The 57,671-nt window shown below is 40.6% G+C and carries 44 protein-coding genes and 1 tRNA gene (2 of these 45 cut by a window edge); 26 read left to right on the top strand and 19 right to left on the bottom strand.

Annotated elements, in window-relative coordinates; genetic code table 11:
* The 5 genes in view from AAFN64_RS14890 to AAFN64_RS14870 are tightly spaced (at most 50 nt apart) and all read right to left on the bottom strand, a layout consistent with a single transcriptional unit that may run on beyond the window.
* On the bottom strand, positions 1-866 hold the 5' portion of the coding sequence (locus tag AAFN64_RS14890; RefSeq protein ID WP_347761041.1) for a serine hydrolase domain-containing protein. Its footprint begins 445 nt before the window's first position; 866 of the gene's 1,311 nt are visible here — the first part of the coding sequence; its start codon is at positions 864-866; its stop codon lies beyond the left edge, outside the window.
* A gap of 50 nt (positions 867-916) precedes the next feature.
* Positions 917-1,579, bottom strand: a complete 663-nt coding sequence (locus AAFN64_RS14885; RefSeq protein WP_347761040.1) for a methyltransferase — start codon at positions 1,577-1,579, stop codon at positions 917-919.
* Positions 1,579-3,102: a radical SAM protein gene (locus AAFN64_RS14880; RefSeq protein WP_347761039.1), complete on the bottom strand. Its 1,524-nt coding sequence runs from the start codon at positions 3,100-3,102 to the stop codon at positions 1,579-1,581. The genes AAFN64_RS14885 and AAFN64_RS14880 overlap by 1 nt, the downstream gene beginning before the upstream one ends.
* Position 3,103: 1 nt before the next feature.
* Positions 3,104-4,267 carry a hypothetical protein gene (locus AAFN64_RS14875; RefSeq protein ID WP_347761037.1) on the bottom strand — a complete coding sequence of 388 codons (1,164 nt, stop codon included), beginning with the start codon at positions 4,265-4,267 and terminating at the stop codon, positions 3,104-3,106.
* Positions 4,264-5,820, bottom strand: a complete 1,557-nt coding sequence (locus AAFN64_RS14870) for a glycosyltransferase family 87 protein (protein ID WP_347761036.1) — start codon at positions 5,818-5,820, stop codon at positions 4,264-4,266. Before AAFN64_RS14870 ends, AAFN64_RS14875 begins: the two co-directional genes overlap by 4 nt.
* 336 nt (positions 5,821-6,156) lie before the next feature.
* Between AAFN64_RS14870 and AAFN64_RS14865 the strand changes: the two genes are divergently transcribed.
* Together AAFN64_RS14865 and AAFN64_RS14860 are read left to right on the top strand one after the other, a co-directional pair.
* Entirely contained in the window at positions 6,157-7,011 is an 855-nt protein-coding gene (locus tag AAFN64_RS14865; protein WP_347761034.1) for a hypothetical protein, read from the top strand.
* A gap of 11 nt (positions 7,012-7,022) precedes the next feature.
* The gene (locus tag AAFN64_RS14860; protein ID WP_347761033.1) at positions 7,023-8,093 is read left to right on the top strand and encodes a hypothetical protein; all 1,071 of its coding nucleotides are present in this window, start codon (positions 7,023-7,025) and stop codon (positions 8,091-8,093) included.
* 33 nt (positions 8,094-8,126) lie between these two features.
* Here the strand turns inward: AAFN64_RS14860 and AAFN64_RS14855 are convergent, their stop codons facing one another.
* The 8 genes from AAFN64_RS14855 to polA all read right to left on the bottom strand — a co-directional run bounded on the left by AAFN64_RS14855 (position 8,127) and on the right by polA (position 18,976).
* Positions 8,127-8,873 carry a glycosyltransferase family 2 protein gene (locus AAFN64_RS14855; protein WP_347761032.1) on the bottom strand — a complete coding sequence of 249 codons (747 nt, stop codon included), beginning with the start codon at positions 8,871-8,873 and terminating at the stop codon, positions 8,127-8,129.
* Between the two features lies 1 nt (position 8,874).
* Positions 8,875-9,993 carry a hypothetical protein gene (locus AAFN64_RS14850; RefSeq protein WP_347761031.1) on the bottom strand — a complete coding sequence of 373 codons (1,119 nt, stop codon included), beginning with the start codon at positions 9,991-9,993 and terminating at the stop codon, positions 8,875-8,877.
* Positions 9,968-11,473: a hypothetical protein gene (locus AAFN64_RS14845; RefSeq protein WP_347761030.1), complete on the bottom strand. Its 1,506-nt coding sequence runs from the start codon at positions 11,471-11,473 to the stop codon at positions 9,968-9,970. The genes AAFN64_RS14850 and AAFN64_RS14845 overlap by 26 nt, the downstream gene beginning before the upstream one ends.
* 2 nt (positions 11,474-11,475) lie before the next feature.
* A complete protein-coding gene (locus tag AAFN64_RS14840) occupies positions 11,476-12,867 on the bottom strand; it encodes a radical SAM protein (protein ID WP_347761029.1) in 1,392 nt (463 codons plus the stop codon).
* Positions 12,864-13,646, bottom strand: coding sequence for a methyltransferase domain-containing protein (locus AAFN64_RS14835; RefSeq protein WP_347761028.1), 783 nt, complete (start codon positions 13,644-13,646; stop codon positions 12,864-12,866). The genes AAFN64_RS14840 and AAFN64_RS14835 overlap by 4 nt, the downstream gene beginning before the upstream one ends.
* Positions 13,643-15,100 (bottom strand): radical SAM protein, encoded by a 1,458-nt coding sequence (locus AAFN64_RS14830; protein ID WP_347761027.1) that lies wholly within the window; start codon positions 15,098-15,100, stop codon positions 13,643-13,645. Before AAFN64_RS14830 ends, AAFN64_RS14835 begins: the two co-directional genes overlap by 4 nt.
* Complete coding sequence (locus AAFN64_RS14825; RefSeq protein ID WP_300491543.1) at positions 15,093-16,001, bottom strand: nucleotidyltransferase domain-containing protein; 909 nt, start codon at positions 15,999-16,001, stop codon at positions 15,093-15,095. Before AAFN64_RS14825 ends, AAFN64_RS14830 begins: the two co-directional genes overlap by 8 nt.
* A gap of 125 nt (positions 16,002-16,126) precedes the next feature.
* Positions 16,127-18,976 (bottom strand): DNA polymerase I, encoded by a 2,850-nt coding sequence (polA, locus tag AAFN64_RS14820; protein ID WP_347761026.1) that lies wholly within the window; start codon positions 18,974-18,976, stop codon positions 16,127-16,129.
* Positions 18,977-19,110: 134 nt separating this feature from the next.
* On the opposite strand from polA, the gene AAFN64_RS14815 reads away from it, so the two are divergent.
* The 3 genes from AAFN64_RS14815 to AAFN64_RS14805 all read left to right on the top strand — a co-directional run bounded on the left by AAFN64_RS14815 (position 19,111) and on the right by AAFN64_RS14805 (position 21,390).
* Entirely contained in the window at positions 19,111-19,785 is a 675-nt protein-coding gene (locus AAFN64_RS14815; RefSeq protein WP_300491546.1) for a response regulator transcription factor, read from the top strand.
* Between the two features lie 3 nt (positions 19,786-19,788).
* A complete protein-coding gene (locus AAFN64_RS14810; RefSeq protein WP_347761025.1) occupies positions 19,789-21,126 on the top strand; it encodes a HAMP domain-containing sensor histidine kinase in 1,338 nt (445 codons plus the stop codon).
* Between the two features lie 93 nt (positions 21,127-21,219).
* Positions 21,220-21,390 (top strand): hypothetical protein, encoded by a 171-nt coding sequence (locus AAFN64_RS14805; RefSeq protein WP_347761024.1) that lies wholly within the window; start codon positions 21,220-21,222, stop codon positions 21,388-21,390.
* 66 nt (positions 21,391-21,456) lie between these two features.
* Here the strand turns inward: AAFN64_RS14805 and AAFN64_RS14800 are convergent, their stop codons facing one another.
* Complete coding sequence (locus tag AAFN64_RS14800; protein ID WP_347761023.1) at positions 21,457-24,057, bottom strand: FG-GAP-like repeat-containing protein; 2,601 nt, start codon at positions 24,055-24,057, stop codon at positions 21,457-21,459.
* A 431-nt stretch (positions 24,058-24,488) separates the two neighbouring features.
* Here AAFN64_RS14800 and AAFN64_RS14795 point away from each other — a divergent pair, with 431 nt between their 5' ends.
* The 3 genes from AAFN64_RS14795 to AAFN64_RS14785 all read left to right on the top strand — a co-directional run bounded on the left by AAFN64_RS14795 (position 24,489) and on the right by AAFN64_RS14785 (position 27,646).
* On the top strand, positions 24,489-25,970 hold the full coding sequence (locus tag AAFN64_RS14795; protein ID WP_347761021.1) for a hypothetical protein: 1,482 nt from the start codon (positions 24,489-24,491) through the stop codon (positions 25,968-25,970).
* 70 nt (positions 25,971-26,040) lie between these two features.
* Positions 26,041-27,276, top strand: a complete 1,236-nt coding sequence (locus tag AAFN64_RS14790; RefSeq protein ID WP_300491583.1) for a metallophosphoesterase — start codon at positions 26,041-26,043, stop codon at positions 27,274-27,276.
* A 73-nt stretch (positions 27,277-27,349) separates the two neighbouring features.
* The gene (locus AAFN64_RS14785; RefSeq protein WP_300491555.1) at positions 27,350-27,646 is read left to right on the top strand and encodes a thioredoxin family protein; all 297 of its coding nucleotides are present in this window, start codon (positions 27,350-27,352) and stop codon (positions 27,644-27,646) included.
* Here the strand turns inward: AAFN64_RS14785 and AAFN64_RS14780 are convergent, their stop codons facing one another.
* Positions 27,647-28,285 carry a polysaccharide deacetylase family protein gene (locus AAFN64_RS14780; RefSeq protein ID WP_347761019.1) on the bottom strand — a complete coding sequence of 213 codons (639 nt, stop codon included), beginning with the start codon at positions 28,283-28,285 and terminating at the stop codon, positions 27,647-27,649.
* A 57-nt stretch (positions 28,286-28,342) separates the two neighbouring features.
* Entirely contained in the window at positions 28,343-31,546 is a 3,204-nt protein-coding gene (locus AAFN64_RS14775; RefSeq protein ID WP_347761018.1) for a DUF2723 domain-containing protein, read from the bottom strand.
* Positions 31,547-31,710: 164 nt separating this feature from the next.
* On the opposite strand from AAFN64_RS14775, the gene AAFN64_RS14770 reads away from it, so the two are divergent.
* Positions 31,711-31,781, top strand: a tRNA-Gln gene (locus AAFN64_RS14770).
* A 135-nt stretch (positions 31,782-31,916) separates the two neighbouring features.
* Here AAFN64_RS14770 and AAFN64_RS14765 read toward each other — a convergent pair.
* Positions 31,917-32,741: a universal stress protein gene (locus AAFN64_RS14765; protein ID WP_347761017.1), complete on the bottom strand. Its 825-nt coding sequence runs from the start codon at positions 32,739-32,741 to the stop codon at positions 31,917-31,919.
* A gap of 183 nt (positions 32,742-32,924) precedes the next feature.
* Between AAFN64_RS14765 and rimP the strand changes: the two genes are divergently transcribed.
* From rimP to infB, 3 genes are read left to right on the top strand one after another with little or no spacing between them, the layout of a single operon-like run.
* Entirely contained in the window at positions 32,925-33,389 is a 465-nt protein-coding gene (rimP, locus tag AAFN64_RS14760; RefSeq protein ID WP_300491563.1) for a ribosome assembly cofactor RimP, read from the top strand.
* A 13-nt stretch (positions 33,390-33,402) separates the two neighbouring features.
* On the top strand, positions 33,403-34,647 hold the full coding sequence (gene nusA / locus AAFN64_RS14755; protein WP_300491565.1) for a transcription termination factor NusA: 1,245 nt from the start codon (positions 33,403-33,405) through the stop codon (positions 34,645-34,647).
* A 60-nt stretch (positions 34,648-34,707) separates the two neighbouring features.
* On the top strand, positions 34,708-37,635 hold the full coding sequence (infB, locus tag AAFN64_RS14750; RefSeq protein WP_300491567.1) for a translation initiation factor IF-2: 2,928 nt from the start codon (positions 34,708-34,710) through the stop codon (positions 37,633-37,635).
* A 110-nt stretch (positions 37,636-37,745) separates the two neighbouring features.
* On the opposite strand, the gene AAFN64_RS14745 is transcribed toward infB, so the two are convergent.
* A complete protein-coding gene (locus tag AAFN64_RS14745) occupies positions 37,746-38,138 on the bottom strand; it encodes an SPOR domain-containing protein (RefSeq protein WP_300491569.1) in 393 nt (130 codons plus the stop codon).
* A 216-nt stretch (positions 38,139-38,354) separates the two neighbouring features.
* Here AAFN64_RS14745 and AAFN64_RS14740 point away from each other — a divergent pair, with 216 nt between their 5' ends.
* From AAFN64_RS14740 to AAFN64_RS14695, 10 genes are all read left to right on the top strand, one after another.
* Positions 38,355-39,626 carry a c-type cytochrome gene (locus tag AAFN64_RS14740; RefSeq protein ID WP_347761015.1) on the top strand — a complete coding sequence of 424 codons (1,272 nt, stop codon included), beginning with the start codon at positions 38,355-38,357 and terminating at the stop codon, positions 39,624-39,626.
* Positions 39,627-39,658: 32 nt separating this feature from the next.
* Complete coding sequence (locus tag AAFN64_RS14735; RefSeq protein ID WP_347761013.1) at positions 39,659-42,715, top strand: TAT-variant-translocated molybdopterin oxidoreductase; 3,057 nt, start codon at positions 39,659-39,661, stop codon at positions 42,713-42,715.
* 39 nt (positions 42,716-42,754) lie between these two features.
* On the top strand, positions 42,755-44,161 hold the full coding sequence (nrfD, locus tag AAFN64_RS14730; protein ID WP_300491575.1) for an NrfD/PsrC family molybdoenzyme membrane anchor subunit: 1,407 nt from the start codon (positions 42,755-42,757) through the stop codon (positions 44,159-44,161).
* A 6-nt stretch (positions 44,162-44,167) separates the two neighbouring features.
* The gene (locus tag AAFN64_RS14725) at positions 44,168-44,692 is read left to right on the top strand and encodes a DUF3341 domain-containing protein (RefSeq protein WP_136403837.1); all 525 of its coding nucleotides are present in this window, start codon (positions 44,168-44,170) and stop codon (positions 44,690-44,692) included.
* Positions 44,693-44,700: 8 nt separating this feature from the next.
* The gene (locus AAFN64_RS14720; protein WP_300491577.1) at positions 44,701-45,246 is read left to right on the top strand and encodes a cytochrome c; all 546 of its coding nucleotides are present in this window, start codon (positions 44,701-44,703) and stop codon (positions 45,244-45,246) included.
* 28 nt (positions 45,247-45,274) lie between these two features.
* Positions 45,275-46,747 (top strand): quinol:cytochrome C oxidoreductase, encoded by a 1,473-nt coding sequence (locus tag AAFN64_RS14715; protein WP_300491585.1) that lies wholly within the window; start codon positions 45,275-45,277, stop codon positions 46,745-46,747.
* A 19-nt stretch (positions 46,748-46,766) separates the two neighbouring features.
* A complete protein-coding gene (locus AAFN64_RS14710; protein WP_347761011.1) occupies positions 46,767-47,942 on the top strand; it encodes a cytochrome c oxidase subunit II in 1,176 nt (391 codons plus the stop codon).
* Positions 47,943-47,967: 25 nt separating this feature from the next.
* Positions 47,968-49,770 carry a cbb3-type cytochrome c oxidase subunit I gene (locus tag AAFN64_RS14705; protein ID WP_347761010.1) on the top strand — a complete coding sequence of 601 codons (1,803 nt, stop codon included), beginning with the start codon at positions 47,968-47,970 and terminating at the stop codon, positions 49,768-49,770.
* Between the two features lie 81 nt (positions 49,771-49,851).
* Positions 49,852-51,720 carry a transglutaminase-like domain-containing protein gene (locus tag AAFN64_RS14700; RefSeq protein ID WP_347761009.1) on the top strand — a complete coding sequence of 623 codons (1,869 nt, stop codon included), beginning with the start codon at positions 49,852-49,854 and terminating at the stop codon, positions 51,718-51,720.
* Positions 51,717-53,639, top strand: a complete 1,923-nt coding sequence (locus AAFN64_RS14695) for a DUF3857 domain-containing protein (protein ID WP_347761008.1) — start codon at positions 51,717-51,719, stop codon at positions 53,637-53,639. The genes AAFN64_RS14700 and AAFN64_RS14695 overlap by 4 nt, the downstream gene beginning before the upstream one ends.
* 102 nt (positions 53,640-53,741) lie before the next feature.
* Here AAFN64_RS14695 and AAFN64_RS14690 read toward each other — a convergent pair whose 3' ends face one another.
* Complete coding sequence (locus AAFN64_RS14690) at positions 53,742-55,157, bottom strand: amino acid permease (RefSeq protein WP_300489312.1); 1,416 nt, start codon at positions 55,155-55,157, stop codon at positions 53,742-53,744.
* Between the two features lie 93 nt (positions 55,158-55,250).
* On the opposite strand from AAFN64_RS14690, the gene AAFN64_RS14685 reads away from it, so the two are divergent.
* The 4 genes in view from AAFN64_RS14685 to queG are tightly spaced (at most 45 nt apart) and all read left to right on the top strand, a layout consistent with a single transcriptional unit that may run on beyond the window.
* Positions 55,251-55,469 (top strand): (4Fe-4S)-binding protein, encoded by a 219-nt coding sequence (locus AAFN64_RS14685; RefSeq protein WP_300489309.1) that lies wholly within the window; start codon positions 55,251-55,253, stop codon positions 55,467-55,469.
* A gap of 1 nt (position 55,470) precedes the next feature.
* Positions 55,471-55,752 carry a GNAT family N-acetyltransferase gene (locus AAFN64_RS14680; protein WP_300489306.1) on the top strand — a complete coding sequence of 94 codons (282 nt, stop codon included), beginning with the start codon at positions 55,471-55,473 and terminating at the stop codon, positions 55,750-55,752.
* A 45-nt stretch (positions 55,753-55,797) separates the two neighbouring features.
* A complete protein-coding gene (gene ruvB / locus AAFN64_RS14675) occupies positions 55,798-56,820 on the top strand; it encodes a Holliday junction branch migration DNA helicase RuvB (protein ID WP_300489303.1) in 1,023 nt (340 codons plus the stop codon).
* A 5-nt stretch (positions 56,821-56,825) separates the two neighbouring features.
* Positions 56,826-57,671: the 5' portion of a tRNA epoxyqueuosine(34) reductase QueG gene (gene queG, locus AAFN64_RS14670; protein WP_347761007.1), read on the top strand. Its footprint extends 81 nt past the window's final position; 846 of the gene's 927 nt are visible here — the first part of the coding sequence; its start codon is at positions 56,826-56,828; its stop codon lies off the right edge, out of view.

Raw genomic sequence — 57,671 nt, 5'->3', positions numbered from 1 at the left:
GGAAATTGCAACAATCCTTTGCCGTATCCGTTTTGCATAGCGGTCATTTGCGCCAGTGAAGTGGGTTTGACAATTTTTCCGGTAAAAAGCGCATTGATAAAATCGGTCAGATCTGATGGTGTCGACACCAAAGCACCGGCGGCATTGGACACGCTTAAATCCCAGGATGGCGTTTTTTTCCATTTGCTATTTGCGAAAGAATAGGAAAAGGCTTCGTCTTTACCCGGTACGCTCTTTTTAGGATAATAGGTGTTTTTTAAACCAATTTTGCCAACAATTCGGGTGGCAACATTATCGCCATAATTTTTTCCGGTAATCGATTCGATGATATAACCCAACAAAAGATAATTCGAATTACTGTATTCGGCTTTGGCATCGGGTTCGAAAGTTGATTTTAAGGCGGCTATACGTTTTAGCATGTCGCGTTTGGTTTGCGGCTTTGTTTTATACGAATCAAATGAACTGTCAATATAATCAGGAATCCCGCTTTTATGGTTGAGCATCATGTCGATGGTAATCGCGCTGGAATTCGGAATCTCGGAATAAAATTTAGAAAGCTTTGTTTCTAAGGTCAGTTTTTTTTCTTCAATCAGTTGGAAAATGATAGCCGCGGTAAAAATTTTGGTAATGGAACCCACGCGGTATTTGGTGTTGCCATCGGCAAGTATGTTGCTTTCTACATCTGCAAAACCATAATTCTTTTCAAAAATCACGTTTCCGTTTTCCCGAAGACTGATGGCACCCATAAATTTGTTGTTTTCATTCAAATAGGTTAGCAAACTGTCTATTTTGTTGAAACGCGTTTTTTCCTGAGCAACGATCGAAAAGGATAGGAGCAATAGTGAAAATAGAATTATTTTTTTCATAGAAAACGGACTTTTGGTTATCATAAATAACGTCCGAAAGGTACCAAAAATTATTGGCTTCCGATTTCAAAAATATAATTCTGTTCCCGAAATACTTTTGTAGCGTGGACAAGTTGCATCCGAAGCGCATTCCGGGTGGCGATGGATTGGATGGTATCGCAATCGCAATCTTCCGAAAGGATCATATACGTTTTGTTGGTTTCGGTAAGGTATTCCGGAAGTTGCGTGAATAGCTTTTCGAAATACTCGAAGTTTTCGCCACAAAACCAGGCGCTTTCAGCGGTGTTTTTTGGTGTTTTGGGATAATAAGGCGGATTGATCATGATATAATCAAAAGACCGACCCGAAAATTCCTGAAACAGATCGGAATACACCACGGATACCGTAACCTGATTGGTCATCGCATTTTGCGGTAACGCTTCGAGCGCTGTTTTGTTAATATCGGAAGCGGTCACCGTTGCGCCTTTTTGTGCGGCCAGTATGGAAATAATACCACAACCGCAACCCAGTTCGAGGAAGGTTTTGTTTTGCAACGGAAGCGGTTCGATAAACTCCAACAGCAGTTTGGTACTGATCGTAATAAAGGGCGGAAAGACACCGGGTTCAACACGAACACGAATGTTTTTATAGCGATAGTCTCGCGGTTTCGACAAATAGATCGCACTGGCTTTTTGTAAAAACGGACTTACGATGCGTTGGATCAGCTTTCTCATTATTCCGAATAAAAGCCTTCGATTTCGGGTTGACGGTAGCGCCAGATTTTATGCAAAGCCTTTATTTCGTAAGGGTAATGGTAAATTCCGGTTTTATAACGCAATCCCGACAGGGTTTGTAATAGTGTTTTTTTAAGTCCTCTGATCCGGAAATCGGAAACCGTAGGATAATAGCCGTTTAAAACCGTTTCGAAGTTTTTTATCGTATCAATCATATAGGGTTTTAACCACGGCGTAATCGGGTTTTTTCGCAGGTCGAAGTTTTCCCAGCTAGGCGAAATCCAATCTTCCAGTTGCGTAGGAAATGAAAAACCGGCATCCAGAATTTGCTGGTACAATTCCGATCCTTCGGTTGGAACCGGACTATATAGGTAAATGATAATTTCGGATTTTGGGTTGATCGTTTTGATTTCCCGGATAAAGTTGATATCCCATAAAATCTGATCGTATACTTCTTTTTCGGTTGCAGCCGGCATACCCAGTACAAATGATAATTCCGGAACAATGTCGACGTTCTTCATCCGTAACACAAAATCTTTGATCATTTGACCGGATTGCGTACCGCCTTTGTTCATTTGTTTGAGTATGGCATCGTTTCCGGTTTCGGCACCTAAAAAGATCATTTTACAACCGGCTTTGCGCATGAGTCGGAGTTCGTCGTCCGAATACATATTGATTGTGTCAATCCGGCCTTCGCCCCAATAACTGATGTTGTCGTTTAGGATTAGCTCCGAAAATTCCAGCACTCTTTTTTTCGACGTAAAAAAGTTGTTGTCGTGAAACTCGATCGCGTCAATGTTATAAGTGTCTTTAAAATAGCGTACATCTTCGTAAATCCGTGCAGCCGACATGCCTTTCCAACGGGCGTTGTAAATCGGTACAACAGCACAAAACGAACAGCTAAACGGACAACCCATACTGGAATGGTAGGAAAGCGTTTTCGATCCCATAAAGGTTTTGGCCAGGTAATTTCGTACCGGGTAAAACTGATTCAGGTATTCATACGGGAACTTTGGCAGCGTATCCTGATCCAATAAAGCTTCGGTTGCGGTTTTGGTTATCGTACCGTCCGGTTTTTTATAAATCAGGTTTTTGATTAAAACGATGGTTTCGGGTTCGTTGTTTTCCAGAGCGGCTAAAAGGGACGGAAACGTTACGTCGCCGGGGCCATTGATGATATAATCCACATGACCGGAATGTAAAGCAACTTTATATTGGTTGGAGGCAAAATAGCCACCCCAAATGGTTATGGTATCCGGAAATTGTTCTTTTATTTTTTTGGTAAACGGAATGGCTTGTTTCAGTTGCGGACCGGGCATAACCGTAGAACCAAAGTATTTGAATTCGCCTGTTGCCAGATAGTTTTCAATGGTTTGCCACGGATCGGTTTCCAGATTACCGTCCACAAAAACATAATCGTAATGCCCGTGAATGGAAGCACCTACCTGTAAGATGGAATTCGGTATCCGGTGCTTGCTATTGGCACTTCGGGGATTGAATAATATGACCTTGTTCGTATTCATGTTATCGCAATAACGAGGGTTTTGAGGTAAGTACTAATTGAATCAGTTGCGCTATGGCAGCACCCAATAAAGCACCACTTATTCCATAGTTTAAATATACTAATATTGTTGATAGTATAGTATTGATCAACGTTCCGGCGAGTAAAATTTTTATAACGGTTTTTTCCTGATGATTTCGAAAGAGTTCCACAATTTTGATACCATAAATAAACGAAGGATATACATACAGAAAAGCAATCGTATAAAACCAAATGGAAAGACTGGTTTTCAGGTAAAAAACTGTGATCAGATGGATGGCAAACAAGGCGGCCGGAACCAGAAATAAGCCTAAAAGACTTAATTGTTTTTGAATTTGACGCACTACCGATGTGGTGTTCCGGTAAATGTTTTTGGTGAATGGCGCATAGATAAAAGCCGCTACCGACATGGTGAAAACCAGTAAGCTGTTCAATACCTGGTAATTGGCGACGATCGTTCGGTTTTCGAAATAATCGATAATGTACAGATCGGTTTTCGAAGTGAAAAAGCCCAAAACCGACAATAAAAAGAACGGAAAAGCCTGTTTGTAATAGGATGTATCCATTTTGATGTTCCCGGAAGAAAGGTATTTCTGAAACAATACAAAATAACCGGTTCCGCGGATAAACTGATAAAAACTGTAATTAACCAACAACGAATAAATACCGAAATCGTCTTTTAGCCAGTAAAAAGGAAATAGAAATACCCCAAAACTAATGACTTCGATTGCGATGGATGCGTTGAATTTTTTTTCGTAAATGACCAATGCTTCGGTCGAATGATTAAAATAGCGTCCCAACAACCATATAAAAATATAAAAGGTATAGGTAAGCGGGAAAAAAAACAGGCTCCCAACCGAAAACAGAAATACCAGCGGCAAACGGGTAAACAGTATTCGACTATAATTCTTTTTGATCTTATTCGGAAGCATACTGAATAGTCGCAATACATATTCTTTATTTCCCCAGTTGATCACCTGAATGGCAAACAACGTATACAGCAGTATCGAAACAAAAGCACCCCAGATTTCTTTTTGCGCAAAATGAATCACCAGAAATGGAATAGCCATGCCAAAGGCCGATACGATGATCTGGCGTAGCGTATTGCTCGAAATATGAACGATCCGGTTATAATAGTTTGCTTTCAATGGACAGTGGTTTTTCGTAACGTATAAAATCCGATACCGCGACCGTAATCCGATAAGTACAGGATCGTTTTGTTATTTAATACGATGGCTTTTTGCTTATGGTCTTTACCGAGAGTTTGTTGTTTTCCGTTGTAAAAAATCTGGTTGTTTTGAATATCGGCTTTGGCTATTTCGGTTTCCGGAAGTGGAATAACCGTAGTATGTGTACCGTTTTCATCACGATAAGAATAACGGAGTTCGTTGTCGGAAACGGTATACTCATAAATCAGTATCGGACTATCTTTTGGAAGTAACGCTTTGCTGTTTTCAGTCGGTTGGGAATAGGAACCCACAAAACCAATCGGTATGATGATTATCGGAAGCAAGAGAATTCCTTTTCGGGAAATTGTTTTTCGTTCCGGAAAAAGAAACAGTACAAAAAAGAGCACTACAAATGCTAGTCGGATATAGGAAAACGGGAATGCTTTTGTTAGAAATAGCGATAGCGGGGCATTACAAATCGCAAACAGTAATAGTAATAGGACAATTTTTGTAGATGACGTGCCGCGTTCTCTAGCCAGAAAAATAAAAGGAAATAGTAACAAAATAAACGTATAGGTACTTCCGTAGGGCGAGAAGAGGATCGACGCCATAATCCAAAAAGAAAAAGCAAACAGTTTATTGCGGTTTTGAGAACAGTAAAACCCGATATAGAGCAGACTTAGTTTAAAAGTGATCAATACGATTTTAAAAAATAGCGGACTGTTCCACAATGGGTTTGGATTTTCGACCGGATCGAAAAGCAATAGTCGTTTGGTAAACATATAAAACGACTGGTAATTGTCGACAAAAGCGGTAGCGATTTCGCCATTGGAAGCTTTTGGGAATACGTCTTTTAAAAAGAAAAACCAGATTTCAAATCCACTTATGGCAACCGACAGTAATGTTAAACCTGCGCAAACGCCGATCAGATATAAGGCGGCTTTAAATTTTTTTCGGAAAAGTAAGAACAGGATTAGTATTGCGGGGAATATTTTTAAAAGAATGGCAATACCCCAAAACAGACTCATCCGGAAAAGCTGCTTTTTTTTGTACGCCAACCAACCTTCAGCCAACAAAAAGAAAAGCAAAAAATACAATTGTCCGAACAACAGGTTGTTTTTGATCGGAATAAAAAAGAGAAACGGCACAAAAACCAGATAGATCGGCTGGATCGAATAGTGTTGGAAAATCCGCCTCAGACTATAAATAAACAGCACACTGCTGATCAGATTGAATATAATTTTAGCCGTATACGGATCGAGAATGTGAAACGGATAAAAGAACAGTGCTAAAAAAGGCGTGTTGGGTGCGAAACTGGTAAAAACGGAGGTATAACCCAAGGCGGAAATCTGTTCATTAAAAATAGCCGGGAAATACAAATCGGATGTAAAATGACCTTCCGAAAGAAAGTAGCCGCCAAAATAGTAATTCGCAAAATCATGCAAAACAAAACCACTCGCCTGATAGAGGTAAAAACCACACAGTGCAATTATCGGAAGCAAAGGATAATAGGTTTCAAACAATTTTTTCATGATCCGGAAAATAGTCAGCCTGTTTTTTGCAGGACTTAGTTCAAAGATACGCGAAAACACTTAATCTGTACACAACTGATAATGTGACCTATTAAACAGGTTGTTAGTTATTTAAAAATATCCTCTTTAATGTTAAACTGCAAAATCCAACTCGTATTTATGCTACTTTTTAAAGTTTTATAAGAATAAAGTAGTATTTTTCCACTCAAAAGTTGAAAGAAAAATAATACTTTTTTAATTACAGGTTTTAGAATTGGTATTGTATTTCGAAAATTAACGACAGGACACTGAGAAACCTGCAGTGTTGGTCTTTGACCTTTAAATTCTAATTGAGATATGGCCTATTTATACGATGTAAAAGTAAAATCGATTGATGTTGCAAACAAAATAGCGATTTTAGATATAGACACGATTCATCCGGACGCAATGTATTTTAGTAACAATCTGGCGTTTGCGATTCGCTTGATCCGGGACGCGGCTTTGGGTGATTCTCCGATAGCGAAGAGTTTCGACATGAACTGCCTGTTTGACAACAATTGGCTTAAGGAGAATGTTAGTGGCTACATCACAAAATGTGAACTCAATGAAGTGCGAACATCCGGAGAGACGGAAATCAAGAATAATGGAAAAGAAGCCTATTGGCGTGGTGAAACCGACAATGCCAGTGCAACGATAACAGTTCATTTCGCGAGTTCTTTGTGGATGCAACATCTAAACACAAAATCGAATTGGAGAAGTTCGGCTTATCCTGCTGCAGTTGAATTTGTCGACCGCGCGCCGATTGATCCGTCTAATGAAATATCGGACTTCTCGGACGATTATGCGAATAGCGGCGGATGGATTTTGGTACAATCAGAAACGTTGAAAGATACCGATAGTTTGTGGCCGACGGAAGTTTTTATTCCGATCTACACTGAAAAATCGTACCGACGTTCGACTAAACTTTCCGGAGCCGACCTTAACAAATCCACTCTCGAGGAGTTGCTGTTCAAAACCGTTTTCGCTTTAGGTCGAAACGGGATAAAAACATTCGGAATACTCGTGCCAAGAGGCGATGACTATTATAGTGTCATTTCTTTTTCCAATGGCGGGTATTTGGAATCAGGGTACAAAATCCCTGACTTATTGACTTTGGGAGCAAGCGAATTCAACGTAAATGACAGCGCGAAAGCCGTGAGGTTTGGTGCTTAACAAAAAAAGATATGAACGAAAATTTACAACAGAACACTGAGAAACCCGCAGTATTGGTTTTTTATCTATCGGAATTCTTTCAAATGTATGGGATGTCGGTTCCGAACTTGTCTCAAACGATTTGTGATTCTCCGTTCTATATCTATGACCGATCATTCAAAGATATAGGCCCGAAATTTGAGGATGAAAAACCAATAAGCGATGAAGATTACGATACCGGTTTTGCAATCCTTAAAACCATTTGGAACGAATATGTAGGAAAAGCGAATACATCCGGATTTTCCCGCGTTTTTAAAGTCATGACAGCGCTTGATACGGATGATTTCTACGTAGAGTCACGATATGGTTTTGCTCCGGGTTATGATCTGGATGCTGCAATTGAAACCTTTACCAAACAAAATTTTGAAGTAATCCGATGGGATGAATTTTGGGATAGAAATAGTGAAAATAAAATCGTAGAATCGGATACAACCGATGAGTATTATCCGGACTATACGGAGCAAAGAAACGAAGAAGGCCGCAAAATAAAATTACTGATTAAGGCCGAAACAAATGATAATGATGCTATAAGCTTTGGTGGACTTCCGGTAAAAAAAAGTAATACGCCATTCGAGTGGCCAAAGTGTACTTGTGGTGCCGAGTTACAATATCAGGGTAAAATTAAAACGGACATCGGTTACGAAATGATTTTTATGGAAAACTGTGATCATTGGGGAGGTACCGAAGTGATCGTAGTGGATGTTGAGAATATAGAATCCGTACATCCGGAAGAAAGTCAGGTTGCCTTAACAGAAACAGCATACGGAGCCGAAATACTCGAAGTGACCGCAGAAAGCTATGATGACGCAAGGGATGACTATTCAGGTCGCCGGCGTGATGTTTTAGGACATGTAAGTGATCATCCCGAATGGATACAGGGTGATGAAACCCCTAAATGCGACTGCTGCGGTCAAACAATGCGTTTTGTCGCTCAGTTAGAAGAAGGTCCCGATTATGAAACAGCCATGAATTTTGGTGGCGGATGTGGGTATCTGTTCGACTGCACCGTAGGCAAAACGGCTAAATTCATTACGCAGTGTTAATGCTAATTTGGAATTAATCCATTTGATCCATTTTCAGGATTTGGAAAATAATGCAAAATGAAACAACCTGGTTTTTTGCAGAGCATAGTGCAATGATACGCGTAAAACACCCAATCCGTAAACAATACTGCGTTGCAGGTTAATCGAAGACGCATCTTCAAAATAATGCGTCGGACACGAAACTTCGCCAATCCGGGCGTTATGGTAGCAAAACTGAGCCAGTATTTCGTTGTCGAAAACAAAATCGTCGGAGTTGTTTTTAAAGTCGATCTGTTGTAAAACAGACGCTTTAAAGCAACGGTAACCGGTATGGTATTCCGATAGTTTTTGGTTCATCATCAGATTTTGAAACAACGTCAACATACGGTTGGCGATGTATTTATAAACCGGCATGCCATTTTTTAGAGCGCCTTTGCCTAAGATTCGGGAACCCAATACCACGTCATACAAATCGCTTACCACCAGATGTACCATCGATGGAATCAGTTTGGGCGTATATTGATAGTCCGGATGTAGCATGATAATAATATCGGCGTTCAATTCCAGTGCTTTTTCATAACAGCTTTTCTGATTGGCGCCATAACCTTTGTTGCGATCATGGGCAATGATATGTTCAATACTCAGTTCCCGTGCAATCCGGATCGTATCGTCTTTGCTGAAATCATCGGTCAGAATAACGGCATCGACAATATCGAAAGGGATTTCGTTATACGTCTTTTCTATGGTTTTACCGGCATTATAAGCCGGAAGTACGACTACTATTTTTTGATTGTATACCATATCAGTTCAGGTGGTTGACTTCGGTTTGTGATTGTTCCCGTACGTGATCCGAAACGCTTAAGCCCGGATAGGGAGCCAGCGATTCAATATCTTTACGATGATAAAGTGTTCCCAGAAACGGAAATTCATCGTAGGTATGCGTCGGTAGTCCGGCCAGACGGTTTTGAACTTCGGTTAAAGTAAGATTCCATTCCCGACTTAAACGTTCGGCCGAAGGTTCCATAAAGGAAATATAAAGCAGTTCCGTAAAGGTGTGTTGTTGCGTTTGCGAAAAATCGACACCCATCGGAAGGTTATTTTTTAACGTGTTATGCGAAGTCCGGTAATCCAAAAGGCGATCGCGGAAATCGGTATATGGCAGAAAACCATTGTGGTTGTTCTGAACGGTAAATAACGGTTGTATAGATGATTCGTGACACCACATGCATTTGGCGGGTTTCCCGGCATTGGAATGTGCCGGATCGGCATTGTTTTTCCGGATTCCGTTGGCGTCGAATATCCCAAAGCGAAGCTGACCGTTGTCTAATAATTCTATGGTTTCGTACTCGGTTACCGTTCCATTGACCGGATTGATCTCGGTTGACAAAAAGACCTGATTTAATCCGTTTTGTTCGGAAAACCGTATGATGCGATGTTCCAACGACACGCCCGAATTGTCCACATAACCTTTTTCGGGTTGTAAGGTGTAACGACTCATCAGTACGTCCAATTGTTCGGGTACGCCGGTTAACGCATAATAATGTTCGGAAGCACCGAGTAACAAGGTAACATACCGACCCAAATCGATTGTTTGTTGCTGCTGGTATTCCTGAGAATTTTTGATCTTTTGATGCAAACGGTTCAGTAGGACCTGTGCATTTTCCGATAATCCAATGGCCTTACTGTCGACATAAATCCGATCACCATTGCTATAAATGCCGGATAAATCCGATGGTAACTTCGCACCGATATAGGATAACGCCCATTTTAATCCGATCAACGATTTGTGTATGTCGTCATCGTCATACGCCTTACTCCATCGTAGAACAAGGGAATCGTCTTCTTTCCCCATCAAATCGGAATAGGAATCGTTCGCACAAGCAACAAGTAACAGACTAAAAACGAGCAATAGTTTTTTCATGCGGGATCGGTTTGGTAATACTGCGGGTAACGCGGTAGATATAATAATTCGTGTTTCGGACAATACACGGCGACAAATGCGTTAGTTTTTTAAGGCTAATCGTGTTTTCCGGGTTTTGGGTGATATTCCGGCCGCTAATAAAAATAAAATCGCTGTTTTGCGTGCTATGCGTTGCCAGTAACGCTATAAGCTGACTATCGGTTATAGCGGTATTACAGTTTTGTTCCCAATTGCAAAGTCCCTGATTCCGGTTGGTACATAAAAAAAACGGACGCTTGTCCAGATAAGGAGCAATAATGGTCCCTTCGCAAAACTGGGTAACGGTTTCCATTTTCGATAAATGGTGTTGCGTCAGAAAAGCGGCTACCTGCTTTCCGGACGAAAACGGTTTCCAATAGTCGTACATATAGGCGATTAGTCCGCTGCTGAATTGTAATAATAGGAGTAAATAAAGAACGGTTCTCCGTGCAAAATCCCGATTGATGTTGTTCCGGATTCGATACAAATGATAATGATCAATCCATAAAGCAGTGATCAATATGATATAGTTGATACCGTCGAATCGCGTAGCGCTCAGTTGGGTAATAAAGAAAAAACACTGTACGCCAAACAAGGCGGTATAGGTAAACAGCAAAGTGGCTTTCCGTTTGTAAAATAGCAATAGCGGCAGTGCATATAATAACAATCCGATTACGGCCGAGATGGGTTTGCTATAATTAACCATCAAATTGGAATTCCAAAAATGAATCGTTCGGAAATCGGGTATCGTAACCAATCCTTTAAAAAGTGAGATAAAGCCTTTGGTAAAGCGTTCGTACAGTGGAATATCGTGTGTTCGGGTCAGAAAGATACTATCGATAGACGGGAATAATTGCAGAACTAACAGAAAAATACCCGCAGCAAAAACCAGATAACCGCTGGTATAACGAAGTATGTTTTTTTTGTTTTCAATGCTAAATAAAAATAGTAGTGCCAAACTGATTACCGTAAACATCAGGTGGATATTGGCGGCCAATGCCAGCCAAAAGGCATAGAGCAGGAATTTTTCTTTCCGTTGTCGGTACATTCCCAAAGCCAGAAAGAGGAATAACAATCCCAATATATAATTCCGACTGATCAGGTTGTACTCGAACAACATAAAATAACCGAAGACAAACAATACTTTGAAGCGTGTCGAAAAAGGGGACTTCCGAAGGAAAATGTTAACCGTTAGCGTAGACAACACTATATGTAGGAATTGCATTCCAAAGGGATTGTCGGTGATTCGGGTGAGTAAAAACAATAGGATGTTCCACAGCATTGGATGGCCTTCGTGACGCATGTTGTAAAACAGTTCCGAAAAAGAACCGCTATCCAACGCCAATAACCAGTGATGTGCTTCGTCCAGCCAAAGTTCATGATGCATAATACCCAGCAGGCTTATCGTAAAATAAAGCAAGGTGATAAAAATGACATATTTCTGTTCGGCCGGATGGTTCATCTTTATAACTGTTTACTAATCCGCATCAGGCCACTGGCCAAAATGGATTTGGTTTTTAATTTCAGTATTTTGATCGGATTCCGGTTTTCGGTTTTAATCAGCTCCCGGTAAAATTCCACTTCGTTTACGACTTTACTCACGGCATAATCGTAAAACTTACGCGAATAGGTTCTTTTAAAATCAATCTGACGATCGGTTGAGGTTTCCCAATCGGGTTGTACAGTGATTTGGCTTTCCACCTCATCATACAAAGAAGTCCCTTTAATCGGATAGGCTACGGTAATGGTATATTCCGTAGGGTTGGCTTCTTTAAGGTATTGGATCGTTTGATGAATATCGTCTTCGGTTTCACCGGGATAGCCTACCATAATAAACGTTCCGGTTTCGATACCGAGGGCATTGGTTTTCTGAATGGCCTGCTTGACCACCGATACATCGACACGGCGATCCATCAGGTCAATGATTTTCTGGGAACCACTTTCGGCACCAATCCAGATCCGGTAACATCCGGCTTCTTTTAATAATTGCAGAATGGCATCGTTAAGGCGTTCGGCCCGGGTGATACATTCGAACGGAACTTTGGCGTCCTGGGCGAGTACTTCTTTATGAAATTCCGTTAGCCATTTGTGACTCACGGTAAATACATCGTCTACAAACCAGAGGGTGTCGGGATTGTATTGGTCTTTTAAAAGACGCATTTCGGCAGCCACCTGTTGTGCCGGTCGTCTACGGTAACTCTGACCATAGACAGCCGTGCTGCACCACTTACAGGTATACGGACAGCCGCGTTGTGTGGAAATCGTCATCGAGCTTTTCCCGTGATTCGTTTTCCAGGTTTGTAAATATTTTTCAATAGGAACCGCTTTTCGGTTGGGTAATGGCAACTCGTCCAATTCCCGGAATTTGGTTCGGGCTTTTGTTTTGATCAATTGACCGTTGTCAAAAAAGGCGATACCGTCAACAGCTGTATAATCCGACTGTTCCATAATGGCCTGATACAATTGGTAAGTCGTTTCTTCGCCTTCGCCTATGATCAGAAAATCGGCACCGGCATTGAGGTAATTTTCGCAATTATAGGTCACATCCGGTCCGCCTAAAATAATTGTAGGAAAACCGTATCGGTAGTCCGTTTTCAGGATCCGAATCAATCGAATCACCTCAACTTTGGTCATCAGGTTGGTGTAAATGGCAATAACATCCGGTTGTATTTCGGCGATATAATCCAATTGTTCGGGTTGGGAATAAAACGTACTGTCATAAACGCTATTCGGAATATTCCGTTCCAGCAGATAGCCCGAAATATAAAGCAATCCCAATGGCGGATATGGCTTCATGATTTTTTGCTCCTTCGGATCGTCCGATATATAATACCCGTGTGTCAGCAGTATACTCATCTTTTTTGCAACGCAATAAAATAGTGATCGGAATAGCGCGACAGGAATCGAATGTTTCGAATAGTATTTTCCAGGGAACCCAAAACAGCGGTTAAGCGTTTTTTGTCTTTTACAAAGGGTTCCAGGTAGGAGGGGGGAATAAAAAAACCAACGGGTTTTATATGAGTGACGGCAAAATGGCGTTGTGCCATTCGTTTGATTGCTGCCGGATTGTAATAATAGGTCACCACGGCTTCTCCGTCGATGTTGACGATCGCTTTTTCACGTTTGCGACGGAAGGCTTCTTTCCATTGGCCTTTTAGCAGAAAATAACATTGTTCCCATACCGTGTTTTTAGGCATGATCACTAAAAACAACCTGCCGTTTGGGTTGAGTAACCGATTGGCATTTTCGAAAAAGGCTTCCAATTCCGATTCGGAAAGGCAATTCAGTCCGCCAAAATCGGAAAAGATCGCATCGAATGTCTGATTTGGAAAAGCCGCGGGAAGCGTATTGATATCAGCCTGCCGGAAAGTAATCGTCCCGGTAGTGTCTTTTTGCCTAGCTGTGATGATCATTTGTTCCGAAATATCGGTGGCCGTTATCTGATAGCCTTGTTGGGATAACCAAATGGCGTCTTCGCCCGTTCCGCAGTTGATTTCCAATATAGAGCGGATCGTACTATTGGGAAGCGTTTCCGACATATGACGATAGACCAAATCGCGTTGCAACCTGCCGATTACCGTATGGGTAAACGTCTGGTCGTACGTGACTGCGGCTATGTCGAACGAAGCATTCATAGTTTTTCTAAAGCTTTTATCTGATAACGGTCGATTCCGACGCTCGGAATATAATAACCCAGTTTGACAATGGATTTTAATTTGTCAGGGCGTACCGGATCGCGAAACAGGTTTTTTAGAAAATAAAGCCCCTGACTGATACGGTATTCCTTGTGAACCAATCGTTGTAATTTACGATAATACTCGGATGAATAGGTACCGTGAAACATCATGTCCAAATCGTCCGAATCGGTCCAGTTGGATTTTTGTTTCAGGTCTTCTTTGACCTTGTCGTAAAATTTGGTGCCCGGTAACGGATACGAAACGGAAATCCCGATATTGTCGGGTAACAGTTCTTTGACCATGGCGATGGTTTTCTGGATGTCGTCCTGATTTTCGGTCAGATAACCGAATTGCAGGAAAAAAGCAACTCTAACGCTGTTCTTTTTTAGCAAACGGGTGGCTTCATAAATCTGAGCTACCGTAGTGCCTTTGTCCATCGCATCAAGGATTTTCTGGGAAGCGCTTTCGGCACCGATCCAGACTTCTTCCAATCCGGTACGCGCCAGTACGGCTATGGTATCTTCTTTTAAAAGCAAATCGGCGCGACTTTGGATATAATAACGGATTGATAACTGTTGTTCGTTCAATAGTTTTCCGAATTCCTGTACCCAGTTGGGTTTTAGTCCGAAAATATCGTCGCACATCCAAAATCGGGTTACACCAAATGCGGACTTCAGATGGGCAATTTGACGTACGATATAATCCGGCGAATGCGCATTGTAGCGATTCCCGTAGATCGGTTTAGCACACCAGTTGCATTTGTACGGACAACCGCGTGTGGTGGCGATATTCAGGGTAAACGGCTGACCGCTTTTTTGCCATTGGGATTTGTACGAATCGATGTCGATTAAATCCCAGGCGGGTAACGGCAATTCATCCAGATTTTGGAGAATCGGACGTTTGGGGTTGATCCGGATTTGATGTGTGTCCGGATCGGTATAGATAATCCCATTGATAGTAGCAATGGGCATTTTGTGTTCTAAAGTATTGATCAGTTCCAAAAGACTGGCTTCGCCTTCGCCTTGTAAAATATAGTCGGCACCTTTATCCAGGTATTTTGGATAATGATCGGTTGAATCGGAACTGCATACAATAACGGTACATTGGTGTTGTTTTCCGATGGTGATCATTTCAAAACAAGCTTCCCGCATAGTGGTCAGACACATTTTGGTCAGGTAATTAAAACCGTCGTCATAAATCACCAGATAGCGCGGCTTATCGTTTTCCAGTTTTTCGGTAATGGCACGCGGATTATCCAACAGATTGGTATCGAACAAATCGACCTGATAGCCGTTTTCGCGTAATAACGACGCAGCATAGAGCGTTCCTAAAGGTGGAAAAGGCATATGGTTTTTCCACTGCTTCGGATCGAGCCGGTAGTAGTACGAGTGTGAAAATAAGATATCAGACATGTTCTTTGGTTAGCTGGATATGATGGGTGGCGTTGAGGTCGTCGTATTTCTGGTTTAAAGCATCAATGATTTTTTTTTGAAAATTGGACGGATGGTGCTTGGATACTCTTTTTGATGACTTGAAAGCAATTGAAAATTCGGAAGCCAGTTTTCTTTCGAATTTTAATTTCCAAAACCAAAAAGTAGTTTTAAAGGTCAACTGTTCTATTCTGCGGCCAATCGAACCAGATAAAAAGCGTTCAAAAGCAGCCGTTATTTTTTTCTTTTTTATCGGACGGATACTGTCGCTATCCGTTTGGGTTTTATTTGGAAAAAAGGAGCGAACCCATTGGTTGCTTTCATAAAAAGCAATCAGTTTCTCTTTTCCGTATAGTGGAATTAAAGTTACGATTTCTGTAGCCGTAAAACGATTTTTTTCTTCAATTTCCAGATTGTCTGCCGTGATAAAATAATTCACACAGAAATATTTTTTGGAATTAAAAAGAAATAACTTTTTGTACAGTACCAGACAGGTGCGGCAGATCCACAGATACCCGGGTTTACTGATGATAAAGAAATCGATGTCGGAATTGTCGTCGAAATAACCTTTGGATAAGGAACCGGATATGGCTACCGCTTCGACAAACGGAAACCAGGACGAAATAAACTGTGCTTTTTTTTGTGCCTTTTCCATTGCTTTCACGGCATTTCGGTTGCCGGTTTCCCTGCGATGAATGTGTTCGGTTGTCAGGTTGGTATGGTAATAGCGGTCTGTTTTGGTGATAATGCCTTGTTGTAAGGCCTGCTCGATTTCGCGATCAAAATCCATTCGGTTCTCGTGATCGGAGAAGGAATAGACTTCCTCCAGTTGTAGAGGATGGTTGAAAATGGAAAAATACAGAATCGGCTTTAATATCTTCAAAACAAAAGATTTTGCTATTAATAAAAGGTCGGATTGGACGATTTAAAATTAGCAAAATCTTTGGATTGATATTAAAATTTTAAAAATATGATATAAAAAGATATAACAAATTGTTTTTTAAATGATTAATGTGCCTGAAGCCAGTCTTTTCCATGACCTAGCTCAACTTCTAATGGTACATCCAGTTTAAAGGCTTCTTCCATTTCGTGTTTGATCATTGGCTGAATGCGTTCCAGTTCGCTGTTGTGAACGTCAAATACAAGCTCATCGTGTACCTGTAGCAACATCTTACTTTTCCAGTTTTCGGAAATTAATCGTTTATGAATATTGATCATAGCAATTTTGATGATGTCGGCAGCACTTCCCTGAATCGGGGCGTTAACGGCATTTCGTTCGGCAGCGCCACGAACTACGGCATTGGCGGAGTTGATGTCTTTTAAGTAACGACGACGACCTAAAACGGTTTGTACATAGCCATGTTCGCGAGCCGATTCCATTTGTTCCTGAATATAGGCCTTTAGCCTTGGATACGTCTGGTAGTAGGCGTCGATCAATTCTTTACTTTCCGAACGGGATAACGACGTTTGGTTACTCAATCCAAATGCCGAAACACCATAGATGATTCCAAAGTTTACCGTTTTGGCATGGCTACGTTGTTCGCGGGTTACGGCTTCCAACGGTACGTTAAATACTTTGGCCGCGGTAGAGGCGTGAATGTCTTCACCATTCTGGAACGATTTGATCATGTTCGGCTCTCCGCTTAATGCAGCGATGATACGAAGCTCGATCTGCGAGTAATCGGCAGAAACCAGGGTGTAGTTTTCATCACGGGCAATAAACGCTTTTCGGATCTGACGACCTCGTTCGGTTCGAATCGGAATGTTTTGCAGGTTCGGGTTGTTCGAACTAAGTCGGCCGGTTGCAGCCACGGTTTGCATATAATCGGTATGGACGCGTTGGGTGTCTTTGTCGACCTGAGTCGGCAACGCATCGATATAGGTATTTTTTAATTTAACCAACTGACGCCAGTCGAGAATACTCTGAACAATCTCGTGTTCGTTGGCCAGGTAACTCAAAACTTCTTCGCCGGTTGCATATTGACCGGTTTTGGTTTTTTTCTGTTTCGCTCCGCCGATTTTCAGTTTTTCGAACAGGATATCACCCAATTGTTTTGGCGATGCCAGATTAAAATGTTCTCCGGCAATTTCATAGATTTTTTGCTCCAGCGTTTTGATTTCAACTTCCATATCTTTAGATAAAGATTTTAGGAAATCCACATCCAGTCGGATACCTTCGCGCTCCATAGCGGCCAATACGGCTACCAACGGAATTTCGATATCTTCGAATAGTTTTTTCGTTCCGGTTTTGTCGAGTTTTTCCGAGAAAAGCGCTTTTAATTGTAGCGTAACATCGGCATCTTCCACTGCATATTCCTTGATGTCTTCCAAAGCGACATCGCGCATCGATTTCTGGTTTTTTCCTTTTTTACCAATCAGTGTTTCGATGGATTTTGGTGCGTATTTTAAATAGGTTTCAGACAAGACATCCATGTTATGACGCATGTCCGGATTGATCAGGTAATGCGCAATCATGGTATCGAATAAACGACCTTTAACCGTAACGCCATAATTGGCCAGTACTTTCAGATCGTATTTTAGGTTTTGTCCTATTTTGAGTATGGTTTCGTTTTCGAAGAACGGTAGTAGTTTTTCCAATACGGTTTTGGCTTCTTCCTGATTGTCCGGGAACGGAACATAAAAGCCTTTTCCTTTTTCATAAGAGAAGGCGATTCCAACCAGTTCGGCATGTAAGGCGTCAAGTCCGGTCGTTTCGGTGTCAAAACAAACCTCCGGTTGTTGTAATAAGTTTTGAACTAACAAACGGATTCCCAAATCGCCTTGTACAATCTGGTAATTGTGACTGGTGGTTTCCAGTGTGTCGTAAAAGCTGTTGTGCGTACTGGTGGTTGCTACCTGACCGTCGTCAAATAAAGAAGTCTGGTCTTCGTTTTTCGCTGTTTTCCGTGTTTTAGATACCGTTGAAGCGGAAGGCTCCAGATTGTTGGTGTTAATCTCGTCAAACTCGGAACCGTCTGCAAAAAGTTTATCGAACTGTTCTTTCATTCTACGAAATTCCAGTTCCTGGAAAATGGCTTCGGTTTTTTCCACATCCGGACGGGATAATTCGAAATCTTTTTCGTCGAATTGCACCGGACAATCCAGTAATATTGTGGCCAGGGTTTTGGATAATCTTCCTTTGTCGGCATTGGCTTCGATGTTTTCTTTCATTTTACCTTTTAGCTCATGGGTATTGGCCAAAAGGTTTTCCATCGATCCGTATTCTTTTAATAATTTTTTTGCGGTTTTTTCGCCCACACCCGGAAGTCCCGGAATGTTATCTACGGCATCACCCATCATTCCTAAAAAGTCGATCACCTGTTCGGGACGTTCAATTTCGAATTTTTCCAATACCTGCGGAACACCCCAGATTTCAATATCATTACCCATACGTGCCGGTCGGTACATAAAAATATTTTCGGATACCAACTGAGCAAAATCTTTATCGGGTGTAACCATATAGACCGTATAACCTTCTTTTTCGGCTTGTTTGGCTAAGGTTCCGATAAGGTCGTCGGCTTCATAACCGGGTAATTCCATAATCGGAATATGCATGGCTCTCAGGATTTCCTGAATATACGGAACGGCTATTTTGATCGCCTCCGGCGTTTCGTCGCGGTTGGCTTTGTATTCGGGAAACATTTGGCTTCTGAGTTCGCTTCCTCCTTTATCGAAGGCAACGGCCAGATAACCGGGCTTTTCTCTTTTAATCACATCCATCAGGGAATTCATAAATCCCATAACGGCCGACGTATCCAGTCCTTTGGAGTTGATACGTGGGTTTTTGATAAAGGCATAATACCCACGGAAAATCAATGCGTAGGCATCCAGTAGAAAAAGGCGTTTTTGTTGTGACATGATATAGGCTATTTGCTTGTAAAAATACGGAATCCGATATTGATACGATCGAAATTCCAATGGAAATTTATGCGACCGCTTGTCGGACGATTCCGATTATTCTGTAATTTTAATTGGTTTTAACCTTGTTAGCTATGAATATTATTATCGTAGAAGATCATGACGAACTGGCTCGGGAAATGGTAACGTACCTCAGCAGTGTGGGACATTTTTGTAAAATAAAGCAAAGTTGTCGGGAAACATTGGAGGAGATCGACCGCAATTCCTATGACTTGATGTTGCTCGATCTGGGGTTACCGGATGGCGACGGATTGGATTTGCTAAAAACCGTTCGGAAAGAACACAATAAAATGGGGGTGATTGTGATTACGGCCCGCGGCGAACTGGACGACCGGATTAGCGGGTTTCAGCTTGGTGCCGACGATTATCTGACCAAGCCTTTTGCGCTGACCGAACTCGGTGCGCGTATTTTTGCCGTAATCCGACGAATGCATGGGTTTACTTTAAATGAGCTGAGTATTCACGGATTTAGTATCCAATTACAGGATTATAAGGTGAAACACGGTGAAAATGTCATAGGACTGACCAAAAAAGAGTTTGATGTTTTCCAATATCTCGTACTGAATAAAAACCGGGTGGTGACCCGATTACAGTTAACCGAACACCTTTGGGGCGATATTCTGGAATTGAACGCCGATTCGAATTTTATCGATGTACACGTCCGGAATCTGCGGAAAAAACTGGAGCACTATGAAAAACTGGATTGGTTTGAAACCGTTCGGAATGTCGGATATCGTATCAATGAATAACAGATGAAATTTAAACACCAGGTAGCCGTTTTTAGTATTCTAACCCGAATCGTACTGATCGTGGTTTTGTGGTTTGTATTACCGGTATTGGTCGAAAAAGTAGTCTTCCGGCATATCACAACCAGTCTGCTTGAAAAAAAGGAAAAATTTATCCGGAATCTTGATAATGAAGAAATCACTAATTTTCTTTCGGATAACAGTATGGACGATACCTATGCCAGTTTTTCAAAGCTGCACAGTGAATTTTTACAATTGTCGCGATTGCCCGATCATCAGGTTGTCAAGCATCGTACGGTTTTTGTAACCGAACCCCGGATCATCGAAAAAGAAGAAAATGAATACCGGATTTTACAGTATTTCTTTAAATACGGAGGGAAATCCTATCTGTTGGAAATCGGAAATAACCTGGCGCAGGTAAAAGACCTGTACTTTGTGATCCGTTTTTTTACGGTTGCCGTTTTGATCGGATTGGTTTTGCTTACATTTTTACTGGAAGCTTTTTATATCGATTACCTGCTTCGTCCGTTTTATAAAATTATTGATCTGAAAATCCGGCATATCGATAATCCGGAAACCTATAATAAAACTGTGATTCAGACGCATTCGGATGATTTTAAAGAATTGGATCTGGCGCTAAATCAGATGATGGAGCGCATGCAAGATGTGATCCGGAAAGAAAAACAGTTTATAGCGAATGTATCGCACGAATTGCTGACGCCCATTGCGATTCTGAAAAACCGATTTGAAAACCTGTTGCAAAACGATTCGATCAATAATGAAGGTCAGGAGAGAATAGTGAGTTCGCTACGAACATTGGACAACCTGAAAAAGATTATCAATAACCTGTTGTTGATTTCAAAAATCGAACACCATAAATTCCTGTCGGACGAAACCATCGTGTTACGGGAATTACTGGACGAACTGCTGGAAGAGCTCGACGATCGGATTAAGGATCGCGAGATCACTGTGGTTTCGGAATTACAACACGACTATTGTTTTATGGGAAACCGAACCCTGATGCATATATTGTTGTTTAATCTGTTGGGAAATGCGATTAAATATAACCGGAAAGAAGGACGAATTGTGTTGGCCGATGGTTTTAAAAACGGTATTTATTGGCTGTCGATCAGCGATACCGGACAAGGAATTCCGATGGATCAGATGGAAACCTTGTTCGATCGTTTTACGCGAATCAATTTACAAGTGGAAGGACAGGGGCTTGGTTTGGCCATAGCCAACAGTATTGCCCGTTTCCACAATTGCAGTATCGAGGTGCGCTCGGTTCTGGCAGAGGGAAGTACGTTTACGCTTCGTTTTCAATCACCGGAAAAAGCCAATTAAATGTTAAAGTTCCAAACGAGGTATAATCTTCATTTTGTCTTCATTTTCAGCTGGTAACTTTGACTCATAAATTAATCATTAAACTTTGAAATCATGAAAAAATTAATGTTAGTTGCTGTGATGGTAGTGTCAACAGCAATGGCTTTCGCTCAAACAGCACCAGCAAAAACAGTTACCACTAAAAAACATGAGCATCGTGCTAAAACCGAAGTAAAAGCAGAACCTAAAAAAGGGGATGCCAAAATGGATAACCAAAAAAAATAGTCAGAAAATAGCAAGAGGCCGGTGATCAACCGGCCTCTTTTATTTTAGGTGTTTACTTGCACCTTATTATTGCTTCACAATTTTTTGCGAATAGGTTTCGCCATTTTCGGTTTGTATCTGGATGATATAAATACCGCTGGCCATATCAGACATATTGATCACATTCGATTGGGTAGTCAAAACCTGTTGTCCTATCGCGTTGAATAGTTTTACCGTAATGTCCGTCTGAGTGGTGGCAATTGTTACCTGCGAACGCGTCGGATTCGGGTAAATGTTGAATTTTGATTTCAGTTTGTCGTTTAAACCAAGTGCTGCAGTGGCTTTTAAACAACGTACTGCCGAGCCTTGTCCTCTTGGACCTCCTGCTGCCGGATTGACGATTGCATTACTGAAGTATAAATTTTTTGCTCCGGTTGAACTTGTCGTACGGCTCCAGTAATAACCACGTACTCCTGTAAAGTTAAAGCTTCCTGCAGTGTCTCTGTTTCCGCCTACGGTTAGTTTTAAATTACTGTCATAGGCTTTTGATGGGGAAGAGATCAATTCTTTTTCAACGATTAATTCCCAGTCGGTTTGTGACGGCATTCTCCATCCTTCTCCTAAAGCACGACAGGGATCGCATCCGTCGGTCGCTGTTGCATTGGCCGGTGTTGTAGCACTCCAGGTGTCGGTAAGTTGATTGGTATTCCACCAGGCTGGCGATGACGTAAAATAGTTTGCATTTCCTGCTCCGATACCGGTTGGATTATTGTTTGCCGGTGATATGGCTGTAGTCGCAGTACGCAATTGATGGCCATCGTCCCAACGCCCCCATTGGAATAGATCACCAAAAGCGTTCGCATCGGTTGATGATGTCGCTACAGCCTGGCTTCCTAAGTTTTGTTGTAACCAGATGTTTCTGTCGGCACCACGTACCGTAGTATAGGTTACCGTTTGTCCCTGATACGTAAAGGTAACACAACCAACATCGCCTATGGCTTGTCCTGGTTCCTGATTACAAACGGTACTGTTTTCGATGGTAAGGGTGTAATCTTCCGTTTGTCCGGCTCTTAAAGTCGTGTCACATGGATCGGTAATGGTATTGGGTGCATTCGGATTGCTCAACGCGGCTACATTCGTGTTTTTAATGATTCGCATTTTGACAGTTCCGTTAGTAGCCGTAGCCGGGATTGTTATGTTGGCGGTAACCGTATTGGCATTGGCCGGATTTGCCGGTGCTAACTGACCGATATAGAATCCTTCGCCGGCATCGTTAAAGTTTCCGTTTCCGTTAAAGTCGATATAAACCATGACATCACTTGGGAAAGAACTGGAAGGTCCTTTAACCGCTATTGGATAGGTTTGTCCTTTGGTTACGGTAGCGCTAATGCTTGAGAAATCTTCATACGTCGGTGTTGTTCCCGACTGGAATGGCGATGGGTTGTTAATACTACCAAAAGATACATTGGTAATCATATTGCTATCGGCATTGTACTGATAGCTCGGTGTACAATTCTGAACACTGTTGTTGGTATAAAGAACGGCCGAAGCAACATCATTTTCTTTATAACCCATCAAAAAGATATCGGTGTCACCGTCGTTGTCATAATCGAAAACCAAAGCACGCGACATGGTTACGGCTGTTAAAAGGTTGGAGTTTTCAACGTCCAGTGCAAATTCGCCGGAACCGTTGTTACGGTAGAATAATACTTTATTATCGCCATCGGCATTGGATCCCAGCGTAAGGATATCCAGATCACCGTCGTTATCGTAATCTACAAAACGAGAACTACCATAATAGGTTCCGATAAAGGAAGCGCCTATTGGAGTGAAATGTGCCGTACCATTGTTGATATAGGCCGTTAGTGTCGGTTCGAACGAATCGCTCATTCCGGATAATAACACATCCGGATGACCGTCGCCATTGATGTCGGCAGTATCAATCGAAGAGAAATAAACATTGTCTAATCCGCTGCTATGTCCGATAAACGTACCATCTCCCTGATTCAGGTAGAATTTGGTTTCCGGAACATAAGCATTGGTATAACCGGTGATGATTATATCCGGAAAACCATCCGAATTGGCATCAAATACTTTTGCAGCACCGAAATAGGTACCCGAGAGTACAGTTGGTGATACGGTAAACGTACCGCTAGTACCGTTTTGCAGGTAAATGGTCGATACTTTATCGCCACTGTCCAACATTCCGTTAACCAGAATGTCCATATCGCCGTCTTTGTCAAAATCAACAATCTCAATGGCGCCATAAATCGTCGGTTGGATATTATCTACGGTGACTTTTGTAAAGGTGTTGTCGCCGTTTCCGTAGTAAATCTCGAAAACCTGCTCGTCGGTATCGGTCCGGGTTCCGGTTATGGCAAAATCAAGATGCCCGTCATTGTTGATATCGCCGGTTCCTATCGCCGAATACATGATCTGAGTAAATGCTGTAGCCGTGTTAGGAACATAGGTCCCGTTTTGGTTTACATACAAAGCGGTATGCCCGTTGTAACCCGGAAGCGCACCGGATACAATAATCTCTTTTATTCCATCGCCGTTAAAGTCGGCTGCCACGCAATCCCCATAGAAAGCTCCGGTAAAAGCCGAGCTGTTTGGGGTGAGTAATTGCGCGTTACAATCCACCTGTGCCATGGAAAATAGCGTAATTAGTAAGTATATTTTCTTCATGATAATTTTGAATAAGTTGGCACAAAGGTATTTATTTAGATTAAATAAAAATAACAGACTGGTTTTTTTGATAGTATTTAGGATTTTTGGCAGGCGGAGTTTCGAAATGCTAAAAAAATTAACGATTGATTTGTGTAGTGAAAAAAAATAACGGTAATAAATTTAGTTTGTCTAAAGTGTCTTGTTTAAAATATAACAGCAGATGGCCTATTTGTAATATTCCTGAATGTCGGAATGCTTTCAAAAGATAGGGTATAAGTGGGTGTTGTTGCTTTGTGTGATGGGTTTTTGTGAAAGTAATCCTAATAAATATCTTTCAGGCGTTAATTTTTTGATTTTTGTTGTGTTAAATTTAGTTTTCGGATATTGTTTTTTTTGTTAGGATGTAGTATTTTTAGTTGCAATAAACAACTACCCCAAATCTATCCTCTATGAAAAGAATAGCCTTTACATTCTTTAGAAATCTCCTATTCTCTGTATCGATCCTGTTTGCCGCTCCAATTATGGCTCAGGTTGGAATAGGAACTACTGTGCCAGATGCAAGTTCGCTTTTGGATATGACCTCAACCTCAAAAGGATTGCTAACACCGCGTATGGCGACTGCGCAAAGGACAGCAATTACAAGTCCTGCGAATGGATTACTGGTATATGATACGGATATTAAATCCTATTATTTTTATGATTTGCCAACAACTACCTGGATTAAGATGTTGGGCGATGGCGACAGACGACTGAATTTTAAAAGAATCAAATCGACCGATGTACTTGCGACTGTTTTAGCAGCCGAATCGACAGCCGGAGGCGGATCAACGTATAAGTTAACCGCTGGAACGTTTTATGAAATCAATGGAACGATTAATGTGGACAAACCTATCGAATTAAACGGAGCGTATGTTTCCGGATTGGATACAAATAACGACAGATTGGTGCGTACCGGAACGCTTTTTACAGGTGCTACAGGAGGAAGCCTTCGGAATCTTACACTAACCGCTTCGGTAAAAGTGTTCGATTTGAATGGAACATCAAGTCCGAATCTGATTTTCCGTGATTGTATCGTAGCGGGTTCCGGTGCGGTTGGTGATATTAAAAACTTCGGATTGGTATTTTTAACGATTGTTCAGTTTGCTGCCAATACGACCGGGATTACCTATGAAAATGTAAACCAATTGCTGATTAGTAATGTGGGTTGGCAGGATACCAACTCCGGTACGTTCGAAACCTTTAAAGGTACGTTCAATATGCTACAACGCGCCGGTGGTTTTAGCGTGGTTAACTCCGGTAAAACCGGGATTGATGTGTCGGCTAATCCAACCATAACGGGTGATGCGCTTTTAAAAGACGTAGTATTTTATACTACCGGAACGGCGGGAACTTATGTGAAACGTTATACTACGGGAAGTTATACCGGATTTAATTTTGATAACCGTTGGGTGGTGAATAGTTCGGGTATCCCTGTGGAAGGGGATGCGGTTTCGACCGGAAATATTTTTTACGACCGAACACTGGCGCAAGCGGCTACGGCTTTGCCTTCAACCACTGGTGTTAAAATCGATATTCCGAATACGGCGAATAATAATTTATACCGTTTTACTTCAACCAATAACAGGCTAACGTATCAGGGGCGGAAATCCAGAATTTTTACGGTAAATGCCGCGGTTTCGTTCGGCGATATTACCGGAGTGACAAATACTACTTATGTGTTTTATATCATGCGAATTCCGGCAGCCGGAGGTACAGCAGCAGTAACGGCTTCGGAAACGTTTATCGATACCAACGCCGGTTATGTGCAATCGTTTCCGGTTCAGGGAACGGTAATGTTGGATAGCGGTGATTCAATAGAAATATGGGTGAAAAGACTCAATGCCGGTGGTCAGAGTTTTACGATAAAATCATTCAGTGCTTCCATTCGATAAAGTATAGTTAAATTATTGCTAATGAAAATCCGTCGGTAATGGCTTTCTTTGTTACTTTGCCTCTTAATTTATTGTAATGCGATTAGTTTTTATAGGCGTAATTTTACTATTAGTGGAATTGTATGCATTCCAGGCTTTCCGAACCATCACCAAAGAAAGATGGATACTGATAAGCTATCAGTTGGTGAGTCTGGCCATTTTTATATATCTGATTTATTCGTTTGCACAGTTTGACCGAAGTGTGGGACAAACGAAGCAGACCTTGTTTACTATGGGATTGCTTTTAATCACGTTAATCCCGAAATTGCTTATAGCGATTATATTGCTCACGGAAGATATATACCGTTTGTTTGCAACCACCATTAATTATTTTACGCAGGCCGATAATATCAAGGAAGCCATTCCCGAAAGGCGCAAATTTGTAAGTCAGGTGGCGCTTATGGTAGCGTTGATCCCGTTTACATCGCTGTTGTACGGAATGACCAAAGGGAAATATAATTTTAAGGTAATCCGACAAACCATTTTCTTTCCGGATCTACCGGATAGTTTCGATGGAACTACGATTACACAAATATCCGATGTGCATAGCGGTAGCTTTGATAACCCGGAGAAAATTAGTTATGCAATTGATTTGATCAACGAACAAAAGTCAGATATTATTCTGTTTACGGGTGATATCGTAAATACGCATGCCGATGAAATGCATCCGTGGATCGATACCTTCCGAAAGATCGAAACGCCGGCTTTGGGTAAGTTTTCGGTTTTAGGTAACCACGATTACGGAGAGTATATCGAGTGGCCGTCGCAAAAAGCAAAAGACGACAACTTTAAAGCGATCAAAGACCTACACCGTCAGATTGATTTTAAACTGCTGTTAAACGAACACGTAAAGATTCGTAAAGGAGAGGATGAAATCGCATTGGTAGGAGTGGAAAACTGGGGCGTGAAGTTCAAACAGGCGGGCGATTTGCATAAAGCTTCGGAAGGATTAACACCAAATGACTTTAAAATCCTGATGAGCCACGATCCGTCGCATTGGGATGCGGAAGTAAAAAAATACGACAAACATTTTCACCTTACCCTGAGTGGTCATACGCACGGATTGCAGTTTGGAATCGAAATTCCGGGGATAATCAAGTGGAGTCCAATTGAATATGTTTATAAACAATGGGCAGGATTGTATGAAGAAATGGGGAAATATATTTATGTGAACCGCGGTTTCGGATTTCATGCCTATCCCGGTCGTGTTGGGATCTGGCCGGAAATTACCGTTATTGAACTAAAAAAAGGTGAAAAAGTAGCGTAATTCGTTAAAAATGCTACATTTGTATAGCTAATTGATCGTAAAAGTTTAGTTAAAGATTTTAAACTTGTAAACTATGTCAAAATTTGGAGAACTTATCAATGCGCAAGTGCCGGTGCTAATCGATTTTTATACCGATTGGAATGAGCCTTCTGTTTCCATGCATCCGGTTATCCGGGATGTCGCTGCTGCTTTAGGTGATAAAGCAAAAGTGATCAAAATTGATGTGGATAAAAACCAGGAACTGGCCGAAGCATTACGGATAAAAGGTTTGCCGACATTGATGATCTATAAAGAAGGGCAAATGGTATGGCGCCAATCCGGGGAACTGGATGCCAATACAATTATTGCGCTGGTTCAGGAGCAATATTAATTAAAGTACTTCAAAACGGAAGCCACGTTCCTGTAGATTCTGAATGACTTTTGGTAACAGGTATTCGAGGTTTCCGAATGCTTTTACGCTATCGTGACATACGATAATACTTCCCTGCTCGACATTTTCGATTACATTTTGCAGACACTTTTCCGGTGTAATGGTTTTGTCGAAATCCATACTGATAACATCCCACATAATGATCTTGTAGCCCTGTTTCCGCAATAAGCGGGATTGGGACGGTTTTATTTTGCCGTAGGGCGGACGAAACAAACGGGAATCTATTTTGCCATCCGAGTATTTTACAATAGCGTCTTCGCAGGCTTTGGCATTGCGGATATAGGTGTTGTTATCCGTTTTCCAGCCTTTTAAATGATTAAAAGTATGATTGCCGATCTGATGGCCGGCGGCTATAACCTTTTTGAATAGCTCCGGATGTTTTTCGATGTTGTTGCCGATGCAGAAAAAAGTAGCCCGGATCTGATGGGTTTCGAGTAGGTTTAAAACCCATTCGGTTATTTCTGGCGTCGGACCGTCGTCGAATGTAAGAAATACTTTTTGTTCCGTATTTGGAATGTCCCAAATCTGGTTGGAAAATAGTCGCTTGACAATGCTGTTCGTTTTAACCCAGAAACTCATTATAAATCATCTAAAAAAGAAATATGCCCATGATTTCATGGGCATATTCTCGGTTTGTTATTCCATATCTCTTCCGAATCGTTCAAACAGTTTGTTGTAACTGTTAAACTTCGTTTTGTTCGTGTTGAAGAAGTCTTTGTCGTATCGCTTCATGATATCGAGTAAGGCGCGGTAACGCTCAATATCCGTTACAATGTCAACATACATATCGTTTTGTTCTGCAGCTTTTAATCCTTTGTAATACGTCAGGTTTTCCTGGTATTTTTTAGATAGTTTGTTTAGGATATCGCGTGCTTTGGCTGTTTCGCCCACTTCGTAATATCCGGATGCAAACGGTTCCACAAAGGTGTAGAAACCAAATTCATCGATTGGCATTTTTTTCATAGCCAGATCAATAATGTTTTTGGCTTTGTCATTTTTGCCTTCTTCGATTAATTTTTCCGTTAAACGAGCCAGGTTGGTACGATAGGAAATACTGTTTTTGCGCGTTTCCGGATCGTGATAGATTCTCGGATCACCACTATTGCCCCAATCCCATGACATAACGATTTTGTACATCTTTTCGGTATCGATATTACCCATATCCAGCGGACTTCCGTCTTTTGGAATCGGTGTTTTAACCGGAACCAGTTTGTAAACCATTCCGTCCAGTTGCAGGTAATCTTTCATCCAGATATAATCGTCGTCACCAAAGCTTCCACCGGTAAAGTAAATCGGGCGCTTCCAGTTGTTGTTATAAACCAGATCCAACATCATCAATCGGTTGATGTATAAAGCACTTCCTTTGATTTCAAAGTCAATAGCCGGAACAATCGAATCGTTTAAGGCCGGATTAACCACTTTGTTTTTGATCACGGTTGCTTTATCAACCGGAATACGGATTTTATTGGTCGGGTAGAAGTGGATTTTTTGTCCGCTTCTTGGAATTGTAAATAAGGTTCGTTCGTCATCACTCTTAATAAAGTCGATGAATTGTTTGATGTCGATACGGTCTTTGGTTAATTCCTGAAAGAACATATAATCGCGTTTCCCTTTTACATACTGATCGTGTGTAAATGAAATCGGTAACGGATCCGAATTATAGGCCTTCGACTTCATCTGATCGATATACCAGTCTTGTGTGAATAACTGCGTATTAACAATTCGTACGTCGGTTCGGTAGCCTTCAATTTCCTGTGCATACCAAAGTGGGAACGTGTCGTTGTCGCCAATGGTAAACAATATGGCGTTCGGTTCGCAGGAATCCAGATAGGCTTTTGCCATGGCAACAGCCGTATAACGGTGTGAACGGTCGTGATCGTCCCAGTTTTCTTTGGCCATCAATACCGGAGCGGCCAGTAAACAGGCTGCGATAACCACAGGTCCGGCAATTTTTGGCTGTAAATAATTTTTAATTCCGTCGTAAATAGCATAGACACCAAAGCCCAACCACATCGCAAAAATATAGAAGGAACCTACTAAGGCATAATCTCTTTCGCGTGGTTCAAACGGACGTTCGTTTAGGAATACTTTTAATGCCAAACTGGTAAAAAGGAATAGTACCAGTAATACATAGAAACTTTTCAGGTCTTTTCGGGCATGGAAAACCATTCCGATGATTCCTAGGATAAACGGTAGGAAGTAATACGTATTACGCGCTTTGTTGTTTAATACATCCGAAGGAAGGTTGTCTTGGGAGCCTAAACGGATGGCATCGATAAATTTGATACCACTGATCCAATTTCCGTTTTGAGTGTCGTATTTTCCTTGTATATCGTTCTGACGACCGGTGAAGTTCCACATTAGGTAACGCCAGTACATATAACCAAACTGGTATTCGAACATAAATTGCATGTTATCGATAAACGATGGTTTTTCGATAATCAGGTATTCGCCATAGGCTTTTAAGAATTTGTCGTATTCTTCAATTCCTAATTTACCGCTTCCATAAGCATTACGGAATTCAGATACGATTTGTACCAGTTCATCTTCGTGCGAATATTCCGGATTGATAGTGAATTTAACCGGACGTGTAAACGTCATGTAGTTTACCGCATTATCGGTACTCCACATTCTCGGTAAAAATCCTTTTTGATCGTCGCTGGTATTTTGACGGGCGTTTACGTAGTTGTTTACGATTTTATACGTTCCGGTTTTATAATCCCGTTCGTAGTTTGGTTTTTCATCCTGATATGGATTTTCTTCGTCAAGTCCTACGTAACCTTCTGTAAATAACGGACCGTAAAATGTTTTTTGCTCTCCGTATTGTTCACGGTTATAGTAGGCTAGTACCTCTGCGGCATCCGACGGTCTGTTTTCATTGATTACCACATTCGCGTTTGCACGGATCGGTAACATCAACCAGGTTGAAAACCCGATTAGTACAAATAAGATGCAAAGTAATAGTGTATTGTATAATGGTTTTTCTTTCTTTTTGGTATAACGTAAACCGAAATAGAAGAAAAGAACAATCAATAATGCGGCAAATATAGTTCCGGAGTTAAACGGTAATCCTAAGGAGTTTACCATAAAGATTTCCATTTTTCCGAAAAAGGCTAAAGTATACGGTAGTAAGAATTTGAAAACAAAAAACAGGATCACAACAATAACGATATTGGCAATGATAAAGTTTTTAACGGTTACGGTTTTATAGTTCTTAAAATAATAAAGCAAGCCAATGGAAGGAATGGTCAATAAAGCCATAAAGTGGACACCAAACGACAAACCGATCATTAATGAGATCAATAACAGCCATTTATTTCCACGCGGACTGTGCATGTCTTCTTCCCAACGCAATGCCAGCCAGAATAGTACGGCTATAAACAGGGAAGCCATAGCATATACTTCGGCTTCGGTAGCGCTAAACCAGAAACTATCGGTAAAAGTAAAAGCAAGGGAACCAACTAAAGCACTTCCCAATACTACGATAGCATTGTTTTTGTTAAACTCGGTATAGCTGGAAACAACTTTTTTCAGGATAAGGGTCATCGACCAAAACATGAATAAAATGGTAAAAGCACTCGAAAATACCGACATCATGTTTACCATCAGGGCTACTTTTTCCGGACCGGAGGCAAACATGGCGAAAAAGGCACCTATCATTTGGAACAAAGGCGCTCCGGGCGGGTGACCTACTTCCAGTTTGGCTGAAGTGGCAATATACTCACCACAATCCCAAAAACTTAATGAGGGTTCTACTGTTAGTGAATACGTGATTAAGGCAATTGCAAATGTGAACCATCCAAGGATAGTGTTCCATTTTTTAAAGTTAAATGTTACCATATAATACCGTCTAATTTTTTCGTATTAAATCTTTTACAAAGAAACTATTTTTTTGGAGAAAGAGCGCTGAAAATATTTTTTTAATATTTTTTTATCAAAAGTTTGGATTGTAAAATAATTGTCCTACATTTGCACCCGGAAATCAGTAACGATGCCGCTTTTACTGACCCATGGTGTAATGGTAACACAGCTGATTTTGGTTCAGTCGTTCTAGGTTCGAGTCCTAGTGGGTCAACAAAAAGCCTCTCAATTTGAGAGGCTTTTTTAATTTACCTGAGTTTGTTTTTAAAGAAAAAAACAACCGGTTTTTGGGTTGTATAAATAAAAAAACCGCTTCATATTGAAGCGGTTTTTTATTGGTATACTTGTTTTAGATTTTGAAAGTGACAACCGGGCGTTTGGCATGATTTACCAAATCTTCGCTGATGCTTCCGTTAAAGAAGTGGGAAAGACCTTTTCGACCATGTGTGCTAATTCCGATAAGATCGGCATTAACGCTTTTGGCAAAATGTAAAATTCCTTTTTCTACGTTTACATCATTGTAAATATGTGTTGAATAATTGTTGGTGTCGAATGCCGTAACAAAATCGTTGATCATTTTCTCGGCTACGGAAGTCGATTTAAAATTATTCGGTGTATTTACCATTAATAAATGGATTTTAGCGTTGAATTCGTTGGCGAACTCGATCACTTTTTTAAATGGTTTTTTGGCTTCGTCTGTAAAATCGGATGCGAATACAAAATTGTTAACCGTGAAATTGTCGGAGTCTTTTTTGATGACCAATACCGGAGTTTCGGAGTGGCGAACTACTTTTTCGGTATTGGATCCGATAAACATTTCTTTAAAACCGCTGGCTCCGTGTGAACCCATAACGATCAGGTCGATTTCGTCTTTGCCGCTAAAATTCAGAATCCCGTCAAAAGCTCTTTCAAGTTTGGTGATTTGTGTTACGCTGATTCCGGATAGGATATCGGAATTGGCAATTTCGTCCAATCTTTCTTCTGCTTTTTTCTTGAAAAAGATGATTTCGGGAATGTCATGTCCGCTTCCAATAGCATCGCTTCCTTCATGAGGTAATTCCAACATGTGAAGTAAAACGATTTCTCCATTGTTTTTTCTGGCGATTTGTGCGGCTACTTTTAAGGCGTATTCAGCATGATCGGAAAAATCGGTAGGGACTAAAATTTTTTTCATAATACTAGGGGTGTAAGATTTTTGGTGTTTTATTTGTTGTAATTGTTATTCATAAAGGTAGGAAATTAAATTGCAATACACAATTGATTTTCAATAATTAAAAAAAATATACTATATTTGCGCCGTTATTTATTAATGAACTAAATAATGAGGGGGCAGTAAGTCCCCTCTTTTTATACTAATATGGCATTTAAAGATAAAGTTAGCGCGTTGCTGGATGAGGGGTTGTCTCAAAAGCCGTCTCTTTTTTTAATTGATTTAACAATAACCGATACTTACAAAATTATTGTAACTTTAGACGGTGATAATGGTGTAAGTCTTCAGGACTGTATTGACATTAGCCGGGCTATTGAACATAACCTGGATCGGGAAGAACAGGATTTTTCGCTGGAAGTGGCTTCTGCGGGAGCATCCACACCGCTTAAAACCCCGAGACAATACAAGAAGAATATCGGACGAAAACTGAAAGTGACAACCGCAACCGAAAAAATCGAAGCGGAACTAACAGATGCCAATGAAGAATTTGTTGTTTTGGAATGGAAAGCCAGAGAACCAAAACAAGTTGGTAAAGGAAAAGAAACCGTTCAGAAAAAAGCGGAAATTCCTTATTCGGATATCAAGGAAGCAATTGTTATAATAACATTTTAAATAAAAAGTTTGCATGGAAAATATTGCATTAATCGAGTCGTTTTCAGAATTTAAAGACGATAAACTAATCGACAGAGTTACCTTAATGGCAATTTTAGAAGATGTGTTTAGAAATGCATTGAAGAAGAAATATGGTTCGGATGATAACTTCGATATTATTATAAATCCTGATAAAGGTGATATGGAGATCTGGAGAAACCGTGTGGTGGTTGCCGATGGTGAAGTGGAAGATCAAAACTCCGAAATCTCTTTGTCTGAAGCCCGTAAAATCGAGCCGGATTTCGAAGTAGGTGAAGAAGTATCTGAAGAGGTAAAATTAATCCAGTTAGGTAGAAGAGCTATTTTAGCATTGCGTCAGAACCTGATTTCTAAAATTCACGAACACGATAATACCAATCTTTATAAGCAATTTAAAGATTTAATTGGCGATATTTACACGGCAGAAGTGCATCACGTACGTCCAAAAGCAGTTATTCTGGTGGATGACGAAGGAAATGAAATTGTGTTGCCAAAAGAAAAACAAATCCCGTCCGATTTCTTCCGTAAAGGAGATAACGTACGCGGAATCATTGAAAATGTGGAGTTGAAAGGGAATAAGCCACAAATCATTATGTCCCGTACTTCTGAGAAATTCCTTGAAAAATTATTCGAACAGGAAATTCCGGAGGTATTCGACGGTTTGATTACGGTGAAAAAAGTAGTGCGTATTCCAGGTGAAAAAGCAAAAGTAGCTGTAGATTCGTACGATGACAGAATTGATCCGGTTGGAGCTTGTGTGGGAATGAAAGGTTCTCGTATCCACGGTATCGTTCGCGAATTGGGTAATGAAAATATCGATGTAATCAATTATACTTCCAATACGCAATTGTTTATTACCAGAGCGCTTAGCCCGGCTAAAGTGTCTTCTGTGAAAATTGATGAAGAAAAGAAATCAGCCGAAGTATTCCTGAAACTGGAAGAAGTGTCAAAAGCAATCGGACGTGGTGGACATAACATCAAATTGGCAGGATTGTTAACCGGATACGAACTGGATGTAATCCGTGAAGGAAATACATTGGAGGAAGAGGATGATGTTGAATTAACAGAATTCTCTGATGAAATCGAAGGATGGGTTATCGAAGAGTTTGCTAAAATCGGATTGGATACAGCAAGAAGTATATTAAACCAGGATGTGGCCGATTTAGTAAGAAGAACGGATCTTGAAGAAGAAACGGTTTTAGATGTTATCCGAATTTTAAAAGAAGAATTCGAAGACTAACACAAGGAATACAGCTAAACAACAACAACACACGCATTACGATAATATTAAAAAGATTATATGTCTGAAGAAAGAGTAATAAGAATTAACAAGGTTTTAAGGGAATTAAACATTTCTCTGGATAGAGCTGTGGACTATTTAAAAGATAAGGGATATACAATTGAATCCAGTCCGAATGCTAAAATTTCTAATGAGGAATATTCTATCTTGTGCGGTCAATTCTCTGCTGATAAAGGTAAAAAGGTGGCTTCTCTGGAGGTGAGCGAGGAGAAAAAGAAAGAGAAAGAGGCCTTGCGAGTGGAAAGAGAACGTGAGATGGAAGAGAAACGCAAAGAGGAAGAAAAACAACGTCAGGATATCATCAAAGCCAAAGCGACCCTTTCGGGGCCAAAAGCTATTGGTAAAATCGACCTGAACCCGAAAAAAACTGAAGTTGTTGCTGAAAAACCTTCTTCAGAAGAAACGGAAGTCGTAAACACTCCGGAAGTAAAACCGGAAGTAGAACATAAAGCGGTGGAAGAAAAAATCGTAGAAAAAACTCCTGAAGTAGCTCCTGTAGCACCGGAACCTAAAGAGGTTAAGGAAATCAAGGAAGTGAAAGAGGTTAAAGAAATTAAGGAAGTTAAAGTAGTTAAGGAAGAGAAAACAGAAAAAGCGGAACCGGCTAAACCTGCCGCTGCTGCTGATGCACCTGTTGAGGAAGAGCGTATTGAAACGCAATACCAAAAACTTTCCGGAACAACTTTTACCGGTCAGATGATCGACCTTTCTCAGTTTAATAAACCGAAAAAGAAGAAAGAAGAATTCAAAAAAGACAACAACAAACCGAACACGGGTAATACTGCCAATGCCGGTCAGGGTGGTCAGAATTCAAATAACAATAACAATGCTAACAAGAGCAAGAGAAAACGTATTCCGCCAAAACCGGGAACGCCTGGTGCTCAGCAGGGAAACAATCCACAGCAAGGTGGAGGTAACAACAACAACCGTCAGGGCGGTGGAGGAAATAATCCGAGATTCGGAAATAATAAGCCTGGATTCCAAAAAGGAAACCGTCCGGCAATTGTTTCTAAAGTCGAGCCTACGGAAGAAGAAGTTAAAAACCAAATCAAAGAAACTTTAGAAAGACTTCAAGGTAAAGGAAGTAAGTCTAAAGCGGCAAAATACAGAAGAGATAAAAGAGATTCGCACCGTCAGAAATCAGATGACGAGCAAAGAGCGATGGAAGAAGGAAGCAAAGTACTTAAAGTAACGGAATTCGTTACTGTAGGTGAAATTGCAACCATGATGGATGTGCCAATCACTAAAGTTATCGGAACCTGTATGTCGTTGGGTATCATGGTGACTATGAACCAACGATTGGATGCTGAAACGCTTTCTATTGTAGCGGATGAGTTTGGTTATGAAGTAGAATTTATTACAACCGATATCGAAGAAGCAATCGAAGTAGTGGAAGACAGACCGGAAGATCTGGAACACCGCGCACCGATTGTAACGGTAATGGGTCACGTTGACCACGGTAAAACATCCTTATTGGATTACATCCGTAAGACTAATGTTATTGCAGGAGAGTCCGGAGGTATTACACAGCACATTGGTGCTTATGGAGTACGATTGGATAACGGTCAGCGTATCGCATTCTTAGATACTCCGGGTCACGAGGCGTTTACCGCGATGCGTGCCCGTGGTGCTCAGGTTACGGATATCGTAATTATCGTGATTGCTGCCGACGATGACATCATGCCGCAAACCAAAGAGGCGATCAGCCACGCACAAGCTGCAGGTGTACCGTTGATCTTCGCAATCAATAAAGTGGATAAGCCTACGGCAAATCCTGAAAAAATTAAAGAAAAACTAGCCGGTATGAACCTATTGGTTGAAGACTGGGGTGGTAAATACCAATCACACGATATCTCTGCTAAAACAGGATTAGGCGTGAAAGAATTACTTGAAAAAGTATTATTAGAGGCTGAAATCCTTGATTTAAAAGCGAATCCAAACAAACCGGCTGTCGGAACTGTAGTGGAAGCCTTCCTTGATAAAGGACGTGGTTATGTGTCTACTGTATTGGTTCAGGCGGGAACATTGCGAATCGGAGATTATGTATTAGCAGGTAAACACCACGGTAAGGTGAAAGCGATGCACGATGAGCGAGGACATAATATCAAAGAAGCAGGTCCTTCTACGCCGATTTCAATCTTAGGTCTTGATGGAGCGCCAACAGCAGGGGATAAGTTTAGTGTGTTTGAAGATGAAAGAGAAGCAAAACAAATCGCTGTTAAACGTGCACAATTATTACGTGAGCAATCGGTTCGTACGCAGAAACATATTACACTTGCCGAAATCGGTCGTCGTATCGCTTTAGGTCAGTTTAAAGAATTAAACATCATCCTTAAAGGAGACGTGGATGGATCGGTAGAAGCATTATCCGATTCCTTCTCAAAATTATCAACCGAAGAAATCCAGATCCGTATCATCCACAAAGGAGTTGGTGCAATTACCGAATCTGACGTATTGTTGGCTTCTGCATCGGATGCGATCATCATCGGATTTAACGTACGTCCTTCCGGAAGTGCAAAACAATTGGCTGATAAAGAAGAAATCGATATCCGAAACTACTCGATCATTTACGACGCGATCGACGATTTGAAAGATGCGATGGAAGGTATGTTATCACCGGAATTAAAAGAAGAAATTACCGGTACTGCCGAAATCCGCGAAACATTCAAAATCTCGAAAGTGGGTACGATTGCAGGATGTATGGTTACCGATGGTAAAATCTTCCGTAACTCGAGAATCCGACTTATCCGTGATGGTGTGGTAATCTTTACCGGTGAATTGAGTACGCTAAAACGTTTTAAAGACGATGTAAAAGAAGTTTCCAAAGGATATGACTGTGGTATGCAGATCAAAAACTACAACGATATCAAAGAATACGATATCATTGAAGGATTCCAGGAAGTGGAAGTGAAAAAGAAACTGAAATAATCGGAATGTCTGACAGGTTTTTAAAATCTGTCAGGTGTTACCAAATAATAAAAAAGCCCCGCATAGCGGGGCTTTTTTATTTTAAAACCCGGCGGCAACCGGGTTTGTTTTTATTGTTTGTTTGGTTTTATCAGTAAGGCATTCGGGTATTTCTTCTTGATGTCCAATAGGTTTTTTTCGGCCTCTATACGTGTTTTAAACGAACCGATCCAAACCTTGTAGGAAGGATTGTTATATACGATGGTTCCGTCCATATTTCTGAATTCTTTTCGGAAATTTACCAACGTTTTTTTGGCTTCGTCATTAGTACCGTAAAAAATTTGAATTTTATACCGATCGTTAACAGTTATGGAGCTATTTATTTTTCGTTTTTCATTTAATAACTGTTCGAATTTTGGATCCTGATCTATGTTAATTTTTGCGGTTTGCGCCTGTGCGATTGGGCTTAAAAATAAAGCGATTAAAGGTAAAAAGTGGATTTTGTTTACGGGTAAGATTCTCATAATGAAGTATGTTTGGTGCAAAAATACAATTATTCCGTGAAAACGGGCTCTGACGGTTTATTTAGAATGGGTATAAATTGCAATTAAGATAAATTTAAGGTTTTTTGAATAGTACATAAGTCGTATTTTTGTCGGAGTTTATAAATAAGGTAGGCTTTTGCCCTAGGACAACTCTAGACAAAATCGTGCCAAATTTAGTTGATAATCATTTTAACTATGAAAAAAGTGGGTAACCATAAATCGTTTTCAAAGATTTTATTGTTCAGTTTAGCATTAGTGCTATCTTTTTCTTTTACCTCCAATGCACAGGATGCAGCTGCAGGTAAAGCGCTTTTTAATTCTAATTGTGCCGCTTGTCACAAGTTGGATGCAGCAATGACGGGGCCTGCGCTTCGTGGTGTTACAGAACGACATGACACAGCCTGGTTGCATAAGTGGATTAAAAACAGTTCCGAGTTTATTAAATCCGGTGATGCCAAAGCTATTAAGGTATTTGAGGAGAATGACAAGAAAGTAATGACTGCTTTCCCGCAATTGTCTGATGCCGATATCGATAATATCTTAGCATATACTTCCCAACCGAAGGAGGAGCCTAAGGCTGCTGCTGTAGGTGGTGGTGCTGCCGGTGCTCAGGAAGGTGGGGTTTCTAATAACCTGGTTTTAGGGGTTTTAGCGGTGGTGCTTGCTATGTTGGTAGCAATGTTATTGTTCGTGAAAAACGTACTGAACAAAATTGCGAAAGCGAACGGTATCGAGGCTCCTGTAAAAGAGAAGTCGTTGCCAATTTGGATTGCTTTTGCCAGAAATCAATTCCTGGTATTGGTATCGGTTATTGTAATGCTTTTAGTTGGAGCATACTTTATCTACGGGTACTTAATGCAAGTAGGTGTTGATCAAGGGTATGAGCCGATTCAGCCAATTCACTTCTCGCATAAAATTCACGCAGGTGATAACGGTATTGACTGTAAATACTGTCACTCTTCTGCTCGTGTTAGTAAAACTTCAGGTATTCCGTCGTTGAATGTTTGTATGAACTGTCATAAGAACATTAATGAATTCCAAGGGGATGCCGATTCAACTTATGTTGATCATACAAAAGAATTCTACTCTGCTGAAATCCAAAAACTATACGATGCGGTAGGATGGGATAAAACAGCTCAAAAATATACAGGAAAAGTGAAACCTGTTAAGTGGGTTCGTGTTCATAATCTTCCTGACTTTGTGTACTTCAATCACTCACAGCACGTGTCTGTTGCGGGATTAGAGTGTCAGAAATGTCACGGTCCGGTTGAGACTATGGAAATTATGAGACAACATTCTCCATTAACTATGGGATGGTGTGTGAACTGTCACAGAGAAACCAATGTTAATGTGGAAGGTAACGAGTACTACAAAAAAATCCACGAAGAACTATCCAAAAAATATGGTGTAGATAAATTGACAGCTGCACAAATGGGAGGTTTAGAGTGTGGTAAATGTCACTATTAATAAATAAATTAAGAAGCTAATATCTATATACAATGGCATCAAACAAAAAATACTGGAAAAGTGTTGAAGAACTAAACGAAAATAGTTCTATTGTTGAGACGCTAAGAAACAATGAGTTTGTTGAAGAAATTCCTACCGATGAATTTCTTGGAGATAAGGATTCCTTATCGACTTCATCAACTACTCGTCGTGACTTTTTGAAATACGTAGGATTTTCTACAGCAGCAGCTTCTTTAGCTGCGTGTGAAGGTCCGGTAATCAAGTCTATTCCTTATGTAGTTCAACCTGAAGAGATCATTCCAGGTGTTGCAGATTTCTATGCAACAACTATTGCTGATGGTTTCGATTTCGCGAATATCCTTATCAAAACGCGTGAAGGTCGTCCTATTAAGGTTGAAAATAATAATTTACCTAATGCAAAAACCGGAGCGAATGCAAGAGTGCATGCTTCTGTATTATCGCTTTACGATAGCCTTCGTTTAAAACAATCTAAAATTGAAGGTAAAGATGCTTCATGGGCAGATGTTGATGCTAAAGTAACTGCAGCATTGGCAGACGCTAAAGCAAAAGGTGGACAAGTGGTTCTTTTAACCGGAACGATGGCTAGTCCGTCTACCGATAAATTGATCGCTGACTTTATCGCAAAAAATCCTACAGCTAAACATGTGGTGTATGATGCGATTTCAAGTTCTGATGCTCTTGATGCTTTCCAAATGGTATATGGAGAAAGAGCTTTAGCGGATTATGATTTCTCAAAAGCAGATGTTATTGTTTCTGTTGGAGCCGATATCTTAGGAGACTGGCAAGGTGGTGGATACGATGCAGGATATGCACAGGGACGTATTCCTAAAAACGGGAAGATGTCGAAACACATCCAAATCGAATCCAATATGTCACTTGCGGGTGCAAACGCAGACAAGCGTATCCCGATGACCGTTACAGAGCAAAAACACGCTTTAGTAAAAATATACAATGTAATTACCGGTGCTTCGGTTTCGACTCCGAAAGTAGCAAACGAAGAAGCGGTAATGAAAGCAGCACAACAATTGAAAGCTGCTGCCGGAAAAGGAGTTTTAGTTTCTGGTCTGGATGATGTTAATGCACAATTATTGGTGTTGGCTATCAACAGAGCTTTAAATGCTGAAGCTTTCAATCCAGCTACACCTCGTCTGATCCGTAAAGGTGATGCGAAAGCAGTAGCACAATTGGTAAAAGATATGAAAGCGGGTGCTGTACACACGTTAATCATGAACGGTGTTAACCCGGTTTATACGTTACCAAATTCTGCTGAATTCGTAGAAGGTCTTAACAAAGTAAAAATGTCTGTTGCGTTTTCATTAAAAGAAGATGAAACAGCTTTAAAAACAAAGGTTGCCGTTGCAACGCCACACTATTTAGAGTCTTGGGGAGATGTTTCCATCGTAAAAGGACACTATAGTATTACGCAGCCAACGATCCGTCCTTTGTTTGATACAAAACAATTCCAGGAGGCATTATTAGCCTGGACAGGAAATCCGGCTTCTTACTATGATTTCCTTAAAGCACACGGTACTTCAGTAGTAGCGAGTGGCGCAACCTGGAATAAATTAGTACACGACGGTTTCTATGTAACTCCGGTTACAGCAGCTGCCGGTGGTGCTAATGTTGATTTTGCTTCTGCTGCCGGAGCTTTAGCGCAAGCTAAAAACCTTGGTGGACTGGAATTAGTATTGTATACTAAAACCGGTATGGGTGATGGTCAACAAGCAAACAACCCTTGGTTACAAGAGTTCCCGGATCCGATTACACGTGTATCATGGGATAACTACGTAACCGTTTCTAAAAAAGACGCTGAAAAACTAGGTTTAGTAAACTATAACGTAGCAAACGGTGGATTAAACGGAAGCTACTCTACTATTGAAGTAGGTGGTGTGAAGTTGGAAAACGTTCCGGTAATTATTCAACCAGGTCAGGCTGTTGGTACTATCGGTCTTGCTTTAGGTTACGGCCGTAAAGAAGCAATGAAACAGGAAATGCAAGTTGGAGTTAATGCATATACACTTTATGCAAACATGAAATCCGACCAGTCTGCAAAAGTTTCCAAAGCAAACGGAGATCACGAATTTGCTTGTGTTCAGTTACAAAAAACATTAATGGGTAGAGGTGATATCATCAAAGAAACTACCCTTGAAATCTTCAATACTAAAGATGCTGCGGAATGGAATGTAATGCCAATGGTGTCTTTAGATCACAAAGAAACTCCGGTTACTAAAGTTGATATCTGGGATTCTTTCGATCGTTCAGTGGGTCACCACTTTAACTTATCGATCGACTTGAATGCTTGTACTGGTTGTGGTGCTTGTGTTATCGCATGTCACGCAGAAAACAACGTACCGGTAGTAGGTAAATCTGAGGTTAGAAGAAGCCGTGATATGCACTGGTTGCGTATCGACCGTTACTATTCTTCTCAGGAGACTTTCAAAGGAGATGTGGAATTAAAAGAAAATGCATCCGGATTAATGAACTCTATCGATACCTTCACCGGTATGGAAGATCCGTCAGAAAATCCACAGGTTGCTTTCCAACCGGTAATGTGTCAGCACTGTAACCACGCACCATGTGAAACAGTATGTCCGGTAGCGGCTACTTCTCACGGTCGTCAGGGACAAAACCACATGGCTTACAACCGTTGTGTGGGTACGCGTTACTGTGCAAACAACTGTCCGTATAAAGTACGTCGTTTCAACTGGTTCTTGTACAACAAAAACAGTGAGTTCGACTACCACATGAATGATGATTTAGGACGTATGGTATTGAATCCTGATGTGAACGTTCGTTCAAGAGGGGTTATGGAGAAATGTTCACTATGTATCCAGATGACTCAATCGACTATCTTAAAAGCGAAACGCGAAGGAAGATTAGTAGGTAAAGACGAGTTCCAGGTAGCATGTTCGGCAGCTTGTTCAAGCGGAGCAATGATATTTGGTGACGTAAATGATAAAGAAAGTCAGGTTGCTAAATTAGCCGAAGACGACAGAATGTATCACTTACTGGAGCACATCGGAACAAAACCAAATGTATTCTACCACGTAAAAGTTAGAAATACCTAAACAAGTAAAATAATTAATTAAGAATCAATATAAAGGATTATGTCGTCTCATTACGAAGCACCCATTAGAAAACCTTTGGTTATAGGTGATAAAACTTATCACGATGTAACAGTAGATGTAGCTAGACCTGTTGAAGGAAGAGCGAACAAACTATGGTGGATAGTATTCTCTATCGCGTTAACCGCATTCCTTTGGGGTGCTGGTTGTATGATCTACACCATTTCTACCGGTATCGGAACATGGGGATTAAATAAAACAATTGGTTGGGCATGGGATATCACCAACTTCGTATGGTGGGTAGGTATCGGTCACGCCGGAACCCTAATTTCTGCCGTACTATTATTATTCCGTCAAAAATGGAGAATGGCGATTAACCGTTCTGCAGAAGCGATGACTATCTTCTCGGTAGTTCAGGCAGGTTTATTCCCGATTATCCACATGGGTCGTCCATGGTTAGGATACTGGGTATTACCAATCCCGAACCAATTCGGTTCACTTTGGGTTAACTTTAACTCACCCTTACTTTGGGACGTATTCGCGATCTCGACCTATTTATCGGTTTCATTAGTATTCTGGTGGACTGGTTTATTACCGGATTTCGCAATGCTACGTGACCGTGCGGTAACACCATTTACAAAAAGAGTTTATTCAATCCTTTCGTTCGGATGGAGTGGTAGAGCAAAAGACTGGCAGCGTTTTGAAGAGGTATCTCTTGTATTAGCTGGTTTGGCAACACCTCTTGTACTTTCCGTACACACGATTGTATCCTTTGACTTTGCTACTTCCGTTATCCCGGGATGGCATACCACAATCTTACCTCCGTACTTCGTTGCGGGTGCGATCTTCTCCGGATTCGCAATGGTAAACACACTTTTGATCATTATGAGAAAAGTGTCTAATCTTGAAGAGTATATCACTGTACAGCATATCGAATTGATGAACATCGTAGTAATGATTACGGGGTCTATCGTAGGTATCGCTTATATCACTGAGTTATTCGTAGCTTGGTATTCAGGAGTAGAATACGAACAATATGCTTTCTTAAACAGAGCAACAGGTCCTTACTGGTGGTCATACTGGTTGATGATGACGTGTAACGTATTCTCACCGCAGTTCATGTGGTTCAAAAAATTAAGAACCAGTATCATGTTCTCATTCATTATCTCTATCGTAGTAAACATCGGTATGTGGTTTGAGCGTTTCGTAATTATCGTAACATCACTACACCGTGATTACCTACCATCTTCTTGGACTATGTTCCAGCCGACTTTTGTGGACGCTGGTATCTATATCGGTACAATCGGATTCTTCTTCGTATTATTCTTATTATATTCAAGAAGCTTCCCGGTAATTGCACAGGCAGAGGTTAAAACGATCCTAAAAACATCGGGTGATAACTACAAGAGACAAAGAGAACAAGAAGGACACAATTCACATAATCATTAATAGATCATGAGTAATAAAGTAATACATGCTATATACAATGATGATGACATTCTAATGGATGCTGTTAAAGCTACCCGTGCGGCACATCATCATATTGAAGAAGTTTACACGCCATTCCCGGTTCACGGGTTGGACAAAGCAATGGGGTTAGCGCCTACAAGAATTGCGATTGCTTCTTTCCTTTACGGTTTAGTTGGTTTATCAGTTGCGGCATCATTAATGAACTATGTAATGATTGTTGACTGGCCACAGGATATCGGTGGAAAACCAAGTTTTAGTTTTATCGATAACATGCCGGCTTTCGTGCCTATTATGTTTGAGCTTACCGTATTTTTCGCGGCTCACTTAATGGTAATCACGTTCTACCTTAGAAGTAGATTATGGCCGTTCAAAGCTGCTGAAAACCCGGATGTAAGAACTACAGACGATCACTTCTTAATGGAAGTGGCACTTCACGGAAACGAAGATGATTTGATTTCGTTCTTCAAGAATACAGGTGCTGTAGAAGTTAAAGTAATTGATAAGCATTAATTGAAGATATGAAAGCCTTATATAAAATAGTAGCATTAGTAGGTGTATCGGTTGTTACAACATCTTGTTTTAACAAATCAAAACCTAACTATCAGTTCTTTCCTAATATGTATGAGTCTGTGGCATACGAAACGTATTCACAGTCGGGTGCATTCAAAAATGGTAAAGAAGGTCAGTTACCTGCAAAAGGTTCTATTCCTAGAGGTTTCGAACCGTATGCGTACGAAAACTCAACCGCTGGTTATGAATTAGCAAAAGCAAACTTAAAATCACCTTTGGATCCTACTAAAATTGATTCCAAAAAAGGAACGGAACTGTTCAATATTTACTGTGCTATTTGTCATGGTGAAGCAGGTGATGGAAAAGGGAAACTGGTTAAAAGAGAGAAATTCTTAGGTGTACCGAGTTATGCTGACAGACCGATCACGGAAGGAAGTGTTTTCCACGTAATTACTTATGGATTAAACTCCATGGGTTCTCACGCCAACCAATTAAGTCAGGAAGAACGCTGGCAGGTTGTGGATCACGTGATGAAATTAAAAGCAGGATTATAATTGTAGAACACATTTGAAAGTATTAGATATGTACACATTTTCAAGCAAATTAAAAACTTTTGCATTTGTCATGATGGCTTTAGGGCTTGTGGGAATTGCTTTTGGTTTTTTGACTGCACCTAAGACCATCGAAGACGTAGAGAAAATTTTAGCGGATAGTCATCATGGCGGACATCATACAGAAGCTGTGGCGCACGAATCACACGATGAGCATGCTGCTGTTGCAACGCACCATGAGGAAGCTAAAACAGAAACTGTTGTTGCCGATTCATTAAAAACAGAAAATGATACTGTAGCTGCAGCAGCGCCTGTAGCAGCAGACCATCACGATAATCACAAAGCGGAAGCAGCACATGGTCACGATCATGCTGGTGCCGATGCACACGCAGAACACCAGGAGCACCTGGAGCATGTTTTGCACCAATTACAAAACAAACCTTGGGCAGCGCTTTATGTAGCATGTATCTTCTTTATGTTGATCTCCGTTGGTGTATTGGCGTTCTACGCTATCCAATGGGCGGCTCAGGCAGGTTGGTCTCCGGTATTATTCCGTGTTATGGAAGGTATCACCAGCTATTTATTACCAGGTTCTATCATTTTCTTCATCTTGTTGGTAGCAAGCGGTATGCATTTAAACCACTTATTCGTTTGGATGGATCCGGAAGTTGTAAAACACGATGAGTTAATTCAAGGAAAACAAGGATTCTTAAATGTACCTTTCTTCTTGATCAGAGCTGCAATCTTCTTAGCAGGTTGGAACTTATACCGTTATTTCTCAAGAAAAAATTCATTGGCTCAGGATAACGCTAACGATGATTCTTTCTACAAAAAGAACTTCAAATTGGCTGCTGGATTCTTAGTGTTCTTTATCGTAACAGAATCGATCGCTTCTTGGGATTGGATTATGTCGGTTGATCCACACTGGTACAGTACCTTATTCGGATGGTATGTATTCGCCAGCTTCTTCGTAAGCGGAATCACTACAATCGCTTTCGTTACGTTGTACTTAAAATCAAAAGGATATTTAGAGCACGTGAATACAAGTCACATCCACGATTTGGCTAAATTCATGTTCGGTATCTCTGTTTTCTGGACCTACTTATGGTTCTCACAATTCATGTTAATGTGGTATTCGAACATCCCGGAAGAGGTAACGTACTTCATTACGCGAATTGAAAATTATAAATTACCATTCTTCGGAATGTTGGCCTTAAACTTCGTATTCCCTATATTAATCTTGATCAATACTGATTTCAAACGTTTAAGTTGGGTTGTAGTAATGGCAGGTCTTTTAATCTTAACCGGTCACTATATTGACTTCTTCAATATGATTATGCCGGCTACGGTTGGTGACCAGTGGTTCATCGGAGTATCTGAGATCGGTTCATTAATGTTCTTCTTCGGACTATTTATCGTTGTCGTATTTACAGCTTTAACAAAAGCTCCTTTATTGGCAAAACGTAATCCGTTAATTGAAGAAAGTAAACATTTTCATTATTAATATTTAAAGTAATAAACAAATGACAGGTTTATTGATACTTATAGTTGTAGTTTTATTAGGAGTTGCTATCTGGCAATTGACTAAGATATTCGATTTAACCCAGGTTGGACGCGTTGCTGATAAATCAGAAGTTGCCAATGAAAAAGACAATAATGTTAATGGTTACTTGATGTTCGGGTTCTTAGGGTTTATTTACATATTCACTATTTACTCTTTATTAAAATGGGGTCACCTGGTTTTAGGTACACCCGCTTCAGAACACGGTAAGGATTACGATAATCTGATGATGATTTCAATGGTATTGATTTTCTTCGTTCAGACGATCACTCAGGCATTATTGCACTACTTTGCATTCAAATACAGAGGTCAGAAAGACACCAAAGCGTTATATTTCGCCGATAATGATAAATTAGAGTTTATCTGGACTATTATCCCGGTAATCGTTTTAGCAGGTTTGATCCTTTACGGATTATATGCTTGGACAAACATTATGTTTGTAGACGAAGAGGAAGAAGTAATCTACGTAGAATTATACGCAAAACAATTTAGCTGGGAAGCACGTTACGGAGGTGAAGACAATGCTTTAGGTAAAGCGAACGTTCGTTTTATCGAAGGAATCAACACAGTAGGTGTGGATATGTCCGATCCGAATGCTCAGGATGATAAAGTTGTAAACGAATTACACTTACCGGTAGGTAAAAAAGTGGTTTTCAAAATCCGTTCTCAGGACGTATTGCACTCCGCTTATATGCCACACTTCAGAGCGCAGATGAACTGTGTTCCGGGTATGGTAACACAATTTGCTTTCACACCGACAGTAACTACTGATCAAATGCGTCAGGATCCTGCGATTGTGGAAAAAGTGGCCAACATTAATATCATTAGAGCAAAGAAAAGTGCTGAACTTGTTGCCAAAGGTGAAACTGCTTTAGATCCGTATACTTTTGATTACTTACTTTTATGTAACAAAATTTGTGGACCGTCTCACTACAACATGCAGATGAAAATCGTTGTAGAAAGCGAAGCAGATTATAAAAAATGGTTAAAAGAAAAACCTACTTTAGCTAGCGCTATTAAAGAGGCTAACAAAGCGGCAGCTCCGGCTCCTGCAGCAGCATCTGAAGCAAAAGCACCGGCAGCAGCAGCTCCGGTAGCCGATACCACTAAAGTTTTGGCACAAGTAGTAAAAAAATAATTGCTTTTAATATAAATTAAAAAATATGTCAGCAGTAGGACACGATAACAATCACGAACACGATCACGGTCACGAACACCACCATAAAGATACTTTTATCACAAAGTACATCTTTAGTATCGATCACAAGATGATTGCAAAACAATACCTAATTACGGGTATTGTAATGGGAATCATCGGTATTGTAATGTCTCTTTTATTCCGTATGCAAATTGCATGGCCGGAAGAGTCTTTTAAAATTTTTAATGTCCTTTTAGGAGATAAATTTGCCCCGGGTGGCGTAATGCGAAATGATATTTATTTAGCATTAGTAACCATTCACGGTACCATCATGGTATTCTTTGTATTGACGGCCGGATTGAGCGGTACGTTCAGTAACCTTTTAATTCCGCTTCAAATTGGAGCAAGGGATATGGCTTCCGGATTTATGAACATGGTTTCATACTGGTTGTTCTTCCTTTCTTCTGTTATCATGGTTATTTCCCTTTTTGTTGAGTCAGGACCGGCTTCGGCAGGTTGGACAATCTATCCGCCATTGAGTGCCTTACCACAAGCGATCCCAGGATCAGGTACGGGTATGACACTTTGGTTGGTATCGATGGCGATCTTTATCGCGTCTTCATTGATGGGATCTTTGAACTATGTGGTAACAGTAATCAACCTTAGAACAAAAGGAATGTCTATGACACGTTTACCATTAACGATCTGGGCTTTCTTTATCACGGCTGTTATCGGTATCGTTTCGTTCCCGGTATTATTATCTGCCGCTTTATTATTGATCTTCGACCGTAGCTTCGGAACATCATTCTTCTTATCGGATATCTTTATCTCCGGAGAAGTATTACACTACCAGGGAGGTTCTCCGGTATTGTTCGAACACTTGTTCTGGTTCTTAGGTCACCCTGAGGTATATATCGTAATCTTACCTGCGATGGGAATCACTTCTGAAATTATCGCGACCAACGCTCGTAAACCAATCTTCGGTTACCGTGCGATGATCACGTCAATCTTAGCGATCGCTTTCTTATCAACAATCGTATGGGGTCACCACATGTTCGTATCCGGTATGAATCCTTTCTTAGGATCGGTATTTACCTTTACAACATTATTGATCGCAATTCCTTCGGCTGTAAAAGCGTTCAACTATATCACGACACTTTGGAAAGGTAATCTTCAGTTAAACCCTGCCATGTTATTCTGTATCGGATTCGTTTCGACTTTCATTACAGGTGGTTTAACAGGTATCATCCTTGGAGATAGTACATTGGATATTAACGTTCACGATACATACTTCGTAATTGCTCACTTCCACTTAGTAATGGGTATTTCTGCTCTTTACGGAATGTTTGCCGGAATCTACCACTGGTTCCCTAAAATGTTCGGAAGAATGATGAACAAAAACTTAGGTTACATCCACTTCTGGGTAACAGCAGTGTGTGCGTACGGAGTTTTCTTCCCAATGCACTTTATCGGTATGGCAGGTCTTCCAAGACGTTACTATACCAACACCGCTTTCCCTTTATTTGATGATTTAGCAGATGTTAACGTACTAATCACAATGTTCGCTTTAATCGGAGCTGCATTCCAGTTGGTATTCTTATGGAACTTCTTCTACAGCATCTTCAAAGGACAAAGAGCTACGCAAAACCCATGGAGATCAAACACATTAGAGTGGACTACTCCGGTTGAGCACATTCACGGTAACTGGCCAGGTGAAATTCCTGAAGTTTACAGATGGTCATATGACTATAGCAAACCAGGACATGATGAAGATTTCGTTCCTCAGAATGTACCAATGAAGCCAGGTGAAGAACAATTACACCACTAGGATTATTTGAATATTATATATATGTTTGCAAAAGCCTTCCCAAACGGGAAGGCTTTTTTATGTGTCATTAATTTTTATCTGATGAAGGGAATATTGCATTGTTTGCTATTGCTTTTGCTATCGGCTCCGCTTTGGGGACAGAACAATAAATCAAAGTATATCTATTACAATGAGTCGGTCACCATACGGAATGATAAGAAACTAAGAATAGAAAATGAAGTAACCTATAGTAAGCTTGTTGCTAAAGCTAAAGAAAGACAACATACGGTTGAAAGTGTTTCGTATGACTCTTTTAGCGATATTAATGGGCTCACGGCAAATACAACTATTTTAGCAACCAATAAGAACTATTCCAATAGCACGGCTGTTACTTCGGATGTGTTTCTGGATAATATTTTTCATAGCGATTACAAAAAGAAAACGATTCACTTTCTTAATGTTCAGGATAATTCACTACTCAATCTGAAGTATAAAAAAGAGTATTATGAGCCAAAATTGCTGGATGGTTTTTATTTTCAGAATACGATTGAAGTCGAATCCGCCAAGTTAACGATTAAATGCCCGAAATCAGTTGAGATTGGGTACAGCCTGTTTGGTTACGATCGGGATAAAATTGTTTTCAATAAAGTAACGGAAGGTGATACGGTACTATATACCTGGGAGATGAAGAATGTTCCGGCTTTTGAACCGGAAGAAGACATGCCGGGAACATCGTATGTTGTGCCACATATAGTGTATTATATTAATAATTATACGGTTAACGGAAAGAAAGAGGAAATGCTCGGAAATTCTGACAACCTGTACAATTGGTATCGATCTCTGGTTAAGGATATGAATAAGTCGGATCAATCGGCTGTTAAAGCAAAAGCAGAAGCGTTAATTAAAGGGAAAACATCCTATTACGATAAAGCAAAAGCAATATTCGATTGGGTACAGGAAAACCTGCATTACGTGGCCTACGAAGACGGAATGGGGGGATTTGTTCCGAGAGATGCTGCTTTGGTTTTTACCCGTAAATATGGTGACTGTAAAGATATGGCCAACATTACAAATGAGCTGTTGCGTTATGCCGGACTTAAATCGTATGTAACATGGATTGGAACACGTCAGCGAAATTATACTTACAAAGAATTGCCGTCACCTTTGGCGGACAATCATATGATCACCTGTCTGGAACTGGATGGAAAGAAATATTTTTTAGACGCAACCGGTAAATATTCACAATTCCCTATGCCTACCGATATGATTCAGGGTAAAGAAGCGCTAATTGGATTGGGCGATGGCTATGTGATCGAAAAAGTACCGATAATAGACAAAAAGACTAACGGAATAAACCTGAATGCGGATTTAAAAATATTGGACAACACTTTGATTGGAAAGGTCAAAGCCAACTTTTCCGGATTCTATAAAATGCGCTTAGCCGGAATGCTGGCGAATAATTATCAGAAAGAAAATGAAATCTGGAAAAGTCTTTTGCACGCCACAAATAACAAAGCCGAAATCCAAATTGTCGCTACTTCAATCAAACCGTATGAGACAACACCAGCGCATGCTGAATATGAACTAAAGTTGGACAACTGGGCTAAGAATATCGAGGGGAAACTAATTGTAAAACCGATTTTATTTTTCCCGTTAAAGAGTGCTCTGATTGATGTCGACAAACGGAAATATCCGGTTGAAAATGATTTTGAACAACATAATGATATTACCTATACTATCGAAATTCCGGAAGGCTATACTGTGGAATATTTGCCGAAAAATAACAAACAGGAAAACGAATTATTAGGTTTTCAGATCAGCTACACCCAAAAAAATAATCTATTAATCGTAAAACAGGAAGTGTATTCAACGGCACTATTGTTGGAAAAAGAAAACTTCCAACAGTGGAACGATATAGTCAATCAACTTATAAATCAATATAATCAATCTATAATTCTGAAAAAAGCATGAAAAAATTAATGCTACAATTGCTCTTGTTGTTTGTGGTTTTCCAGGTAGATGCCCAGAAAATCAAAGACTATTCCTGGGACGAAAAGCCTGTGTTCGACACCATACCGGAACGATATCAAGATTTTCCCGCTATTGTTTTAAAAGACAATCGTTGGGTTCACTTGCGAATGGGAGGCTATGGCTACTCCTCTTTTATGATGAAGCATATGGCGGTGAAGATTAATAAAAAGGATGTGATTAACCAATATAATAAAGTGCGCGCCGTTAACGGATTAACGCTAAAAGTAAGAGATTTTCATGCCCGGATTATAAAACCCAATGGAACGATAAATGTGTTGTCGGAAGATAAAATTATAGAAACAGAGGAAGACAAAATCAAATCATTGGTCTTTGAAGGTGTGGAGGAAGGAGATATTCTGGAGTACTATTATATCTTAAAAGAAGTGCCGATTGCTTCCAACTATGAGATCTTTCAATATGAAGTACCCTTGCTAAGGGCACAATTCCAGCTTAGCGGTAACCCGGGCGTACGTTTTTTATATGATAAAAGCGATTTGTTTTCGAAATGGGAAGATAATAGTGGCTACGTGTTTGTTGCCGAAAATATCCCGGCTTATAAATATGAAAAAGAGGCAAAGAACACATTGCTGATCAATAAAATTGTATACGAGGCGACAATCTTAGGGACTTTTAGACACTGGGGCTCCTTTTTTGACGCGGCATTTAGAAAGTTTAATAAAACACAAATATCCAAAGGGAAGTCGAAAGACTTCTTAAAAGATTTGAAATTGGATGATGCTACGAAAAGTACAGACGAACGATTAACGATTCTGGATAATTATATCAAAGATAACTTTGAATTCAGACAGCGTGGAGAAGCGTCTAAAATTAAGGAACTGGCAACAGGAAAGCAGAAGTTGAGTAGTATGGAAATGGTGTCGCTTTATGGATTAACATTGCAGCAAATGAAGATTCCGTTTAAGTTGATTTTTGGCGTGGATCGTTTTGTAGGGATAGTGCATCCGGATATATTCTATAGTGTAGTACCGCATAAGATCGTGTTCTATATACCGGAAACGAAGAAGTACATTACGCCTACAGAAGATTATATAAGTTACGGCCCGGTTACGGAATATGAATTACAAGACTCAGGAGGAGTGGTCTATGATTATAGCAATCCAGCGAAACCAGATTATAAAGTTGAAGTACATCAGTTTCCGATAACCAATGCGGATTATACCCGAAAAGCCACGGAGACTGTTGTCGCATTAACCAATGACGGTAAAAATGCTACTCTGGAGAAAAAAATAGCCGCAACGGGTTATTTGGGGCAGGCGACAAGAGGATTTGTTAAGGAATTGAAAGTAAATGATGAAAAAGAGGCAATTGAAAAATTTGTAAAATATATCGCTTTGGAGGGTATGGAAATCAAATTGAACGATTATGGTTTTAAAGCAGAGGAGTTTTCGAACAATTATACGAATACACCTTTTGAGATAAATTTAAAAGCGGAGACTGTAGCCGATTTTACAGAAAATGCAGGAAACTATCTGATGGTTAATCTTGGTAAAGTCATTGGAAAGCAAAACGACTTGTATCAGGAAACCACCCGAAAAAAACCAATTGCAACCAATTATGCAAAGCAATACCAACATAAAATAGTATTTACGATACCAAAAGGGTACACCGTTGAAAGTTATAAGGATTTTATACAGAACAAGGAACTAAAACGTGAGAATAAAACAATAGTTAAGTTTAGTTCTAATGTTAAAATTGTTGATAACCAATTTGTTGTTGAGATTGAGGAATTTTATAATGATATTAATTATCCTGTTTCGGAATATCCGTCCTATAGAGAGGTAATTAACGCGGCTGCCGATTTTAACAAAGCGGCACTGGTTTTAAAACCACAAGGATAATATTAAAAAAAGCCATCATTATGATGGCTTTTTTAGTATTGTTTTCAAAACCTGTCAGAACTTTATTCCGATAGGTTTGTCTCTTTACTCTTTCTTTCTTCTTTACTCTTTACGTTCCTTCTGTTTCGTAAGGTAATAAACCGGGATTCCGGCCAGCATAATCAATACGCCCCAACCGCAGGTGCTGGTTCTGTCGATCAATAAAGCCACACAAATAGCAGTGGCTACAATAATGTATAATGCAGGTAATACCGGATAGGCAAATGCTTTATACGGTCGTGGCATATCCGGCATTTTGCGACGTAAAATAAAAATACCGTAGATTGTCAGTATATAAAAGATAATTACAATAATCATTACATAATCCAATAAATCCCCATACTTACCGGTAAGGCATAAAAAAGACGCCCAGATACACTGAATCCATAAACCCCAACCCGGAACACTTGCTTTGTTTAATTCGGCCGCTTTTTTAAAGAAAAGGCCGTCTTTGGCCATGGTATAATATACCCGTGATCCGGCCATAATCAATCCGTTATTACAACCAAACGTCGAAATCATAATCATTACCGCGATCACAATCGTACCGGTAGCGCCAAAAATATGTTGGGAAGCCGCTACGGCAACACGTTCCGATGGTGCAAAAGCGATGTCGTTTAATGGCATTACGGCCACATACATCACATTGGCCAGAATATAAATCACACTCACAATCAGGGTGCCTAAAAACAAACTCAGTCCTACGTTTCGTTCCGGTCGTTTGATTTCACCCGAAATAAAAGTCACCCCATTCCAGGCATCGCTGGAAAATAACGAACCAACCATCGAGGCGGCAATAGCCGAAACCAACGTGTATCCCGAAATGGCAACCCAGGAATTGGTGTCCTTGTTAAACGTTTGTGCATTCCAGGCATCGGCCCAGTTGGCATTCCAGATTTCGGCTTTTGCGGCTAGAATAAAACCGAAAAGGATCAATCCGAATAAGGACGCAATCTTGGTAATCGTAAAGACGGTTTGAATGTATTTGCCATTTTTGACACCTTTACTATTGATATAACTTAGGAAAATAATAGTGGCTATCGAAACCAATTGTGCGGCATTTAATTGAAACGTACCAATCTCAAATAAAATATGGGTATCGCTTACCGTCGGAATCAGATAGGCGGTAAATTTAGAAAACGCTACGCCAACAGCGGCAATTGTACCGGTTTGTATTACCGAAAAAAAGCTCCATCCATATAAAAAAGCAATCAGTTTGTTGTAGGACTCCTTGAGGTAGATGTATTGTCCGCCGGCGTGTGGAAACATGGCACTTAGCTCGCCATAACTCACCGCAGCTGTTATAGTAATCAAAGCCGATACAACCCAAATGGCAATAAGCCATCCGGCACTTCCGATATTCTGGGTAATCCCGGCGCTGACAATAAAAATCCCGGAACCAATCATTGAGCCGACTACCAGCATGGTTCCGTCCAGAAGACTTAATTCCCGTTTTAATGTTGGGGTTTCTTTTTGCATGTGTTGTTGTTGATTTATTGGGGATAAATATATGAAAAATGCGTTTTATTATGCTTTTTTTTGTAACTTTCATAAAGACAAAAACAAGACATTATGGAAAGTCCAAAAGAATATTCCAATGGTGAAATTACCGTAGTTTGGAAGCAACAATTATGTGAACATTCCGGAAATTGCGTTCGCGGACTACCCGAAGTTTTCCGGGCTAAAGTCAGACCCTGGATCGAAGTCCGTAAAGCGGGCTCGGATGAGATTGTGGAGCAAATAAAAAAATGCCCCTCTGGTGCTTTGTCCTATTATCATAACAAAAAATAAAATGGAAGATCATTTAAAGCTAGCGAATAATGAAGCGAAAAGCCGCTTTGAACTGGAAGTGGACGGGCATATCGCTTTTATCGATTATAAAATCAAAGACAAAAAGATATACCTCATCCATACCGAAGTTCCGGCCGAATTGGGAGGGAAAGGCATTGGCAATGCGATTGTCCTGAAAACACTTCACTATATAAAAGATAATGGTTATTCATTGGTGCCATTATGTCCTTTTGTGGCGGCTTATATTAAAAGACACCCGGAATGGGAAGCGATTGTTGCGTAGTAAGAATGCGCTTGATCCCAGCCAAACATTTCCTATCTTTGCCAAATGAATGAGCATTTAGATCCGACTAACCAACGATATAATCCGGAGGAACTTGATTTAGAAAAAAAATTAAGACCGCTGTCTTTTGACGATTTTACCGGACAGGATCAGGTACTGGAAAACCTGAAAGTGTTTGTACAGGCTGCCAATCTTAGAGGGGAAGCACTGGATCATACCTTGTTCCACGGGCCACCCGGTTTGGGTAAAACCACCCTGGCCAATATTCTGGCGAATGAGCTGGATGTAAATATCAAAATCACTTCCGGTCCGGTATTGGACAAACCCGGCGATCTGGCCGGTTTGTTAACCAATCTGGACGAACGGGATGTGTTGTTTATCGACGAGATTCACCGCCTAAGTCCCATTGTAGAAGAATACCTGTATTCGGCTATGGAGGATTTTAAAATCGATATCATGATCGAAAGTGGACCCAATGCCAGAACGGTGCAAATTAACCTTAGTCCGTTTACACTGGTTGGTGCGACAACGCGCTCCGGTTTACTGACCGCACCGATGCGGGCTCGTTTCGGAATCCAAAGCCGCTTACAATATTACAATACCGAATTGCTAACCACGATTGTACAACGTAGTGCGTCAATCTTAAAAATGCCAATCACGATGGAAGCAGCTATCGAAATTGCCGGCCGAAGTAGGGGAACACCACGTATTGCCAATGCATTGTTACGTCGTGTCCGTGATTTTGCTCAGATAAAAGGCAATGGAAGAATCGATGTGGAAATTGCCCGTTTCTCCCTTAAAGCCTTACATGTAGATGCGCACGGACTGGATGAAATGGATAATAAAATCCTGAGTACGATTATCGATAAGTTTAAAGGCGGACCGGTTGGATTGTCAACATTGGCAACAGCGGTATCCGAAAGCGGTGAAACAATCGAAGAAGTATACGAACCATTCCTGATTCAGGAAGGCTTTATTGTCCGAACACCACGTGGCCGTGAAGTAACCGAAAAAGCCTACCACCATCTGGGGAAAACCCGTCCCGGTATTCAGGGAGGATTGTTTTAATAACCATGATTAATAATACGGAAAAATATACCCAATTGATAAAAACCGAAGCCAAACGCCTCGGTTTTTTGTCATGTGGAATATCCCGTGCCGGGTTTCTCGAAGCCGAAGCGCCCCGACTGGAAAAGTGGCTTAACGGCCAAATGAACGGAAAAATGGGGTATATGGAAAATCATTTCGACAAGCGGCTCGATCCGACTTTGTTGGTCGACGATGCCAAAAGTATTATTTCGTTAACCCTGAATTACTATCCCGAAATCAAACAAAACGTAGGGAGTTATAAGATTTCAAAATACGCCTACGGTCAGGATTATCATTATGTGATCAAGGAAAAACTAAAGGAGCTGTTGTTTTTTATCCAAAATGAGATCGGAGAAGTATCCGGTCGGGCTTTTGTCGATTCAGCTCCGGTTCTGGATAAAGCCTGGGCGGCAAAAAGCGGCCTGGGATGGATCGGAAAAAACAGTAACCTGCTTTCCAAACAGGTGGGTTCGTTTTTCTTTATCGCCGAGTTAATCGTTGATCTGGAATTGGATTACGACAATGCTACAACCGATCACTGCGGAAAATGTACCGCCTGTATCGATGCTTGTCCTACTGAAGCGATTGTAGCGCCTTATGTAGTAGATGGCAGCAAGTGCATCTCGTATTTTACAATCGAATTAAAAGAAAATATCCCGTCGGAAGTAAAAGGGAAATTCGACGACTGGATGTTTGGCTGCGATGTTTGTCAGGATGTATGTCCCTGGAATCGCTTTTCAAAACCGCATCAGGAACCGCTGCTCAAACCCAATGAATCGATATTGTCCTTTTCTAAAAAAGACTGGGAAGAGATAACCGATGAAACCTTC

Source organism: Flavobacterium sp. CAU 1735 (assembly GCF_039888695.1).
Lineage (GTDB): Bacteria > Bacteroidota > Bacteroidia > Flavobacteriales > Flavobacteriaceae > Flavobacterium.
Note: the sequence above shows the minus strand (reverse complement) of the source record. Positions and strands in the feature narration are given on the sequence as shown.

Bases quoted from the DNA above. Each gene is read 5' to 3' on its own strand.
- AAFN64_RS14850 (WP_347761031.1), bottom strand. From the start codon at position 9,993: ATGAAAAAACTATTGCTCGTTTTTAGTCTGTTACTTGTTGCTTGTGCG.
- AAFN64_RS14775 (WP_347761018.1), bottom strand. From the start codon at position 31,546: ATGGTAACATTTAACTTTAAAAAATGGAACACTATCCTTGGATGGTTC.
- AAFN64_RS14870 (WP_347761036.1), bottom strand. From the start codon at position 5,820: ATGAAAAAATTGTTTGAAACCTATTATCCTTTGCTTCCGATAATTGCA.
- polA (WP_347761026.1), bottom strand. From the start codon at position 18,976: ATGTCACAACAAAAACGCCTTTTTCTACTGGATGCCTACGCATTGATT.
- AAFN64_RS14795 (WP_347761021.1), top strand. From the start codon at position 24,489: ATGAAAAGAATAGCCTTTACATTCTTTAGAAATCTCCTATTCTCTGTA.
- AAFN64_RS14840 (WP_347761029.1), bottom strand. From the start codon at position 12,867: ATGAGTATACTGCTGACACACGGGTATTATATATCGGACGATCCGAAG.
- AAFN64_RS14815 (WP_300491546.1), top strand. From the start codon at position 19,111: ATGAATATTATTATCGTAGAAGATCATGACGAACTGGCTCGGGAAATG.
- AAFN64_RS14835 (WP_347761028.1), bottom strand. From the start codon at position 13,646: ATGAATGCTTCGTTCGACATAGCCGCAGTCACGTACGACCAGACGTTT.
- AAFN64_RS14695 (WP_347761008.1), top strand. From the start codon at position 51,717: ATGAAAAAATTAATGCTACAATTGCTCTTGTTGTTTGTGGTTTTCCAG.
- AAFN64_RS14810 (WP_347761025.1), top strand. From the start codon at position 19,789: ATGAAATTTAAACACCAGGTAGCCGTTTTTAGTATTCTAACCCGAATC.
- AAFN64_RS14745 (WP_300491569.1), bottom strand. From the start codon at position 38,138: ATGAGAATCTTACCCGTAAACAAAATCCACTTTTTACCTTTAATCGCT.
- AAFN64_RS14700 (WP_347761009.1), top strand. From the start codon at position 49,852: ATGAAGGGAATATTGCATTGTTTGCTATTGCTTTTGCTATCGGCTCCG.
- AAFN64_RS14710 (WP_347761011.1), top strand. From the start codon at position 46,767: ATGACAGGTTTATTGATACTTATAGTTGTAGTTTTATTAGGAGTTGCT.
- AAFN64_RS14680 (WP_300489306.1), top strand. From the start codon at position 55,471: ATGGAAGATCATTTAAAGCTAGCGAATAATGAAGCGAAAAGCCGCTTT.
- rimP (WP_300491563.1), top strand. From the start codon at position 32,925: ATGGCATTTAAAGATAAAGTTAGCGCGTTGCTGGATGAGGGGTTGTCT.
- AAFN64_RS14845 (WP_347761030.1), bottom strand. From the start codon at position 11,473: ATGAACCATCCGGCCGAACAGAAATATGTCATTTTTATCACCTTGCTT.
- AAFN64_RS14805 (WP_347761024.1), top strand. From the start codon at position 21,220: ATGAAAAAATTAATGTTAGTTGCTGTGATGGTAGTGTCAACAGCAATG.
- AAFN64_RS14865 (WP_347761034.1), top strand. From the start codon at position 6,157: ATGGCCTATTTATACGATGTAAAAGTAAAATCGATTGATGTTGCAAAC.
- AAFN64_RS14855 (WP_347761032.1), bottom strand. From the start codon at position 8,873: ATGGTATACAATCAAAAAATAGTAGTCGTACTTCCGGCTTATAATGCC.
- AAFN64_RS14705 (WP_347761010.1), top strand. From the start codon at position 47,968: ATGTCAGCAGTAGGACACGATAACAATCACGAACACGATCACGGTCAC.
- AAFN64_RS14715 (WP_300491585.1), top strand. From the start codon at position 45,275: ATGTACACATTTTCAAGCAAATTAAAAACTTTTGCATTTGTCATGATG.
- AAFN64_RS14880 (WP_347761039.1), bottom strand. From the start codon at position 3,102: ATGAATACGAACAAGGTCATATTATTCAATCCCCGAAGTGCCAATAGC.
- nusA (WP_300491565.1), top strand. From the start codon at position 33,403: ATGGAAAATATTGCATTAATCGAGTCGTTTTCAGAATTTAAAGACGAT.
- AAFN64_RS14780 (WP_347761019.1), bottom strand. From the start codon at position 28,285: ATGAGTTTCTGGGTTAAAACGAACAGCATTGTCAAGCGACTATTTTCC.
- AAFN64_RS14725 (WP_136403837.1), top strand. From the start codon at position 44,168: ATGAGTAATAAAGTAATACATGCTATATACAATGATGATGACATTCTA.
- AAFN64_RS14685 (WP_300489309.1), top strand. From the start codon at position 55,251: ATGGAAAGTCCAAAAGAATATTCCAATGGTGAAATTACCGTAGTTTGG.
- AAFN64_RS14800 (WP_347761023.1), bottom strand. From the start codon at position 24,057: ATGAAGAAAATATACTTACTAATTACGCTATTTTCCATGGCACAGGTG.
- AAFN64_RS14740 (WP_347761015.1), top strand. From the start codon at position 38,355: ATGAAAAAAGTGGGTAACCATAAATCGTTTTCAAAGATTTTATTGTTC.
- ruvB (WP_300489303.1), top strand. From the start codon at position 55,798: ATGAATGAGCATTTAGATCCGACTAACCAACGATATAATCCGGAGGAA.
- AAFN64_RS14885 (WP_347761040.1), bottom strand. From the start codon at position 1,579: ATGAGAAAGCTGATCCAACGCATCGTAAGTCCGTTTTTACAAAAAGCC.
- AAFN64_RS14690 (WP_300489312.1), bottom strand. From the start codon at position 55,157: ATGCAAAAAGAAACCCCAACATTAAAACGGGAATTAAGTCTTCTGGAC.
- AAFN64_RS14765 (WP_347761017.1), bottom strand. From the start codon at position 32,741: ATGAAAAAAATTTTAGTCCCTACCGATTTTTCCGATCATGCTGAATAC.
- infB (WP_300491567.1), top strand. From the start codon at position 34,708: ATGTCTGAAGAAAGAGTAATAAGAATTAACAAGGTTTTAAGGGAATTA.
- AAFN64_RS14735 (WP_347761013.1), top strand. From the start codon at position 39,659: ATGGCATCAAACAAAAAATACTGGAAAAGTGTTGAAGAACTAAACGAA.
- AAFN64_RS14830 (WP_347761027.1), bottom strand. From the start codon at position 15,100: ATGTCTGATATCTTATTTTCACACTCGTACTACTACCGGCTCGATCCG.
- AAFN64_RS14720 (WP_300491577.1), top strand. From the start codon at position 44,701: ATGAAAGCCTTATATAAAATAGTAGCATTAGTAGGTGTATCGGTTGTT.
- nrfD (WP_300491575.1), top strand. From the start codon at position 42,755: ATGTCGTCTCATTACGAAGCACCCATTAGAAAACCTTTGGTTATAGGT.
- AAFN64_RS14785 (WP_300491555.1), top strand. From the start codon at position 27,350: ATGTCAAAATTTGGAGAACTTATCAATGCGCAAGTGCCGGTGCTAATC.
- AAFN64_RS14860 (WP_347761033.1), top strand. From the start codon at position 7,023: ATGAACGAAAATTTACAACAGAACACTGAGAAACCCGCAGTATTGGTT.